The 57671-nt window shown below is 57.1% G+C and carries 45 protein-coding genes, 2 tRNA genes and 2 pseudogenes (1 of these 49 running past the window's edge); 33 read left to right on the top strand and 16 right to left on the bottom strand.

What is annotated here, in order from left to right; genetic code table 11:
* The 4 genes from FBY01_RS11525 to ada all read left to right on the top strand — a co-directional run.
* On the top strand, nucleotides 1–351 hold the 3' portion of the coding sequence (locus tag FBY01_RS11525; protein WP_145307799.1) for a methylated-DNA--[protein]-cysteine S-methyltransferase. The gene continues 156 nt to the left of window position 1, outside the view; only the last 351 of its 507 coding nucleotides appear in the window; its start codon lies off the left edge, out of view; the stop codon is at nucleotides 349–351.
* The gene (locus FBY01_RS11520) at nucleotides 348–1052 is read left to right on the top strand and encodes a 2OG-Fe(II) oxygenase (RefSeq protein ID WP_145307801.1); all 705 of its coding nucleotides are present in this window, start codon (nucleotides 348–350) and stop codon (nucleotides 1050–1052) included. The genes FBY01_RS11525 and FBY01_RS11520 overlap by 4 nt, the downstream gene beginning before the upstream one ends.
* A complete protein-coding gene (gene alkB, locus FBY01_RS11515) occupies nucleotides 1042–1722 on the top strand; it encodes a DNA oxidative demethylase AlkB (protein WP_145307803.1) in 681 nt (226 codons plus the stop codon). Before FBY01_RS11520 ends, alkB begins: the two co-directional genes overlap by 11 nt.
* An 87-nt stretch (nucleotides 1723–1809) precedes the next feature.
* Nucleotides 1810–2874, top strand: a complete 1065-nt coding sequence (ada, locus tag FBY01_RS11510) for a bifunctional DNA-binding transcriptional regulator/O6-methylguanine-DNA methyltransferase Ada (RefSeq protein WP_145307805.1) — start codon at nucleotides 1810–1812, stop codon at nucleotides 2872–2874.
* Here ada and FBY01_RS11505 read toward each other — a convergent pair whose 3' ends face one another.
* Nucleotides 2875–3858, bottom strand: a complete 984-nt coding sequence (locus tag FBY01_RS11505; protein WP_145307807.1) for an MDR family oxidoreductase — start codon at nucleotides 3856–3858, stop codon at nucleotides 2875–2877.
* 237 nt (nucleotides 3859–4095) lie between these two features.
* On the opposite strand from FBY01_RS11505, the gene FBY01_RS11500 reads away from it, so the two are divergent.
* The 8 genes and pseudogenes from FBY01_RS11500 to FBY01_RS11465 all read left to right on the top strand — a co-directional run bounded on the left by FBY01_RS11500 (nucleotide 4096) and on the right by FBY01_RS11465 (nucleotide 10186).
* Nucleotides 4096–5160: a nitronate monooxygenase family protein gene (locus FBY01_RS11500; protein ID WP_083376631.1), complete on the top strand. Its 1065-nt coding sequence runs from the start codon at nucleotides 4096–4098 to the stop codon at nucleotides 5158–5160.
* 145 nt (nucleotides 5161–5305) lie between these two features.
* Nucleotides 5306–6073, top strand: a complete 768-nt coding sequence (gene modA / locus FBY01_RS11495) for a molybdate ABC transporter substrate-binding protein (protein WP_145307809.1) — start codon at nucleotides 5306–5308, stop codon at nucleotides 6071–6073.
* Nucleotides 6074–6754, top strand: coding sequence for a molybdate ABC transporter permease subunit (modB, locus tag FBY01_RS11490; RefSeq protein WP_145307811.1), 681 nt, complete (start codon nucleotides 6074–6076; stop codon nucleotides 6752–6754). It abuts the gene before it with no gap.
* Between the two features lie 3 nt (nucleotides 6755–6757).
* Entirely contained in the window at nucleotides 6758–7837 is a 1080-nt protein-coding gene (gene modC / locus FBY01_RS11485; protein ID WP_010460742.1) for a molybdenum ABC transporter ATP-binding protein, read from the top strand.
* 78 nt (nucleotides 7838–7915) lie between these two features.
* Nucleotides 7916–8957: pseudogene (locus FBY01_RS11480) on the top strand (DNA topoisomerase IB).
* A 72-nt stretch (nucleotides 8958–9029) separates the two neighbouring features.
* The gene (locus FBY01_RS11475) at nucleotides 9030–9251 is read left to right on the top strand and encodes a hypothetical protein (protein ID WP_010460745.1); all 222 of its coding nucleotides are present in this window, start codon (nucleotides 9030–9032) and stop codon (nucleotides 9249–9251) included.
* 115 nt (nucleotides 9252–9366) lie between these two features.
* Nucleotides 9367–9597 (top strand): hypothetical protein, encoded by a 231-nt coding sequence (locus tag FBY01_RS11470; RefSeq protein WP_010460746.1) that lies wholly within the window; start codon nucleotides 9367–9369, stop codon nucleotides 9595–9597.
* A 304-nt stretch (nucleotides 9598–9901) separates the two neighbouring features.
* Nucleotides 9902–10186 carry a hypothetical protein gene (locus tag FBY01_RS11465; protein ID WP_145307813.1) on the top strand — a complete coding sequence of 95 codons (285 nt, stop codon included), beginning with the start codon at nucleotides 9902–9904 and terminating at the stop codon, nucleotides 10184–10186.
* Between the two features lie 107 nt (nucleotides 10187–10293).
* Here FBY01_RS11465 and FBY01_RS11460 read toward each other — a convergent pair whose 3' ends face one another.
* On the bottom strand, nucleotides 10294–11013 hold the full coding sequence (locus FBY01_RS11460) for a TetR/AcrR family transcriptional regulator (protein ID WP_145307815.1): 720 nt from the start codon (nucleotides 11011–11013) through the stop codon (nucleotides 10294–10296).
* 155 nt (nucleotides 11014–11168) lie between these two features.
* Between FBY01_RS11460 and FBY01_RS11455 the strand changes: the two genes are divergently transcribed.
* Entirely contained in the window at nucleotides 11169–12005 is an 837-nt protein-coding gene (locus FBY01_RS11455) for an NAD(P)H-binding protein (RefSeq protein WP_145307875.1), read from the top strand.
* Nucleotides 12006–12091: 86 nt separating this feature from the next.
* Here the strand turns inward: FBY01_RS11455 and FBY01_RS11450 are convergent.
* Both FBY01_RS11450 and FBY01_RS11445 read right to left on the bottom strand, forming a co-directional pair.
* A tRNA-Leu gene (locus FBY01_RS11450) sits at nucleotides 12092–12178 on the bottom strand.
* Nucleotides 12179–12340: 162 nt separating this feature from the next.
* A tRNA-Cys gene (locus FBY01_RS11445) sits at nucleotides 12341–12414 on the bottom strand.
* A gap of 376 nt (nucleotides 12415–12790) precedes the next feature.
* Here FBY01_RS11445 and FBY01_RS11440 point away from each other — a divergent pair.
* From FBY01_RS11440 to FBY01_RS11430, 3 genes and pseudogenes are all read left to right on the top strand, one after another.
* Nucleotides 12791–14386 (top strand): lactate dehydrogenase, encoded by a 1596-nt coding sequence (locus FBY01_RS11440; RefSeq protein WP_145307817.1) that lies wholly within the window; start codon nucleotides 12791–12793, stop codon nucleotides 14384–14386.
* A gap of 128 nt (nucleotides 14387–14514) precedes the next feature.
* A pseudogene (locus FBY01_RS11435) lies at nucleotides 14515–14749 on the top strand (methyl-accepting chemotaxis protein); the annotation flags it as partial.
* Nucleotides 14750–15075: 326 nt separating this feature from the next.
* Nucleotides 15076–17274: an LTA synthase family protein gene (locus FBY01_RS11430; RefSeq protein ID WP_145307819.1), complete on the top strand. Its 2199-nt coding sequence runs from the start codon at nucleotides 15076–15078 to the stop codon at nucleotides 17272–17274.
* 10 nt (nucleotides 17275–17284) lie between these two features.
* On the opposite strand, the gene FBY01_RS11425 is transcribed toward FBY01_RS11430, so the two are convergent.
* The gene (locus FBY01_RS11425) at nucleotides 17285–22759 is read right to left on the bottom strand and encodes an AAA family ATPase (RefSeq protein WP_145307821.1); all 5475 of its coding nucleotides are present in this window, start codon (nucleotides 22757–22759) and stop codon (nucleotides 17285–17287) included.
* 492 nt (nucleotides 22760–23251) lie between these two features.
* On the opposite strand from FBY01_RS11425, the gene FBY01_RS11420 reads away from it, so the two are divergent.
* The 5 genes from FBY01_RS11420 to dctM all read left to right on the top strand — a co-directional run bounded on the left by FBY01_RS11420 (nucleotide 23252) and on the right by dctM (nucleotide 27382).
* Complete coding sequence (locus FBY01_RS11420; RefSeq protein WP_141213412.1) at nucleotides 23252–23527, top strand: hypothetical protein; 276 nt, start codon at nucleotides 23252–23254, stop codon at nucleotides 23525–23527.
* A gap of 134 nt (nucleotides 23528–23661) precedes the next feature.
* Nucleotides 23662–24147, top strand: a complete 486-nt coding sequence (locus FBY01_RS11415) for a hypothetical protein (RefSeq protein WP_145307823.1) — start codon at nucleotides 23662–23664, stop codon at nucleotides 24145–24147.
* Nucleotides 24148–24406: 259 nt separating this feature from the next.
* Nucleotides 24407–25402 carry a TRAP transporter substrate-binding protein gene (locus FBY01_RS11410; RefSeq protein WP_145307825.1) on the top strand — a complete coding sequence of 332 codons (996 nt, stop codon included), beginning with the start codon at nucleotides 24407–24409 and terminating at the stop codon, nucleotides 25400–25402.
* Nucleotides 25403–25469: 67 nt separating this feature from the next.
* On the top strand, nucleotides 25470–26102 hold the full coding sequence (locus FBY01_RS11405) for a TRAP transporter small permease (protein ID WP_083376620.1): 633 nt from the start codon (nucleotides 25470–25472) through the stop codon (nucleotides 26100–26102).
* Nucleotides 26099–27382 (top strand): C4-dicarboxylate TRAP transporter large permease protein DctM, encoded by a 1284-nt coding sequence (dctM, locus tag FBY01_RS11400; RefSeq protein WP_145307827.1) that lies wholly within the window; start codon nucleotides 26099–26101, stop codon nucleotides 27380–27382. Before FBY01_RS11405 ends, dctM begins: the two co-directional genes overlap by 4 nt.
* A 70-nt stretch (nucleotides 27383–27452) precedes the next feature.
* Here the strand turns inward: dctM and FBY01_RS11395 are convergent, their stop codons facing one another.
* The 4 genes from FBY01_RS11395 to FBY01_RS11380 all read right to left on the bottom strand — a co-directional run bounded on the left by FBY01_RS11395 (nucleotide 27453) and on the right by FBY01_RS11380 (nucleotide 31462).
* On the bottom strand, nucleotides 27453–27851 hold the full coding sequence (locus tag FBY01_RS11395; protein WP_145307829.1) for a DUF1850 domain-containing protein: 399 nt from the start codon (nucleotides 27849–27851) through the stop codon (nucleotides 27453–27455).
* The gene (locus tag FBY01_RS11390) at nucleotides 27848–29875 is read right to left on the bottom strand and encodes a TRAP transporter permease (protein WP_145307832.1); all 2028 of its coding nucleotides are present in this window, start codon (nucleotides 29873–29875) and stop codon (nucleotides 27848–27850) included. The genes FBY01_RS11395 and FBY01_RS11390 overlap by 4 nt, the downstream gene beginning before the upstream one ends.
* 81 nt (nucleotides 29876–29956) lie before the next feature.
* The gene (locus tag FBY01_RS11385; RefSeq protein WP_083376616.1) at nucleotides 29957–30910 is read right to left on the bottom strand and encodes a TAXI family TRAP transporter solute-binding subunit; all 954 of its coding nucleotides are present in this window, start codon (nucleotides 30908–30910) and stop codon (nucleotides 29957–29959) included.
* Between the two features lie 171 nt (nucleotides 30911–31081).
* Nucleotides 31082–31462 carry a response regulator transcription factor gene (locus FBY01_RS11380; protein WP_010460776.1) on the bottom strand — a complete coding sequence of 127 codons (381 nt, stop codon included), beginning with the start codon at nucleotides 31460–31462 and terminating at the stop codon, nucleotides 31082–31084.
* Between the two features lie 801 nt (nucleotides 31463–32263).
* Here FBY01_RS11380 and FBY01_RS11375 point away from each other — a divergent pair.
* Nucleotides 32264–34522, top strand: a complete 2259-nt coding sequence (locus tag FBY01_RS11375) for a nitric-oxide reductase large subunit (protein WP_145307834.1) — start codon at nucleotides 32264–32266, stop codon at nucleotides 34520–34522.
* Between the two features lie 81 nt (nucleotides 34523–34603).
* The gene (locus FBY01_RS11370; protein WP_145307836.1) at nucleotides 34604–36136 is read left to right on the top strand and encodes a sensor histidine kinase; all 1533 of its coding nucleotides are present in this window, start codon (nucleotides 34604–34606) and stop codon (nucleotides 36134–36136) included.
* A gap of 41 nt (nucleotides 36137–36177) precedes the next feature.
* Here the strand turns inward: FBY01_RS11370 and FBY01_RS11365 are convergent, their stop codons facing one another.
* The 4 genes from FBY01_RS11365 to FBY01_RS11350 all read right to left on the bottom strand — a co-directional run bounded on the left by FBY01_RS11365 (nucleotide 36178) and on the right by FBY01_RS11350 (nucleotide 40497).
* A complete protein-coding gene (locus FBY01_RS11365) occupies nucleotides 36178–37170 on the bottom strand; it encodes a TerC family protein (RefSeq protein WP_145307838.1) in 993 nt (330 codons plus the stop codon).
* A 305-nt stretch (nucleotides 37171–37475) separates the two neighbouring features.
* Nucleotides 37476–39260, bottom strand: a complete 1785-nt coding sequence (locus FBY01_RS11360; protein ID WP_145307840.1) for a SulP family inorganic anion transporter — start codon at nucleotides 39258–39260, stop codon at nucleotides 37476–37478.
* Nucleotides 39261–39394: 134 nt separating this feature from the next.
* Nucleotides 39395–40171, bottom strand: a complete 777-nt coding sequence (locus tag FBY01_RS11355) for an SDR family oxidoreductase (protein WP_145307842.1) — start codon at nucleotides 40169–40171, stop codon at nucleotides 39395–39397.
* Nucleotides 40165–40497 carry a nuclear transport factor 2 family protein gene (locus FBY01_RS11350; protein ID WP_145307843.1) on the bottom strand — a complete coding sequence of 111 codons (333 nt, stop codon included), beginning with the start codon at nucleotides 40495–40497 and terminating at the stop codon, nucleotides 40165–40167. The genes FBY01_RS11355 and FBY01_RS11350 overlap by 7 nt, the downstream gene beginning before the upstream one ends.
* A gap of 105 nt (nucleotides 40498–40602) precedes the next feature.
* On the opposite strand from FBY01_RS11350, the gene FBY01_RS11345 reads away from it, so the two are divergent.
* Nucleotides 40603–41520, top strand: coding sequence for a LysR substrate-binding domain-containing protein (locus FBY01_RS11345; RefSeq protein ID WP_145307845.1), 918 nt, complete (start codon nucleotides 40603–40605; stop codon nucleotides 41518–41520).
* A gap of 61 nt (nucleotides 41521–41581) precedes the next feature.
* Here FBY01_RS11345 and FBY01_RS11340 read toward each other — a convergent pair whose 3' ends face one another.
* Complete coding sequence (locus tag FBY01_RS11340; protein WP_145307847.1) at nucleotides 41582–43021, bottom strand: HD domain-containing phosphohydrolase; 1440 nt, start codon at nucleotides 43019–43021, stop codon at nucleotides 41582–41584.
* Between the two features lie 88 nt (nucleotides 43022–43109).
* On the opposite strand from FBY01_RS11340, the gene FBY01_RS11335 reads away from it, so the two are divergent.
* Together FBY01_RS11335 and FBY01_RS11330 are read left to right on the top strand one after the other, a co-directional pair.
* Nucleotides 43110–43883: an alpha/beta hydrolase gene (locus FBY01_RS11335; protein ID WP_077747721.1), complete on the top strand. Its 774-nt coding sequence runs from the start codon at nucleotides 43110–43112 to the stop codon at nucleotides 43881–43883.
* A gap of 63 nt (nucleotides 43884–43946) precedes the next feature.
* Nucleotides 43947–45524, top strand: coding sequence for a GMC family oxidoreductase (locus FBY01_RS11330; protein WP_145307849.1), 1578 nt, complete (start codon nucleotides 43947–43949; stop codon nucleotides 45522–45524).
* A gap of 113 nt (nucleotides 45525–45637) precedes the next feature.
* Here FBY01_RS11330 and FBY01_RS11325 read toward each other — a convergent pair whose 3' ends face one another.
* Entirely contained in the window at nucleotides 45638–46813 is a 1176-nt protein-coding gene (locus tag FBY01_RS11325) for a DNA-binding transcriptional regulator (RefSeq protein WP_145307851.1), read from the bottom strand.
* Between the two features lie 179 nt (nucleotides 46814–46992).
* On the opposite strand from FBY01_RS11325, the gene xylA reads away from it, so the two are divergent.
* From xylA to FBY01_RS11290, 6 genes are all read left to right on the top strand, one after another.
* The gene (xylA, locus tag FBY01_RS11315) at nucleotides 46993–48309 is read left to right on the top strand and encodes a xylose isomerase (RefSeq protein WP_145307855.1); all 1317 of its coding nucleotides are present in this window, start codon (nucleotides 46993–46995) and stop codon (nucleotides 48307–48309) included.
* A gap of 147 nt (nucleotides 48310–48456) precedes the next feature.
* Entirely contained in the window at nucleotides 48457–49458 is a 1002-nt protein-coding gene (gene xylF / locus FBY01_RS11310; protein ID WP_145307857.1) for a D-xylose ABC transporter substrate-binding protein, read from the top strand.
* 99 nt (nucleotides 49459–49557) lie between these two features.
* Nucleotides 49558–51114 carry a D-xylose ABC transporter ATP-binding protein gene (gene xylG / locus FBY01_RS11305; protein ID WP_010460802.1) on the top strand — a complete coding sequence of 519 codons (1557 nt, stop codon included), beginning with the start codon at nucleotides 49558–49560 and terminating at the stop codon, nucleotides 51112–51114.
* The gene (locus FBY01_RS11300; protein ID WP_010460804.1) at nucleotides 51115–52251 is read left to right on the top strand and encodes a sugar ABC transporter permease; all 1137 of its coding nucleotides are present in this window, start codon (nucleotides 51115–51117) and stop codon (nucleotides 52249–52251) included.
* An 882-nt stretch (nucleotides 52252–53133) separates the two neighbouring features.
* Nucleotides 53134–54621 (top strand): SulP family inorganic anion transporter, encoded by a 1488-nt coding sequence (locus FBY01_RS11295; protein WP_145307877.1) that lies wholly within the window; start codon nucleotides 53134–53136, stop codon nucleotides 54619–54621.
* An 11-nt stretch (nucleotides 54622–54632) separates the two neighbouring features.
* Nucleotides 54633–55484, top strand: coding sequence for a universal stress protein (locus tag FBY01_RS11290; protein WP_145307859.1), 852 nt, complete (start codon nucleotides 54633–54635; stop codon nucleotides 55482–55484).
* Between the two features lie 681 nt (nucleotides 55485–56165).
* Here FBY01_RS11290 and FBY01_RS11280 read toward each other — a convergent pair.
* Nucleotides 56166–56381: a 2-hydroxyacyl-CoA dehydratase gene (locus FBY01_RS11280; RefSeq protein ID WP_145307863.1), complete on the bottom strand. Its 216-nt coding sequence runs from the start codon at nucleotides 56379–56381 to the stop codon at nucleotides 56166–56168.
* Between the two features lie 526 nt (nucleotides 56382–56907).
* On the opposite strand from FBY01_RS11280, the gene FBY01_RS11275 reads away from it, so the two are divergent.
* Complete coding sequence (locus FBY01_RS11275; RefSeq protein ID WP_145307865.1) at nucleotides 56908–57165, top strand: hypothetical protein; 258 nt, start codon at nucleotides 56908–56910, stop codon at nucleotides 57163–57165.
* Nucleotides 57166–57671: the final 506 nt, after the last annotated feature.

Here is a 57671-nt window from a genome sequence, read left to right as displayed (position 1 = left end):
CCGCAGCGCGATGAAGGTTTGATGCCGGCCCTGGAGCAAACCCTGCGCCACCTCGAAAACCCACACACCGCACTCGATCTCCCACTGCACCTGAGCGGCAGCGTATTTCAACGGCGAGTCTGGGAAGTCCTGCGGAAAATCCCCGTCGGTGAAACCGCCTGCTACCGTGATATCGCCCAGCGTCTGGGTCAGCCCAGCGCTTCTCGGGCGGTAGCGAATGCCTGTGGAGCCAACCCGGTGGCCGTTATCGTGCCTTGCCATCGGGTGCTGCGCCACGACGGCAGCCTCGGCGGTTATCGCTGGGGACTGGAGCGCAAACGGCAGTTGCTGGATCGCGAGGCTCAGCGATGAGCGAGCAAACCTTCGATGCGCTGGACTGGGCAGCCCTGGGGCAACAAATCGATCAGGATGGCTGCGCTGTCATCAAGTCGCTGTTGAGTGCGCAAGCGTGCGATGACGTCAGCGCGCTCTATGCCCAGTCAGCGCCCTTCCGCTCTCAAGTGATCATGGCGCGACACGGTTTTGGCCGTGGCGAGTACAAGTATTTCAACTACCCCTTGCCGGACACAGTCGCCCGCTTGCGCCGTGCGCTCTACCCTCGACTGGTGCCGATCGCCAACCGCTGGTATGAATGCATGGACTTGCCGACCCGCTTCCCCGACACCCACGATGCATTTCTGCAACGCTGCCATGCCGCCGGTCAGGAACGCCCGACTCCGTTATTGCTGCAATATGGCCCGCAGGACTACAACTGTTTGCACCAGGATCTGTACGGCGAACACGTGTTCCCGCTACAGGTGGCGATTCTTCTGTCGGAACCGGACGAAGACTTTACCGGCGGCGAGTTTGTGCTAACCGAACAACGCCCGCGGATGCAGTCACGTCCGCAGGTGATCCGCCTGAAGAAAGGCGATGGTCTGATCTTTGCCGTGAGTCAGCGACCGGTCAAAGGCGTTCGCGGCTATTACCGAGTGACCATGCGTCACGGCGTAAGTCGCCTGCACAGCGGAAAACGGCACACCCTTGGAATCATCTTTCACGATGCGTTATGACCCCATGAGCCCGACCACTTTCGATCTTTTTGCCGATGCCGAACCCGAGCAGGAACCCAGACGTGAGCAGATCGGTGAACAGTCCTTCGTCTTGCGCGGCTTTGCCCTGCCCCGGCTCGATCGATTGTTGCCAGCACTTGAAGCGGTTCTGGCGGCCGCTCCGTTTCGGCAGATGGTCACGCCCGGCGGCTTTACCATGTCGGTGGCCTTGAGCAGTTGCGGCACCTGGGGCTGGACCACCGACCGCAGCGGCTACCGGTATACGCGCAATGACCCACAGACCGGACGCCCCTGGCCCGAGATGCCCGACGTGTTTTTCGAACTGGCACAAGCGGCGGCACGGGAAGCGGGATTTGCCGGGTTTGTCCCTGACTCCTGCCTGATCAACCGCTATGTCCCCGGGGCCAAGATGTCATTGCACCAAGACAAGAACGAAGGTTCCTACGCCGCACCGATCGTGTCGGTGTCATTGGGATTGCCGGCCATGTTCCTGTTCGGCGGGTTCGAACGAAGCGATAAAAGCCAGCGTGTACCGTTGCTGCATGGCGATATCGTGGTCTGGGGTGGCGTCGATCGTTTGCGTTATCACGGCGTGCTGCCGATCAAGGACGGCCATCACCCGCGCCTGGGTGAACAACGGATCAACTTCACCTTTCGAACCGCCGGATGAAGCCCTCGAATTCAACCGCAAGACTCGGAGTGCTGCGGTGCTGGGGGCTTGTTAATCTGGAAAAAACGGGTCAACGGACATGAAACCATGACAACTCATTCGACCAGGATTGCCACCGAGGACGATCCTCGCTGGGCCGCCGTCGTTGCACGGGATCCCGGTGCCGACGGGCAGTTTGTCTACGCCGTGAAAACCACTGGAATCTATTGCCGCCCCAGCAGCCTGGCGCGCTTGCCGAAACCGCAGAATGTCGAATTTTTCGACACGGCAGAACAAGCCCTGGCGGCGGGCTATCGTCCCAGCAAACGGGCCACGAAGGATCAAAGCGATGTCGCCGCACAACACGCAGCAACCGTCGCTGTCGCCTGCCGCCACATCGAATCCGCCGAAAATCCGCCTGCGTTAAATGAGCTGGCGCAGGCAGCAGGCCTGAGCAGCTTCCATTTCCACCGCGTGTTCAAAGCCGTGACCGGGCTGACACCCAAGGGGTACGCCACCGCCCATCGTTCCCGCAAAGTGCGCGAACGCCTGGCCGACGGCGGCTCAGTCACCGACGCCCTGTATGACGCCGGTTTCAACTCCAACAGCCGCTTCTATGAATCGGCCGATAAACTGCTGGGCATGAAGCCGGGGGATTACCGCGCGGCGGGCCAGAACAACGACATTCGTTTTGCCGTTGGCCAGTGTTCCCTGGGGGCCATTCTGGTGGCGCAAAGTGAACGCGGTGTTTGCGCGATCCTGCTCGGGGATGATCCGCATCAACTGGTTTGCGATCTGCAGGACAAGTTTCGGCGTGCGAATCTGATTGGCGCCGATCACGCGTTCGAGCAGTTGATTGCCAAGGTTGTCGGTTTTATCGAAGCCCCGGCAATTGGCCTGGATTTGCCGCTGGACGTGCGCGGCACCGCTTTTCAAGAGCGGGTCTGGCAGGCGCTGCGGGAGATTCCTGCAGGCAACACCGCCAGCTACGCCGATATCGCTCAGCGTATCGGCGCGCCCAAAGCCGTGCGCGCCGTGGCTCAGGCCTGCGGCGCGAACAATATTGCAGTGGCGATCCCGTGCCACCGCGTGGTACGCAGCGACGGCAACCTCTCGGGCTATCGCTGGGGTGTCGAGCGCAAGCGTCAGTTGCTGGAACGCGAAACCGTGTAATCAGCGATTCACATCGACCACCACCCGCCCGCGCAATTGTCCGGCGAGCAAGCGCGGTGCGGCGTCGATAGCTTCGCTCAAGCCGATTTCATGGCTGATCAGTGGCAGCAACGCGAAGTCCAGATCCTTGGCCAGCCGATTCCAGGCTTCCATCCGCTTGGCTTTGGGCTGGGTCACGCTGTTGATTCCGGCCAACGTCACGCCACGCAAAATGAACGGCGCGACGGAGGCCGGGAAATCCATGCCTTGTGCAAGACCACAGGCGGCGACCGTGCCATTGGCCTTGGTGCTGGCGCAGGCGTTGGCCAGCGTGTGGCTGCCGACCGAGTCGATCACCGCCGCCCAGCGTTCCTTGGCCAGCGGTTTGCCCGGCTCGGACAGAGTGACGCGATCAATGATCTCGCTGGCGCCCAGTTGCTTGAGGTAATCGTGCTCGGCGGTGCGGCCCGTGGACGCTACGACTTTATAGCCAAGCTTGCTCAGCAGCGCGATGGCGAAACTGCCTACGCCGCCATTGGCCCCGGTGACCAGGACTTCGCCCTGCTCAGGCGTTACACCATTATGTTCCAGCGCCAGGATGCACAGCATCGCCGTGTAACCGGCCGTGCCGATTGCCATGGCTTGAGCCGCGGTGAATTCCTTGGGCAGTGGGATCAGCCAGTCGCCCTTCAGACGTGCTTTTTGGGCGAGCCCGCCCCAGTGCCCTTCGCCTACGCCCCACCCATTGAGCAAGACCTGGTCACCAACCTTGTAGTCCGGATGCTCGCTGACTTCGACCGTACCGGCCAAGTCGATTCCGGGCACCATGGGGAATTTCCTGACCACCGGGCTGCTGCCGGTGATCGCCAGGCCATCCTTAAAGTTCAACGTGCTGTACGCGACCCGCACTGTCACATCGCCCTCGGGCAGTTGATCGTCATTGATCTCTTGCAGTGTGGCCCGGTAACCGCTGTCGTCTTTGTCGATCAAAATACCTTTGAACATCATTGCCTCTCAATGCAATCGATCCGGTTGTGGGGGCATTGAAATACCACAAAGAAAGATCTCGTCGTACAAGACTTTAGCCAAACCTACGATGCACCGAGCACTACCATGACGTGCGGTTACGCCTTTTTTTGCGGCCCTTGAATAACGGAAAACGTCCCGGATACAAAAGTCGACTGGCTCTACATCAACCATTGCTGGTAAAAAACCGGTTCCATCCGCCGGAGAATCATTGAAATGAGCCAATGGCCAGACACCCGTATTCTTGACCTGCTCGGCATCGAACTGCCGATCATCCAGGCACCTATGGCCGGCGCTACCGGCTCGGCCATGGTTATCGCCGCGAGTAACGCTGGCGGCCTGGGCTCGATGCCCGCGGCGATGCTGAGCATCGAGCAGTTGCGCGAAGAGCTGAAGACGATCCGCCAACAGAGCCAGCGTCCGTTCAATATCAACTATTTTTGCCATCAGACCCCGGCCGCCGATGAGCAACGGGCTCGGGAATGGAAAAACCTGCTGGAACCGTATTATCGAGAACTGGGCGTCGATTTCGAGGCCCCCACACCGGTATCCAATCGCGCGCCGTTCGATAACGCCGCCTGCGAAGTGCTCGAAGAATTCCGTCCCGAAGTCGTGAGTTTTCACTTCGGCCTGCCGGAACAATCACTGCTGGATCGGGTAAAAGCCACCGGGGCGAAAATTCTTTCCTCGGCGACCACCGTCGAAGAAGCCGTCTGGCTGGAACAACATGGCTGCGACGCGATCATCGCCATGGGCTACGAGGCAGGCGGACATCGGGGAATGTTCCTCAGCGATGACTTGAGCAGTCAGGTCGGCACATTCGCCCTCGTGCCTCAGGTCGTCGATGCGGTGAAAGTGCCGGTGATTGCAGCGGGCGGGATCAGCGATGCGCGGGGGGTGGCGGCAGCTTTTCTGTTGGGCGCTTCGGCGGTGCAGGTGGGGACGGCTTACCTGTTCACGCCGGAGGCCAAGGTCAGCGCGTCTCACCACAAGGCGCTGCGCACGGCCAAGGAAAGCGAGACGGCGGTGACCAATCTTTTCACCGGCCGCCCAGCACGAGGAATCCTCAATCGGGTGATGCGCGAACTCGGCCCCATGAGCGATAAAGCCCCGGCCTTCCCGTTGGCCGGTGGTGCGTTGATGCCGTTGCGGGCCAAGGGCGAAGCGGATTTCAGCAATCTCTGGGCTGGGCAGGCATTCACGTTGGGCGTTGAAGTGAGTACGGCAGAGCTGACTCGGCGTTTGGCGGAGGAAGGTTTGGCCAAGTTGCTCCGTCGCTGAAGCACGCTGCTGTAGCCTGCTGCTCCAGGATCACGCAATTTCACAGACTCGGCTCCAACACATTCCGTTTGCGGGCATTACGCTATATATTTCGATATATAGCGTTTCGCCCCCTCGTTGCATTCGCCTATCACGGAGCCGTTTCATGCCCATGCGTGCCTCACGTTTTGCCCCGACCTGCCTCGCAAGCCTGCTCGCCGTCTTCGCGTTCGGCTCCGCTCAGGCAGGCGAAGTCCAGGTGGCCGTCGCCGCCAACTTCACCGCGCCGATCCAGGCCATCGCCGCCGATTTCGAAAAAGACACCGGGCATAAACTGGTCACCTCCGTTGGTGCAACCGGTCAGTTCTACGCCCAGATCAAGAATGGCGCGCCGTTCGAAGTGTTCCTCTCTGCCGACGACACCACCCCGCAAAAACTCGAAGCTGAAGGCGACGCCGTCAAGGGTTCGCGCTTCACCTACGCCGTTGGCACGCTGGCACTGTGGTCAGCCAAGGAGGATTACGTCGATGCCAAGGGCGATGTGTTGAAAAGGAACGAATACAAGCACCTTTCCATCGCCAACCCGAAAGCCGCGCCTTATGGCCTTGCCGCCACTCAGGTGCTGGCCAAACTGGGCCTGACCGACAAGGTCAAAGACAAGCTCGTTGAAGGCCAGAACATCACCCAGGCCTATCAGTTCGTTTCCACCGGCAACGCTGAACTCGGCTTCGTGGCCTTGTCGCAGATCTACAAAGACGGCAAAGTCACCGGCGGTTCGGCCTGGATCGTCCCGGCCGACATGCACGACCCGATCAAACAAGACGCGGTGATCCTCAACAAGGGCAAGGACAACCCGGCCGCCAAGGCACTGGCTGACTACCTCAAGGGGCCGAAAGCCGTCGCCATTATCAAGTCCTACGGTTACCAACTCTAAATGACGCTGACGAGTGCCGACTTTTCCGCCATCTGGCTGACCCTGAAACTGGCGTCCCTGACGACGGTTATCCTGTTGATCATCGGCACTCCGATTGCGTTATGGCTGTCGCGCACACGCTCGTGGTTGCGCGGCCCGGTCGGGGCAATTGTCGCCCTGCCCCTGGTCCTGCCGCCCACGGTGATTGGCTTTTACTTGTTGTTGGCGCTCGGCCCTAACGGCTTTGTCGGCCAATTTACCCAGTCCCTGGGGCTCGGCACGCTCACATTCAGTTTTGCGGGACTGGTGATCGGTTCGGTGCTGTACTCGATGCCGTTCGTGGTCCAGCCGCTGCAAAACGCCTTTTCCGCCATTGGCACCCGCCCGCTGGAAGTGGCCGCCACCTTGCGCGCCAATCCATGGGACACCTTTTTCAGCGTAATTCTGCCGCTGGCTCGCCCCGGCTTCATCACCGCGGCCATTCTCGGTTTCGCCCACACTGTCGGCGAGTTCGGCGTGGTGCTGATGATCGGCGGCAACATTCCCGACAAGACCCGCGTGGTCTCGGTGCAGATCTACGATCACGTTGAAGCCATGGAATATGCCCAGGCCCATTGGCTCGCCGGGGCAATGCTGGTGTTCTCCTTTGCCGTATTGGTGGCGCTCTATTCCAGCCGTAAAACCAAAGCGGGCTGGAGCTGATCGATGATTCATATGCGCCTTAAACTGACTTATTCAGGATTCGCCCTGGAGGTGGATCTGCAATTGCCCGGCCGCGGAGTAACGGCACTTTACGGCCATTCCGGGTCAGGCAAGACCACGTGCCTGCGCTGTATCGCCGGTCTGGAGCAGGCCGAACAGGGCTTTATTCAGGTCAACGATGAAGTCTGGCAGGACAGTGACAAGAAGATTTTCGTACCGCCGCATAAACGTGCGCTTGGGTATGTTTTTCAGGAGGCCAGCCTGTTTCCTCACCTTTCGGTGCTGGCCAATCTGGAGTTCGGGCTGAAGCGCATCCCCAAGCAGCAACGCCGGGTTGACATGGCGCATGCCACTGAACTGTTGGGCATTGGTCATCTGCTGGACCGCCATCCGCAGCACCTGTCCGGAGGCGAACGGCAACGAATCGGCATCGCCCGCGCGCTGCTCACCAGCCCCAAACTGTTGCTGATGGACGAACCGCTGGCGGCGCTGGATAGCCAGCGCAAAAACGAAATCCTGCCTTATCTGCAACGCCTGCACGATGAACTCGATATCCCGGTGCTGTACGTCAGCCATTCACAGGATGAGGTCGCCCGACTGGCCGACCACATCGTCCTGCTCAGCGACGGCAAAGCGCTGGCCAGCGGACCAATCGGCGAAACCCTGGCGCGTCTCGATTTGCCCCTGGCGCTGGGCGACGATGCGGGCGTGGTGATTGAAGGCCATGTCAGCGCCTATGACCCGCACTATCAGTTGCTGACGCTGCAGCTGCCCGATACCGACCTGAGCATTCGCGTGGCGCACGCTCCGATGACCCAAGGCCAGGCGCTACGTTGCAAGGTCCAGGCGCGGGATGTCAGCCTGAGCCTGCAAGGCGTCGAGCACAGCAGCATCCTCAATCGCTTGCCGGTGACGGTGATCAGCGAAATCGGCGCCGATAACGCCGCCCACGTGCTGATCCGCCTGAATGCGGCCGGCACACCGCTGCTGGCACGCATCACCCGCTACTCCCGGGACCAACTGGGCGTGCACCCCGGCCAGCAACTCTGGGCGCAGATCAAAGCGGTGGCCGTGCTGGCGTAAATTCGTCGGCACCACGGCGAATGGACGCGGTCAATGGCTGTACAGGCCCCCTGACTTCGTCGCCAAGGACTTTTTGCCATGCCCGATACCGCGCTGCCCGATGCGCTGCCACCCGGACCTGCACTATGTCGACGACACGCAGCCTGGAATCACCCGCAAACGCTTGCGCGGCAAATTCTGCTACTTCGATCCTTCGGGCCAGCGCATTACCGATCCCGACGAAATCAGGCGCCTCAACGCCCTTGCCGTGCCGCCGGCCTATACCAATGTGTGGATCTGCGCCGACCCACGTGGTCATTTGCAAGCCACCGGCCGTGACGCTCGCGGTCGCAAGCAGTACCGTTATCACGCGCGTTGGCGCGAAGTGCGCGATGCCGATAAATACTCACGCCTGCGGGACTTTGGCCTGGCACTGCCGAAGCTGCGCAAACAGCTTGAAACGCTGCTGGACGCTCCGGGTTTCAGCCGAGATAAAGTCATGGCCACCGTGATTACCTTGCTCGATGCGACGCTGATCCGGGTCGGCAACACGCAATACGCCCGGGAAAATCGCTCCTATGGCCTGACCACCCTGCGCAGCCGTCACGTCGAGGTCAACGGCAGCGCGATCCTGTTCCAGTTTCGCGGCAAGAGTGGTGTCGAGCATCAGATCACCGTGAAAGACCGACGCCTGGCGCGAATTATCAAGCGCTGCCTGGAGATTCCCGGGCAAGACCTTTTCCAATACCTGGACGAAAATGGCGAGCGACACACCGTTAGCTCCTCAGATGTCAATGCTTACCTGCAAACCCTCACCGGTGCCGACTTCACGGCCAAGGATTATCGGACATGGGCCGGGAGCGTCCTGGCGTTGTCGGTGCTGCGTGAGTTGCAGTGGGAGCCGGAGTCGGACGCGAAACGGCATGTGGTCGAGATGGTCAAGAACGTTGCCAGGCAACTCGGTAACACCCCGGCCGTGTGCCGCAAGTGCTACATCCACCCGGCGGTGCTCGAAGGTTTTATGCTCGGCGCCTTGGCCCAACTGCCGCGGCCGAGACTGCGTAAAGGTCTCAGGGCAGAAGAAGTCGGGCTCGCCATGTATCTGGAGAAAATGATCGCTGAGGCAGAATCGACGAAATGACCCGTCCATTTTTTGCACGATTGCAAAGAACTTCTATAGTTGATGTGGACATGAATCAGCTGCGGTGACGCCATGGAAGACATTTTCGTTGTGAAGCGTTGCAACAAGATCATCATTCATGGCCGCCGGGCCGGAGAATCCGGCCACCCGCCACCCGACGCCGCCGTCTGGTATCGCATTGAAGATACCCGCACCCGTGGCTTTATCGGTGACGGCTTTGATCTTGAAGAAGATGCCCAACGTGAATGCCGGCAGCTCAATACCAGGTCACAAGTGACGGCCCGACAAGCCTGAAGTCCGGGTCTATACTGAAATCAGCTGAAGGACCAGCGACCCCATCGGCAGAAAGCTCGCACCCAGCGGGCTTTTTGCTGCTATTTGTCAGGTTTCTTGAACGGAGGTGTTTGCCATGTCCGAAAAAGAGTCCATCACCACCCTGCTTACCCTGCTCGACTCCCGCCAGGCTCGACTTGCCGCTGCGTGCAAGGAGATTGCCGATTGGGTAGATCATCAAGGAGGGCATCCGACAGCCCTCAGAATTCGTGACCGCCTGAACGACATTGAAAAAGACGCGCCACTGATTCGAAACACCCTGTCTTCGTTAAAACCTGTCGACCCGCCTCTTCCGCGGTTCAGATGATTCGATCTGGGCGCGCGATTCAAGAACAGGGCCTGATCCAGGACGTGTGAACGGCGACTTGATCGTCAGCGCGTCCTTGCCTGTCTGCTTATCTTTTTCTCCACACCCCACTTGGCCGGACGCCGGGATTTTTTGTGACTTCTTTTCACGTAACGTTCACAACACACACCCTACAGTGGGTTCACTCCTTTGATGAACCCCTTGGCCTGCCCGCATGCAGGCCATTTTTTTGCCCGCTGGGCAGCCAACGAACGTCTTCATTAGCTCGAGGTCAAACAGTCACACGTCACGAAGGAGACGTCCCATGGTCACTCACTTCAAAGTCAACGGGCATCTGGCCTGCGGTCACAAAGGCAGCAATCTCACATCGACCAGCGAATTGACCCGCGTAAAGTGCAGAAGCTGCCGTAACACCGACGCGTTCAAGGACGCGCGCAAAGCCGAACGTAACGCAGCACGCCGTGCTGCGCGTAAGGCCAAAGTCACTCACACCGCCAATGACTGGCGCGCCGCCTGGGTACAACGGTTGACCGCCATGGCCGGATTGCAAAGGTTACCCCGTGGTTTTACCGGCCAGCCTTTCGTTTAAAAACTGCGCCAGGAAAGATCTCATGCGGGAGAGAACCTGCTCGCGATGAGGGCAGCACATTCAACATTGATGTGACTGACCTTCAACCATCGCGAGCCGGCTCGCTCTCACAGGGGAATTGGCCCTGACAGGTCTGTTGATGAGTCGCACGTGTTCAAGTTCGCCGGCTCCATGATTTCAGCGAGCGACATGCGCTTGAAGGCTTCAAACAACCGCCGGCCCTCTTCGGGCGCACAAGAAATGGCCAGTCGCATAGTCGCTTCACCTAGCTGCCAGATCAGAAAGGCAGAATCAGCAACCCGCTGCGCATCGCTGCCTGGAAACACCCGCAGCATCGCATCGGCCAGCAAGCCGCCCGCCACTCGACTCTCCTCCAGCTCCAACGCCAGCAACTGCTTGTCTGCCTGCATGCCTGACCAAATATCACGCATCGCAGGTTCGGCCTGAACGATCTCGTAATACTGATCCAGCAGGTCCGAATAGGCATCCGCCAACCCTTGCGCATCTTGCACCGTCACCAGCGCCTCTTCGATACAACGACGGCTTGCCGCGTTATAGCGCTCGGCCAGTGTGCGAATGACCGAGCTCTTGTCAGGGAAGTACTGATAAAGCGATCCGATCGAGATCTCCGAGCATTCGGCAATTTCGCTCATTTTTACCTGGTCGCTGCCCTTGGTTGCGATCAGTTGCGTCGCCACCGCCAGGATTCGCTCCTGCCGCTCGCGACTGCGTTGTTGCGTGGGATTGCGGCGGGTCGGCTCCGTAACAGGTTGCTCGAGCCCGGTGGCAGCTTTCTTTGGCACTGGCGTGATTCCGATCAATAACATGACAAGCACTCACCTTAGCACCACCCGAGAACGCCCCCAAGTGGTTGCATCCGTATGTCGGTTTCCTCCTTAACATTGGTTGACGGTAGAACATGAGCGTTTATCATCTTCTTAACGTGAGTATTTCTCACATTAACCCGATGGAGATGAACGCGATGAAAACCACTCAGGACACCCTCCTCGTTCTCGGTGCGACCGGTAAAACAGGGCGCAGGATCACCCAGCATCTCCAGGCCGCAGGATTGCCCGTGCGCTCGGGTTCTCGCGGCGCGAATCCTCCCTTTGACTGGGAAAATCGACGGACCTGGGATGCGGCGCTTGATGGCGTTCACGCTGTTTACATTTCCTATCAACCGGACCTCGCCGTTCCGGGCGCCCTCGATACTGTCCAGGCGTTTACCAACCTGGCCGTCGATCGTGGCGTCGGCAAATTGGTTCTGCTGTCTGGACGTGGCGAGGTTGTAGCGGAACAAGCCGAACGCGTCATTCAAAACAGCGGTGTCGACTGGACGATCCTGCGGGCCAGCTGGTTCTTCCAGAACTTCAGCGAGGCGCATTTTCTGGAGCCCATTCTTGAAGGAGAACTGGCCCTTCCCGTCGGCAATATCGCGGAGCCCTTCGTCGATGTGGAGGACATTGCCGAAATTGCAGTCCAGGCACTGACCCGACCGGGGCATTCACGCCAACTCTATGAATTGACCGGGCCACGGGCACTGACTTTTGCCCAAGCGGTCGATGAGATTGCTCAAGGGACCGGGCGCGAGATCAGTTTCGTCGCCGTACCGCCGGATGCATATCGTCAGGCACTGGAGCAGGCACAACTTCCTGCGCAGTCGATTGACCTGGTGCTTTATCTCTTCACCACGGTGCTCGACGGTCGCAACACGCCGTTAGCCAATGGCGTTCAGCGCGCACTTGGCCGGCCCGCGCGCGACTTCAGCGATTATGTTCGGCGCACCGCTGCTACAAAAATCTGGCAGAACCAGGCTTGAGGTTGACGAGGATCATCTATCAAGAATTGCGGAGCAGAAACGACAAAGGCCTGCATGAGTTTCCTCATGCAGGCCTTTGATATGTATGGTGCCCGAAGCCGGAATCGAACCGGCACGCCCTTACGAGCGGGGGATTTTAAGTCCCATGCGTCTACCAGTTTCGCCATTCGGGCGGTAGCGCGGTGAAGCTGTCTGGCTTGTGCAACAGAGGACGAAATATATACATCCCGCCCCGGTGAAGCAAGTTCGCAGATCCCCTTTTCAAGACAAAATCTTGCAAGGTTGCGCAAATAAAAAAGCTCCGTAAATCATAGATCTACGGAGCTTGTTTATAGTGGAGGCCGAGGTCGGAATCGAACCGGCGTAGGTGGATTTGCAATCCACTGCATAACCATTTTGCTACTCGGCCTCAAACATCTGATGTCATGTAGCGCAACATCAAATGTGTACAAACCTGGAACAGGAAACGAGCTTATGATTCACGCTCTATCTCCTTGAAAACATTGAGCTTTTTCAGCCGTCTGTGCTTTCGATGGCGTGAATTATGTACTCATTTCCTGAGGCTGGCAACCCCTTGATTTCAAAAAAAATTCTGGCAGCAAGTTTTGTTGGCCCCCGGGTGTTTGTGCCCTGCCAGGCAACAAGAGACTGATCATAAGGTGACTGGCTTGGTATCTGATCCCTGCAAGGCTGTCGTTTTCCGGTAGTACCTCCGGGATCGGACCTCAAGTTGTCACTATCACCGCCGACTAGTGAGGTAGGAACTTAATGAGCATGGAGCTGCCGTGACCCTGATATCTTCAATCTCCGCCCCCCAGCCACTGGCAATCGCTAAAGTGGTGGCCACCGTGCCCATCGGCAATCCCATCGAATCAACAGCCGTCACTGATTCGCCCTCGTCGATAGTCACCTTGCTGCAAGATAACAAAGCCGTCGATGCACTGACGTATACCTCCCGGGGCGGGATAGCGCAGCTTGTCGCACCGCTTTCCTGGGAATACACGCAGCATGACAAAGTGTCCTTGCACATGAGGGGCAATTTCGGAAGTTCGTCGACGGCCGGCCGGTTCCAAAATCTGGGCGCATCGCTGCTTTTGCAACTGGCTGAGACCAACAAGAACATTTCCCAGTCAGTCCTTCGCTCATCGACTGGAAGGCCTCTTGAAGCTGGCGAACTGGCGGCTGCCCAAGCCAAACTCCATAGTGGCATCGCAGATAACTCCATCAGCCTCACGCTGAATACAGCGAGTGGCAAAACTATCCAACTGACCCTCTCCAGTCAGGACAATGCGCTGGCGGTACAGGCGCAGGTCGAGGGTGGTGATCTCAGCAAAGAAGAACTTGCTGCGCTGGGCGCAATGGCAGACGGATTTGAGTCGGCCATTCAAGGGCTCACTGCGGTGCCTCCGCAACTCAAACTGGACACCTTGATTCAGTTCGACTCCAAGGTGTTTTCCTCGGTCGATCTGGTGACACGATTCAAGCTCAGCGATGACAGCATGCAGACCCTTGAGCTGCATGCCGATGCAAGCCAGCGCCGGGTAAGCATGAAGGGCGCATCGGGCGATCTCAACATAGCCGTGGACTTGAAAAATGCTGCGATTCTGGGCAACAGCACTCAGAAGGCCAAGGCGCTTGAGGGGTACATCCGTCAAATAGAAGCGGCGCGCGACCGAGGCGACGGCGACCGACACCTGCTGTCGATGTTCGATAGTGCATTTAAGGCCGTTCACACAAATTACTCGGAAAGCCTCGCCGCAACCGTGCGGCAGCCCCCAGGCTCGAACTACCTGACAGACACCGACCGCAGCATGCTTACCGGCCTGGCCGATTTCAGTGCGACGGTCACCGAGAAGACTGTAAACGGCAATCCTGCGCGGCCTGCCGAACTTGATTCATTCAGCTATGACGTGTCCCAATCCACGCAATCCAAAGGTGCGAATCGGCTCAATCGCACGCTTGTTCAGGATCAGCAATCCCATCTGACAGCCCAGTACCATAAGCCTCTGTATGCCGGGCAAAAGCTGGAACTGACGACGGACTCGGAATCGCAGAATTACCTGTACTACCAGATCAACGATCAGGCCAGCAGCACGAGCCGCATCGGTTATGCCGAAGGTGAGTTGGTCGAGGCTTCCATCAGCCATTCGGCAAGCCAGTCCACTCGCATTGCCAAATACGTAAAGGGGAATTTGGAAGAAGACAATTTGACGCCTGCCTCATCCTCGAAGACGCAGAATCTTCTCGTCGTTCTGCAACAGGCACTGCAGCAGGATAAGGCGGCGAATCTGGGACGAGGCAGGTCATTTCTCGAATACACCTTGGCCGCTATCCAGGACAAAGTAATGTTGGTCAGCGATCCGAGTGAAATCAAGGATTGACCCGTCAACCGAGCGAGAGAGAGTCACTCATACCAGGTCTGGGGCAGATTTATGACCTGCCCTTGTTATTACCGACGGCATGCACGATGAGCCAACTTGTTGAGCGGGACGGTGCGGAGAAATACCTGGCAAATGCCGCGGGTGATTCTTTAACACAGATAACCGAGCCTATTTCTCAGATCAACGAGCGAAATCTGGTCATTGCAAGCGCTTCGGAGTAACAGGCACAAGTATCTAGAGAGGTTGATCGTAATCTGGTCGACTCAGTCTGCAGCAGGTGCCAATCAAACCAGTGCGGCCAGTAATGAGTTGTCACGGCTGGCTGTTGATCTAAGTGGAATGGTGACTCGATTTATAGTTTAACCACAGACAAAAGCCAAAAGTGTGGCGAATTACAACGTTCTCGTCACCCGGCATTGTGGCCGTGCGCACGTCCGCCCGCAATCGGACGGAACACGTTAAACAGCCTGAAACAGTTAATGTTCACGACCATCAACCGGCATTAACACCCTTCATGCAGGGCTCTGGAACGGGGGTCAAGAGCTGAAGCCTTTAGCCGGCAGGCCATTATCCAGGCTACCCACCGTTTCAGTACCCCTCTTCCTATTCGAATGTCCCGACCAGTCCTGCCATCGCTTGATACCATTCAGCACACTTGTATGAAGCTTTAATGTCTGGAAGGTCTTTTTGTGAACGTTATCCGTCACTGGTTACGACAACCCTATGCGCGCCTCGTCGCGCTGATCGGATTGGTCCTGATCTTGCCTCTATGCCTGCGTGCGGCACTGGGTTGGTCGAGTCCACTCGGCTACCTTTCAGATCTGGGAATTGCCAGTCTTCTCATCGTCACCCTGCAGCGTCGTCCCTGGTGGTTAGCGCTGCCGGTGTTGCTGGTTTGGGGAATTATGACGTTGGCGACTGCTGAACTCGTCAGCGCGGTCGGGAGGTTTCCAAACGCCACAGACCTGCAGTACTTGATTGACCCTCAATTTCTGGAAAACTCTGCCGGCGGTGGTTTCGCCCAGCCATGGCTGGCAGCCACCCTGTGCTTTGGACTGGCGATCTGGTTGATCACGCAGTGGATGGGCCGCTCCAAACCTATTCCGGCCTTACCACGTAGCGTGTGGGCAGCACCGTTGCTGCTGTTGATCGGCCACTGGGGCGCCCAGCACCTCTACCCCACCGACGAAGACCCTTGGCGCTTGTTCAACCTCCCGCATCAGTTACTGTCCGCGAGCGTTGGAGACGTTCAGTCAAGTGCTGAAGAATGGTTGGCAGGTGATGTTGTCGATGTCCCTCCACAAATGGCGGGACTCACCCAACTCGATCTGGACGGACAGAAACTGCTCGCCGCTCCCGGGCGGGCGCGGAATGTGTTGATCATCGCACTGGAAGGTATTCCCGGCGCCTACGTGGGTGTTAATCGCGAAGCCTTGCACAGCAGCTATCAGGAAAATCTCATGCCCAATCTCAGTCGATGGGCAGAGCGCGGCATGAATACGCCGGACTACGTCCTTCACAGTCACCAAACCATTCGCGGTCTGTATGCAATGCTGTGTGGCGATTACGACAAACTGGACAACGGCACGCCGAAGGGGGTGGAAATGTTGACCCAGAGCGAACGCAATCAAGCGTGCCTGCCAGCCCAGTTACAACAGAACGGATTCGCCACGCACTATCTCCAGGGTGCGGGCCTGCGTTTCATGGCAAAAGACAAGATCATGCCGCACATCGGTTTCGATGCCACTCATGGACTGGAATGGTTCACCAACAGCAACTACCTGGAATTCCCTTGGGGCAAGGACGACAAGGCCTTCTTCGAAGGAGCCCTTGAGTACGTTGGCCAGCTGAAAAAACAGAAAAAACCGTGGATGCTGACGCTACTGACCGTTGGCACCCACCAGCCCTATTCGGCTCCTGAAGACTACCTGGAGCGCTACGACACACCCAAGCAGGCCGCCGTCGGGTATCTGGATGATGCGCTTGGGCAATTCCTCAACGGCCTGGAACGTCAGGGAGTCTTGAAAGACACCCTGGTGGTGATCACCTCGGATGAATCCCACGGTATCGATGGAGTGCGCCTGGCGTCCTCTTGGGGCTTCAATCTAATGCTCGCGCCCGAGCAGGATCAGTTGCCCAAGGTGAAGTCCGGGATCTACGGGCATGTCGATCTGAGTGCCTCGATACTCGACTATTTCGCCTTGCCCTTCCCCCCAGCCTTGAGCGGTCGCTCCCTGTTTCGCGACTATGAAACGGGCCGCGAAATCATGTCGTTCACCAACGACAAGCTGCGCTATCACAATGGTCAGGGCACCTTGACCGAGTGTGACTTTCAACAGCGCTGCCGGAATTACGCCAGCCCAGGCTTCATCGCGGAACATGCGACCTTGACTGGTCAGTACGGAGGCAAGCGCGCCCGCCAAATCGCAGCCAGAGCGACGGCGCTGGATCATTCGCTGCTGCGCACACCCTTGAACCAGCACTACCAGTTCGGCAGTTCCGCCATCATCCCTCTTCAGACAGCGATCAAGGATGACTGGGCCGATAACCTCATTGGCGCGCAGTACCTGGAAATGCCAAAGGGCTCACTCACTCGCGTGCGTCTGACCGTGCGCTCGGTAGATCCACAACAGGATGCCTACATTCTGCTCAAGGCCAAGGAGCGGGAACAGGATGTCCCACTGGGCCTCCCCGCAGAAATGATTGTCACTGCGGATCAGCCATTGGAGATGCACTTCAGTTTCGACAATCCGCAGCCGCGCAAGGCGTTCTCTTTTCACTTGCTGGGCTACGGGTTGGGGGCCGTTGAGGTAAGTGACTTCAGTGTAATTACTGAGTTACCGGGGCAGGACGACCTACCCACGAATATCGACAAGGCAGAGGGCTAGTCGAGACCGATCAGGCAGGCGTATGAGGCGGCAGAGAGAATTGAATCACCGCTCCCCGGGGCTGATTCGAACTTGCCCATAATCGACCGCCATGCGCCTCTATGATCGAATGGCAGATTGACAGCCCCATGCCCAGGCCGGTCGCCTTGGTCGTATAGAAAGCGGTGAACACCCGCTCGGCTTCACCTGCAGCGAACCCTGGGCCGCTGTCGCTCACCTGTACCAGCACGCTGCCCTGCTCTTCCATCTCGGCGTTGATCTGTAACTGTCTCTCGCCGCCGTTGACGCTGCTCATTGCCTCTAAAGCGTTAAGAATCAAATTCAGCAACACCTGTTGCAGTTCTACACGATCGCCGTGTACTAACGGCAAATCTTGCGCGATGTCTGTATGCACCGAAGCACCATTACTGGTTGCCTGACTGCGAGTGAATTCGACCATTTCGGCGATGATTTTCGCGATGTCTACGGGTCCCTTTTGTGGCGGGGCCTTGCGGATATGCCCCCGGATCCGATCCAGAACCTCGGCCGCGCGATGAGCATCCTTAATCACGTTGTCGAGTACCTGCTTTATCTCGCCAAGATTAGGTGGCTGGGCGCCCATCCAACGCAGCGCAGCGTGAGCCCCCATAACGGTGGCGGCAATAGGCTGGCTGACTTCATGGGCTATCGAAGCTGCCAGTTGGCCCATCGTCGCGACACGGTTAGCGTGCGCCAACTCCACCTGGACATTGCGATAACGCTGTTCGCTTTGACGAGCGTTTTCTTGCGCCTGCTTACGCTCGGTCAGGTCAAGCACGAACGCGACACCCTCCTGGCTCCCTGAGTCGAACGTGGCCAAACCGATGATGATGGGCAGCAGGCAGCCATCCTTTTTGATGTACTCCTTCTCAAAAGGACGGGCACTCCCGGCCTGCAGCGCTTCTATCATTGTCTTTTCACTAACCTCACGATATTTCGGCGCTGTCAGGTCTCTCCATCTGACACGGCCTGAGACAATGTCTTCGCGTTCGTAACCGACCATCCGTAAAAACGCATCGTTGGCATCCGTGATTTCACCATCGGTATTCCAGAAAATAATGCCAATGATATTCGAGTCTACGAGCCGCCGGATCTTGGCTTCGCGCTCCGCGACATCGCGATATAAATGGGCGTTCTCCAGAGAGATGGCGGCCTGGGAGGCGACCAGCTTCAGTACAGCAATGCGCGCAGGGCTGAATGCCCCTGCGGTCAAATTGTTTTCCAGGAACAGCGCGCCAATGAGTTTCGCCTGGTTCATCAACGGCAAGCAGAGAATGGAGCGGGCTCGATGTTTCTGGATGTAGGGGTCCGCGGCGTACAAGGGTTGGGTAATCGCGTCGTCAATGACAACGCTCTCTTGTGTGCGCAGCACATGGTAGAGGATCAATTCAGGCAGCAGCGACGCACTCACCGGCACATCACGCAGACGCAGGTGCGGCGAGTCATTGCCCGCAGTCGCCTCGGCGACTATTCGATGGTGACTACCATCTGTGCGCACCATCAGACCTCGCTCCGCGCCGGCTTGTTCGACGGCCGTCGACATGACCATATCGATGAGCTTTTCCAGAACGATTTCACCTGAGACGGCCTGCGACACTTTGAGCACGGTGGCAAGATCAAGCTGTTCGATGGGTGTGGCGATGGTCGTCGCCGGACCGAACGTGGATGCTTCCGCCCGCAGATACGTGTGCACCGCTTCAAGCTGCCGGACCTTGCCATCCGCGCCCCAGCGCAGATACCCATAATGGGCATCGCGCATATATACGCGGGCGATTTTGGCAAGACCGCGTGCGGCGTAGAAGCGCGAAGCGAGTTCATTGGCGAGTGCTCCGATATGGATAAACCCGCCATGTTGCGCCGAGTCGATTGCCTCTTCGTATAAATGCTCCGCATCCACCAGGCGGTTCTCAATCCGGGCAATTTCGGCGCCCACCAGCGCCTTGTGGCTGGCGAAATTCTCGGGACAAATGTCTGCCCAGGCCCGCAGTTTCTGGTGGTGTGCATTGAGAACAGTCAAATGCTGCTGTCGATCATCTGACGAGTTGCTGGCGCTTAGGCCCGCCCTCGCCAGCGCGTCATACAAGTAGTATTCGGCTTCCTCGAGAAAGGAGTGCGATACCTCGAGTAAAGGCTGCGCCAGTGCGGCGGCTTCAATGGCGGACGTAAAATCGCCGGCAAGATAGCGAGCTTGTAACTTGCGGATCCAGAAGCAACACGTCAACACCGGCGAGGTCTTGGAAACATGGTGCTCCGCGTCGCTCTCATTAAACTGCTCGCTGTCCAGGCAACCGAATACCGGTGTCAAACCACGCAACATCCGTATCAGTGCCAGCTGGTTTTCGATGAAGTCTATGACAAGGCCAAAGTGCACTTTCCTGGCATACGCGAGGCCTCGCTCGGCCTCACGTTGCAGATCGGGCAGCCGCTCGCCAGCGAACAGCAAGTTAGAGACGGTAATGTTGCAAGCAAACGCGCCAAATGAGTAATCGCCGACCCGGTTTGCAGCATCAAAAGCGCGATCCAGCAACGCGCGGCAACTGCGCACAGGACGTGCCCAGCGCGCGACAAAAAGTGAAAAGGATAAGTACGTACGCGCCTCATAACGCTCAAGGTTTCTGCGCTCGACAAGTTCACAACCCAGCTGGCCAAATCGAAATCCCACTTGATAATCGCCAAACCGTTGCCCGGTGACGAGAGAGAGATTGGCGTAGGCCACGCATGAGGCATCGCCATTGCCGTACTCAAGGCTGAGATTGATCGCCTTGCAAATGGTCAGACAGGCAAGGTTCGTGTCCGTGTGCAAAGCCGGCGAGATCAACATGGTCAGCGCATGAAGTGTTGCGAGAGCGACAGCATCCTCCATCGGCGGCAGATCGATGATTTGTTCAACTGTTTTATTTCCAAGACTGGACCAGATGCCCTCGTATTCGCTCCGAGCTGCTTCGTCACTCGGGTGAGCGGACCACTCGATACCGACGTGACGCAGAAAGGACAGACAGACAGCCACCGCTTGATCACTGCGGTCGAGGAGTAGATTCACATTCATCCGCATGCACGCGACGCTACCCTGCTCGACGATCGTTAACGCGCGCTCCGAAAGTGCCTGTAGCCGCTGGTCCGCCACAAGCAACTGCCCGGTCAGGAATTCACATTCGGCCAGGTTCAACTCCAATTTGAATTTCAGTTCATGCCGACGAAGCCAGCACGGGTCGTCCAACAACTGGGCGCCGGTGATGAAATATTTGAGCGCCAAGTCATAGGCGGTCGAAGCATGGGAGCGCTGGCCGGCGATCAAGTTGAACCGGGCCAATTGCTCTCGTTCTTCCTGCTCGGTGATCAGCTGGGCGCCGCGATTGAGCTGGTTGACTATGTCGAAGATTACCTCTTCGTGCTGTTCCGCAGGCATTTCGCAAACTAGCAGCCGACCAATCTTCAGGTGGGCTTGCGATAGCAGATGCGTGGGGATCAGTGAATAGGCGGCCTCATGAATTCGATCATGAGCGAACAGATAGACACCGTCCGAGCGCTCGATAAGCTCTTGGCGAATCGCTACCCATAACTCCCTGTGTAACTGCGCACGGGGAATCCCCATGACCGTCGCCAACGTCGAGATATCAACGACATTGCCGAGGCAGGCCATTTGCTGCAACGCCTGCAGCGTCGAGTGCGGCAGGCGGTTCAATCTGCCTGCCATCAGATCCACGACGTTGTCGGTGTAGCCCTTTGCGTGAATCCGATCGGTATCCCATTCCCACTGCCTGCGGTCATGGTCGAAGTTCAGCAGTTTCTCTTCGGCGAGCGCATGAAGAAACTGAATCACGAAGAAAGGATTGCCAGCGGTCTTATCGTGGACCAATTGAGCCAGCGGCTTGATCGGCGTCGGTTCGGTATGAAGCGCGTCGGTGATTAACTGCTCGATGTGCCCAATGGCAAGCGGCGTTAACGTTATCTCATCGATCGGGACCCCTGCACTCCTCATCGTTTGAAGCTTCTGCCTCAGAGGGTGATCTGCAGCGACTTCATTATTACGGTAGGCGCCAATCAGCATGAGGTGACGCAACGAAGAGCGTGTGAGCAAGTCCTCGATAAGGTCAAGTGTCGCCGTATCAAGCCACTGCAAATCGTCTAGAAACAGCACGAGGGGGTGTTCCGCCCGGGCAAATACGCCAATAAATCGGCTAAATACCAACAGGAAACGACGCTGCGCTTGTTGCGGTTCCAGGTCTGGAACCATGGGCTGTTCGCCAATAATGAGTTTCAGCTCAGGCATCAGGTCAGTCATGAGCCGCCCGTTGAGATCGAGTGCCTCAAGCAGTGCCGTGCGCCAGCCATCCAACTCCGCGTCGCTCTTGCCCAGAAGCGTGCGGACCAGTCCCTGAAATGCTTGCACGAGTGTTGAATAAGGGATGTCACGTTTGTACTGGTCGAACTTGCCAGAAGCCAGCAGTCCTCTCAACGGCACCAATGCCTTATGCAATTCATTGACGACAGAGGACTTGCCCATCCCGGAATAACCGGAGACCAGCACCAACCCTGCCCCGTCACTTTGAACTATCCGCCCGAAAGCGGAGACCAGGTCTTCAACGGCGCTCTCGCGCCCGTACAGTTTCTCGGAAATCACCAGCCGGTGAGACCTGCCGTGTTCATCCAGCGTAAATGGGCTGATATGTCCTTGCTGCTGCCACTCGGACCAGCAGCGCCGCAAGTCATGCTCGACGCCGGCAGCCGTCTGATAACGCTCCTCGGCCGTCTTGGCGAGTAACTTCATGATAATCCGTGAAATCGACTCCGGGACGGTGCCAACTCGCTCACTCGGTGGCATCGGCTTCCTGGCAATATGGCAATGCACCCATTCCATAGGGTCAGAGGCCGTAAATGGCAGCACACCGGTCAACATCTGATAAAGGGTCACACCCAACGAATAAAGATCGCTGCGCGAATCGATCGAGCGATTCATCCTGCCGGTCTGTTCAGGTGCCATGTAGGCAAGCGTACCGGCGATGGTCTCGGGCGCCTGCCGTTCCCGTGGCAAACGCGAAGCAAGCCCGAAGCCGGTGAACCGGGCCTCACCGTCCGGGCAATTGACGAATATATGCGTGGGCTTGATATCTTTATGGACGAGTCCGCTCAGGTGAAACTTGTTCAGCACAACGGCGATGCTGATCGCAAGACGCAAGAACGTTGCCGTCTCGACAGGACCAATGAGCAGCTTCGCCAGCGGCTCTCCTCCCGGGTCTTCAAACAACAACACTGTGCGGCCACCTTCGCTCACGAGTTCGATGGGACGCACTGCCCATTCGTCTTTGAGCTCATCCTTCAGGCCGAACTCGTGAGCAAGGCGATCCAGGGTAGCGAGCGATGGTTGCTCCAAGGTGGGTCGTGCAACCAGCACCTTTTCACGGCCAAATTTGCCGGAGCGCTGTCCCCGGCTCAAGACACGCTCACCGTCGTCCCACAATACCTGCATGCTTTCGCCTATCAACGCCCTATCCTCAATGTCCTAACCGACAGCCCTGCTACACCGCCGGCAAAGCGCCAGCCTCCTGATATGGAACACCACATCGCCTACAGATGGGTGTCCTGCATCGCCTTTTTTTGTCGCCTAAGCTGATGTCCAGAATGTCGGCCCTACGCTGCCGAACGATAGTAACGTAAAGCATTTGCTCGATGAGCGGCCCCCATAAAGATTCGGCGCTCCTATCGCCTCATTGAACCATGACAATTCACAGCGCTTGTATAATTTCGCCATACAAAGGCACTGCGCACAATTGCAGCTATCACCTTCGTTACCGAAGCGCTTAGACAAGCCGAGTAAATCATTCTTAGGTGTTACCTGGTCATACTAAGAGGTTAGTCAGGCAACCGATCGTAGAAGCCATTAAATGCTATTTTCAGCGGACAATAAATTCGTTCCGTGGAGGAATGTCTTAGCCCATATTTTTGCATTGGAGAAAACGCTATGAAATTTCTGTCCATGCTATTGGCTATTGTTGCGATAGCGAATTTTGGATTCGCTGGTCCGCCTAGCTGGATTGCGAAAGATACTGTGTTTTCGGGCCCTGACACGCGCGCCAGCACTAATGCGAAGGACATATCTTCGAAAGCTCCGGTTGCATCCGACACTGCAGGTAACGTCGGATCGATTGGTTTTGCATACGATAAAACGGATCGCCTTGGCTTGAATCGTCGTGTGTCTGATATTACCAAGCGCAGTGATATCAATCGCAAATCATAGAAAAGAACAGAACGCTATAGGGCCAATGCAACCGCGCAAATAATGCAACACACAGTTGTAAACTTCTACGTCCGCGCCGCCATGGCCCATAAATGCCTTGGTTGCTTATTTTACTTATATCTACAGGCACTTTAATGATCCGTTTTTTTCTAGCGACAACCGCCTTCATAGTGTCATTCAGTTGCTCGGCAGGGTTGCGAATTACTTCACCTGACCATGCCTGTACAGTGCTCAGCGATACTCGACTGCGCGCGAATACATGGTCAACCAGCGCGGATGGGACGGAAGGTTGTTCGAGTCCTGTACGGGATGTCAGCGTCGACAGTACTAGCGGCAATACTATTAGATTTGTTGCTCAAGGCGCCGACCACATACCTGAACATCTCAGTCTGATCATCGATATCGCGTCGCCCTCTCTCGCCGATGATGCCAAGCGTGAAATGATCAAAGCCACCAAGCGCCTCTCGGTGAGAGCGCTGGGCTTATCAATACCGCATAAGATTGACGAATCGATACTGAAAGGCGAGAACGTGCAACTTGAAGTGGGCAGTGGCGTCGTGACGATCACCCGTACTAACCGGGCCCAGGGGGCGTATCAGTTGACGTTGACCATGCGATAAACGCCGGATAACAACGCTGAAATCACCGAAGCCGATTAAACACGACACGCCGCTAACCCTTAGCGCATTCACGCCAAGCGTTAATATTGTAAGAGAGTGTTTCCGAAGGCGGCACCCTCTTACAGACAAGATTTCTAACTACATTCAGTCATCGCCTTTCAAATCGCGGTTTTCTGCCTAGACTTGCTCTTGTCCGCCGTGCGCATGCTTTTCAGAGCATGGAATCGCACGAAAAACTAAAACAAGAGGAATTCCCCCCATGTTCAAACCCATGTGGAAAGCACTCGCCTGCGCCCTTGCCCTTGGCACCATGAGCACGGTCATGGCTGCTGATCCGGTGATTATAAAATTCTCCCACGTCGTTGCAGAGCAGACTCCCAAAGGCCAAGGGGCCCTGCTGTTCAAGAAACTGGTGGAAGAACGCTTGCCCGGCAAGGTCAAAGTAGAGGTCTACCCCAACTCTTCGTTGTTTGGCGATGGCAAAGAGATGGAAGCCTTACTGCTCGGGGACGTACAGATGATTGCACCGTCGCTGGCCAAGTTCGAGCACTACACCAAGACCGTTCAACTGTTCGACCTGCCTTTCCTGTTTGATGACATCTCCGCCGTTGACCGCTTTCAGCTGAGCCCGCAGGGCCAGGGACTGCTCAAGTCCATGGAAGACAAAAACATCACAGGACTGGCCTATTGGCACAACGGGATGAAACAACTGTCCGCGAACAAAGCGCTCCGAGTGCCGGGTGATGCCCGTGGGTTGAAGTTCCGGGTGCAGGCCTCTGCCGTGCTAGAGGAACAGTTCAAGGTCATACGCGCCAATCCACGCAAGATGAGCTTCGCCGAGGTTTATCAAGGCTTGCAGACCGGTGTTGTCAACGGAGCGGAGAATCCTTACTCGAACATCTACAGCCAGAAAATGCATGAAGTACAGAAGTACATCACCGAATCCAACCACGGTGTACTGGACTACATGCTGATCACCAACACCAAATTCTGGAATGGTTTATCGCCAGAGCTTCGTGGCGAGCTGGATAAGATCCTCGTCGAAGTCACCGCCCATGTGAACAAAGAGGCCGAGCAGCTGAATCAGAACGCCAAGCAGAGCATCATTGCGGCCAAGACCACCGAGATCATCATCCTGACGCCTGAACAGCGCGACCAATGGCGCGTTGCGATGAAGCCCGTGTGGAAGAAGTTCGAAGGCGATATCGGCGCCGAGCTGATCACCGCGGCTGAAGCTGCCAACCAGACCCAATGATCGGTGGACGACAGGTGTTGCCGCCTTGGCAGCACCTGCCTGCCATCCGCTACAGGAGATGCCATCCATGAATGCTCTTCGGCGCATCTGGGAACACTTCGAGGAAGGCTTCATCGTCTTCCTTCTGGCGGCCATGACGTTGGTAACATTCGTCTACGTTGTCCTCAACAACCTCTACACCCTGTTCTACCGCCTCGCCGAGAGCTGGGAAGGCGCCAGCGAATCGCTGTTCGCCATCGGCGACGGCGTCATGGGTATGGCGCAAGCCATGACCTGGAGCACCTCACTGACCAAGGCCTTGTTCGGCTGGCTGATATTTTTCGGGCTGTCGTACGGCGTGCGCACCGCAGGCCATATCGGCGTCGACGCCCTGGTCAAGCTGGCCAGCAAACCGGTGCAACGGTTCATTGGCATCATCGCCTGCCTTTTCTGCCTGACTTATGCCGGGCTGCTCAGCATCGCCAGTTTTGGCTGGATCCAGACCCTGATGGTTGCCCAAATTGGCGCCGAAGACCTGGGCCAGTACGGGATCATGCAATGGCACATCGGGTTGATCGTCCCCGTAGGGTTCGCCTTGGTTTTCATCCGTTTCGCTGAAATTCTCGTGCGCATCCTGCAAAACAGGCAGACCGGCCTGGGCCTGGCTGATGAAGCCGCAGATGCGTTGAAGCTGACCGAACACGAGGATGACAAGTCATGACCATTGCCTTCCTCTTTGCATCATTGTTCGTGCTGATGTTGATCGGCGTTCCCATTGCTATCTCCCTGGGGTTGGCAGGCTCACTGACCATCGTTTTTTTCAGCCCGGACTCGGTGCGCTCACTGGCGATCAAGTTGTTCGAAACGTCGGAGCACTACACGCTGCTGGCCATCCCGTTCTTTCTGCTCGCGGGAGCCTTCATGACCACCGGTGGCGTCGCTCGGCGGCTGATTGACTTTGCCAATGCCTGTGTCGGTCATATCCGTGGTGGTCTGGCTATCGCTGCCGTGTTGGCGTGCATGTTGTTCGCTGCCCTTTCAGGATCGAGCCCAGCCACTGTGGCGGCGGTGGGTTCAATTGCCATTGCCGGCATGGTCCGCTCCGGTTATCCGCAGGCCTTCGGCGCGGGGATCGTCTGTAACGCTGGGACGCTGGGCATCCTGATTCCACCCTCGATTGTCATGGTGGTCTACGCCGCCGCGACCGAAACGTCTGTCGGCAAACTGTTCATGGCGGGCGTGTTACCAGGCCTGCTGCTGGGGTTGGCGCTGATGGTGGCGATCTACATCGTCGCCGTGAAGAAAAAGCTGCCCGCCATGCCGCGCGCGACGTTCCGTGAATGGCTTGGCACGGCACGCAAGGCGATCTGGGGTCTACTGCTGATGTTCATCATCCTGGGAGGTATCTACTCCGGGATGTTTACCCCCACCGAAGCTGCGGCGGTGGCGGCCGTGTACTCGGCCTTCATCGCCTTGTTCGTCTACAAAGACCTGACGTTCCGCGAAACGCCAAAGGTCCTGCTGGACTCGGCCAAGCTGAGCATCATGCTGATGTTCATTATTGCCAACGCCATGCTCTTCGCGCACGTTTTGACCACTGAGCAGCTACCGCAACAGATCACCGCGTGGGTGATTGAAGCGGGGCTGACACCGGTGATGTTCCTGCTGGTGGTGAACATTGTGCTGTTGATTGCAGGGGCTTTTATGGAACCCTCGGCCATCATCCTGATCCTGGCACCGATCCTCTTCCCCATCGCCATGAAGCTGGGTATCGATCCGATTCACCTGGGCATCATTATGGTGGTGAATCTGGAGATCGGCTTGATCACGCCGCCCGTGGGTCTGAATCTGTTCGTGACCTCAGCTGTGACAGGTATGACTCTGCCGGAAACGATCAGAGCCGCCATGCCTTGGCTGATGATACTGCTCCTGTTCCTGATGCTGATTACCTACGTGCCTTGGATCTCCCTGGCTTTACCAAACTGGCTGGGCATGAGCTGATGCCTCCCCTGTCCGGGTACTGGACGTTCGTATCCGGACAGGGCTTTCACGTTTATGCTACCCCGGCCACTTAGCGTTGTCCTGAGTCCGTCCAGCAACTCCATAGATCCACTGAGGCCGGATTGCTGACGGGTGGCCCTAGCCACTCGCTCATCTCATGACATTGTTGATCGAAGCATAACTGGTAGTCACCTGCTTGCGGGGTGCGTCCCAGACTCAGAGGCTGCAAGGGCGGCAGGTGACGTTGATAGTGCCAACTGCCTTTTTCCAACCTGGCCTCCGGGGGAATCTCCATACCCGCGCCATTCCCTTTGACCCTGGCCTCGGTGAGCACAAGTCCCTGTTCTGAGACACGGTAGTCTTCCTCCCAACGGATTTTTTCGATTGTGTGATTCCAAGCCAGTGTAAAGCTTGAGATTGGGAGTTGGGCCCAGGCGACACCCGCCAGCCCCAGGCACAAGCCGATCATGCTCTGGCCAGTCCGCCACGGCGAGACCGCCAGACATGCTGAAGTATCAGCATCACACCCAGCACAAAACCGACTTCGTCGGTCAACGGCAGCGCAACGACCAATAAAGCACCTGCCGCGAAACACAATAAACGCTCCCAAACCGGCATCTTCTGTTGCAGATAACCTGTGGACGCCATTCCCCAAAGGCCAACGGCCAACATCGTCTTGACCAACATATAGGCCGTCATCCACAAATTGTCGCCTTGCATCATGAGCGCAGGGTTGTAGACCGCCATGAACGGAATGACAAAGCCAGCCAATGCAATACGAACCGCCCACAGACTGATCTTGAATCCTGTTTCCTTGGCGATGGGCGCTGCGGCAAAGCATGCCAAAGCAACCGGTGGCGTAAGGTCTGCAAGAATTCCGAAATAGAAAACGAACATGTGCGACACGATCAGCGGCACACCCAACTCAAGCAGAGCAGGTGCTGCAATCGAACTGGTAATGATGTAGTTGGGAATCGTCGGGATACCCATGCCCAACACAAGGCAGGTAATCATCGTCAGTATGAGTGACAACAACAAGTTATCCCTGCCGATTGCCAGTATGTAACCAGCGAAAGTCGAGGCTATCCCCGTCAATGACACTACGCCGATGATGATTCCCACTAGCGCGCAAGCAATCCCGACCGGTACAGCATGACGAGCACCTTCGACTAACGCATTCAGGCAAATACTCAGGGTTGCTCGGCCTCCCTGAATGAACCAGCAGATGACCACTAACGTGGCGATCACCGCAAAGATCACGCTAATACCCAACTGGAAAAAACCGACGCAGAGGACACCAAGCGCGATCCAGAACGCACACCGCAACGCGAAACTGGACACCCGGAGAATGATTGCCGAACCGAGAATAACGATGGCTGTTAGCGCCAGACCCACCATTCCGGAGAACAGCGGAGTACGTCCGGAAAACAGCAGGTAGACCAGGACAAAAAGCGGAATCAGCAAATACCAGCTTTCCTTTACCGCACCCCATGCGCTGGGACATTGGTCCTTGGGTAACCCCTTAAGGTCGGAGCGTTTTGCCTCAAGGTGAACCATCCAGAACACCGAACCGAAATACAGGATGGCTGGAATTAACGCAGCTTTGGCGATCTCTACAAACGGGACATTAATTGTTTCCGCCATAATAAACGCGACAGCCCCCATCACAGGCGGCATCAGTTGGCTGCCCATGCTCGAAGTCGCCTCTACGCCACCAGCAAATGCTGCCTTGTAGCCGAAGCGCTTCATCAATGGAATCGTGAACTGCCCGGTTGTGACAACGTTCGCAATGCCTGAGCCTGTGATCGTCCCCATCAAAGCCGATGACGCGACCGATACTTTTGCCGGCCCCCCGAGTTTGTGGCCAAACAATCCCATCGCGAAGTCAGTGAACAATTTGATCATTCCCGCCTGTTCGAGGAAGGACCCGAACAAAATGAACAGGAAAATATAGGTAGCGGAAACGTAGGTTGGTGTCCCGTAGAGACCTTCGGTGCCGAATGACAACTGGTTGACGACTTGATCGAATCCGTAGCCTCGATGAGCAAGGTCGCCTGGCAGGTATTCACCCAATAGACCGTAGGCCAGAAACAATCCACAGATGACAGGCAAAGCGATCCCCATCACCCGACGCGCCGCCTCAAACACCAAGGCGATCAATACCAGCCCAACCACCATGTCAGCTGTAGTCAGGTCACCTGAACGCTGGATCAAATCCGCCTCGAAGAACCATTGATACAAAGCAGTGGTAATCCCCGCGAGGCTCAATATCCAGGCCAGCGGCTGCCAAGGACGTGCTCTGCCATACGCCGGGTAACTCAGAAACACCACCCACAACAGGAAACCAACGTGCACCGCGCGCAGCACCTGGCTGGAAACCGGCGCAAACGCAGCGGTGACAATCTGGAAAACTGAAAACAACAACGCCACGTAGAACAGCGTCTTAGGCCAGTCGCGTGGGTTGGCGGCGATGCCATGATGATCTTCGCTCATTGGGTACCTGCCTCAAAACTACATAGAAGGGTACGAACCGCTCTATCGCTCTAGCGACCATCCCCGTGGCGCATTTTTGGATTACAGCGCTCCAGCTTCCTTGTAGTAGCGCTCAGCACCGGGGTGAAGTGGAATGGGTAGGTTCCTGGCAGCATTTTGCAACTTGATGTCCTTGGCGGCTGAGTGAGAATTACCCAGGCGAGTGAGGTTTTCGAACATCAGCTTGGTCATCTGGTAGGCAACATCCTCCGAGACGTCCTCGCGCGTCACAAAAATATTAGTGATCGCCACAGTAGGCACTGACTCAGGTTGTCCGTCATAGGTATTGGCTGGAATTTGTGCAGGCTGATAAGCGGCATTGCCGATTTTCGTAACCACATCAGGAGGGATCGCGACGTAGTTCAATGGCATGGTTGAGGAAAGGTCGCGGATGGCCGCCATGCCTAACCCCGAGGACTGAAGCGTGGCATCTAACTGACGGTTTTTGATCAGCTCTACCGACTCCGCGAAGGGTAGGTATTGGACTTTGCTCATGTCTTCGTACGTCAATCCCGCCGCTTTGAAAATCGCACGTGCGTTCAGTTCGGTACCGGACTTCGGGGCGCCGACGGAGATGGTTTTCCCTTTCAAATCCGCCAAGGTTTTGATGCCGGACTCTTTATTCGCAACAATTTGAATGTAGTTCGGATAGGCGCCTGCAATTGCTCGCAACTTTGTCAGCGGGGCCTTGAATCCGGCATCTTCCACTCCGTTTTTTGCATCAGCCACAGAGTCACCAAGCGCCAGAGCGAGCTCCCCACGACCAGCTTGTAAAAGGTTGAGATTTTCCACCGAGGCTTTGGTCGCCTGGACAGAAGTCTTCGCCCCCGGTATCCCATCGCTGTATATCTGGGACAGCCCAACCCCAATGGGGTAATAAACCCCGCTAGTCCCCCCGGTAAGAATATTTATGAACACAGGTGCGGCGTTAGCTGCGCACGAGACTGTCAACGCAGCGGTGGCCGCAAAGAGGCTAAAGCGACTGGTTACTCGCATGGAAAACTCTCCGTCTTGTTATGGCTTTATGCAGAGTCTTACCACTGTAGTCGAAACCAACGACTTGAGGGGAAAACTGAGTTGGCCTGATAACCCGACGCCACGTGCAGACTTGGCAAAAAACCCGATACCGATAGGGAGCAGAGCGAATCGTCACTCGGCCACTCATTTCTATTCGGCAGGTCTACCACTCAGGACATGCTGCACTCGCCGCATGAGCTGCTCAGAATCGAAGGGTTTCTTGAAGTAGCCCACGGCCCCCAGTTCCCGCGCTTTTACTTCGGGAGTCTCACCGATGCAGGCGGTAATGAATATCACCGGAAACCGCATGTCGCGCGCCAGCAACTGTTCCAGCATTTGCAAGCCATTCATCCCCGGCATGCGAATATCCGAAATCATGCATGAGGTCGAATCCAGCGCATAATCGGCCAGACATTCCTCGGCACAGGCATAGGTTCGCGTCACATATCCCATTGACCTCACCAGACTGTCCAGCGACATGCGAAGTGTGTCGTCGTCGTCAACGATCGAAATGATTGGAATATTTGACAATTAGTTCAACCTTGAGGTTATGGGAGCTGATTGACAGAACTCCACTTGTGTTAAGACGCGCATCCGCACCTCAATATTCATGCTGCTTCAGAAAATCATCAAACACGCGAAACGTTTGCGGCACCGCGCTTCGGCTAAAGACAGACAGCGACAAAGTCGATGACACGGCTCTCGATGGCCATGTCCAACGAATCGGGGAATGTCGCCCCTGAACACTTGGAACAGAGTGCCAGATAAACGTAAATATTTATGGGCAATTAGGTATGGTCACATTATATGAAAGTATAGTTTTTCAGAGCTCGTAACTTCTACCCGTGGTTGTTGAATAGCACCTTCCTGCCCAATGCGACGACCTACTATCAATTGTCAAATTCCACCCTACAATCCGAAAAAAATAAATAACACGCCAGTTCATGATACTCATTGGCAAGCCAGCACCTGAAAAGCCCCAAAAACGCATTAAATGCGCTTAAGTTAATACCAAAGAATGATCAACTCATACGAACATACCTCCGAAAAACCCCTAGGCATAAGTGACTCACCTATTCATTCCGTTATTATTCGATCAACGCTGAAAAAACGACATACCGTCGTTTTTATGCGCTCAACGCGATACCGCTCCGTTTGGAATTGACACTCCCGGTTTGATACCTCCTTTTCAAAGCGGGCTTTAGCGCTCTTTTTACCGAAAGAGCGCTTTTTTTATCAATACGAAGTTGCGCATTTTTTTATAACCGAATTACACAAATGCAGCGCACGCGCTTGCTGTGTGAATTCAACAGGCAAACGCCGAGGTGATTCATGGGTGAATACCGAAGATTATGGTGGATTTTGATCGGCATTCTTGGGGTCACGTTCTGCCTGCTAGGCTGGTTTGGGCGCGAGATCTATCGCCAGGCGCCACCGATTCCGCAATACATACAGAGTGTCGACGGCCACACGCTGTTCAAGGCCGATGACATTCTGGATGGGCAAACGGCCTGGCAGAGTGTCGGTGGCATGCAGCTGGGATCCATCTGGGGGCACGGCGCGTACCAGGCACCGGACTGGACGGCAGACTGGTTGCATCGCGAGTTACTTGCCTGGCTCGAACTGGCGGCGACTGACAGCTATGACAGACCCTATGCCGAGCTGGGTGAAGAGCAACAGGCCTTTTTACAACATCAGCTCAAGCGTGAGTACCGCAGCAATCGCGTGATTGACGGCACGTTGGTACTCAGCGCTCGCCGCAGCCAGGCAATGGAGCAGACAGCAACGTATTACGATGCCCTGTTCGGCGGCGATCCCACCCTGCACAGCAGCCGTCAAAGCTTCGCGATGAAAGAGGTAACCCTGCCGGACCCTGCACGGCGCAAGCAAATGACCCGCTTCTTTTTCTGGACAGCGTGGGCAGCCGCGACCGAGCGAGACGGCCAGAACGCCACGTTTACCAACAACTGGCCTCATGAACCCCTGATCGGTAATACACCGACGGCCGAAAACATCATCTGGTCGATGGCCAGTATCATCATGCTGGTGGCGGGAGTGGGCTTCCTCGTTTGGGCGTGGGCGTTTTTACGCAAGCACGACGACGCTGAACCCGTTGCACCCGCCCGAGACCCCATCAGCCTGGTGACCTTGACGCCCTCGCAGAAAGCCTTGGGCAAGTACCTGTTGCTGGTCGGCGCCCTGTTCGGGTTTCAAGTGATGATGGGTGGATTGACAGCCCACTACACCGTCGAGGGGCAAGATTTCTACGGGATCCCGCTGTCCAAGTGGTTCCCCTACTCCCTCACTCGCACGTGGCATCTACAGAGTGCGATGTTCTGGATCGCCACCGGCTTTCTCGCCGCCGGGCTGTTCCTTGGCCCGATCATCAACGGCGGAAAAGATCCGCGGTGGCAAAAGCTCGGCGTCGATCTGCTGTTTTGGGCGCTAGTGGTGGTCATCATCGGCTCTTATTGCGGCAACTTTCTCGCCATCGCCCAGTTGTTGCCAGCCGAGTGGAGTTTCTGGCTTGGGCATCAGGGCTATGAATATGTCGATCTGGGCCGGCTGTGGCAGATCGGAAAATTCGCCGGTATCGTCTTCTGGCTGGTGCTGATGTTGCGTGCCATGGTCCCCGCGCTACGCAGCCCGGGCGATAAAAATCTGCTGGCGCTGCTCGCATGCTCGGTGGTTGCTATCGGCCTGTTTTACGGTGCCGGACTGTTTTATGGCGAACGGACTCACCTTTCGGTAATGGAGTACTGGCGCTGGTGGGTGGTGCATCTGTGGGTCGAAGGTTTTTTTGAAGTTTTTGCTACCAGTGCGCTGGCATTCATCTTCACCAGCATGGGCCTGGTCTCGAAGAGAATGGCGACGACCGCCACGCTCGCGTCCGCGTCGTTGTTCATGCTCGGCGGTGTACCCGGCACGTTTCACCACATCTACTTCTCCGGGACTACTACGCCGGTCATGGCCGTAGGGGCGACATTCAGCGCTCTGGAAGTCGTGCCACTGATTCTGCTGGGGCATGAAGCCTGGGAAAACTGGCGTCTGCGCGACCGCGCCCCGTGGATGGAACGCGTGCGTTGGCCATTACAGTTTTTCGTGGCCTGCGCCTTCTGGAACATGCTAGGTGCCGGAGTCTTCGGTTTCCTGATCAACCCGCCAATCGCGCTGTTCTACATACAAGGTTTGAACACCACCCCGCTACATGCCCACGCTGCCCTGTTCGGTGTCTATGGCTTCCTGGCGCTGGGGTTTGGCTTGTTGATCCTGCGCTACATTCGCCCCGACCTGCGGTTCAACAATCGCCTCATGACCGTTGGGTTCTGGTGGCTGAACGCGGGTCTGCTGCTGATGATTTTCACCAGCCTGCTGCCCATCGGCCTGATGCAGTTCTACGCCAGCGCCAGCCAGGGTCTGTGGTATGCACGCAGCGAAGCGTTCATGCAGCAAGACTTGATGCAGACGCTGCGCTGGATGAGAACCATTGGTGATGTGGTGTTCATGGTGGGTGCCTTCGCCGTCATTGCACAGATCACTCGCGGGTTAATGTGGACGTCGTCGAAAGCGCTGGTGCGTGAGGCTGCGTAACGGTCCAGCGGTAAATGGGCGTCGCCCCTCGGCGACGCTGACCGCGACGGTCAACCTGCGCCATTGTTAAAGGGAAAAAACATGCTGCTCACGCGACTTTGCAAACGTTTCCTGGAGTCAGACCGGCTGGCGTTTATCGCCTCTGTATCGGCGGCAATCACCATCTCCGTCATCAATCTTTTGATTGACTCGGATCTCGCGCATGCCGTGCTCTACATCACGCTGTTGTTCATGTCGGCGCATGTTTTTTCGATCCGGACAGTGACCATTGTCGCGCTGTTCTGCTTCCTCCTGGTCACCGGCAGTTTCATCATCGATTACTTCTACCAAGCCACAGGCAGCATTGTTGGCTACATCAGGTGCCTTGTCTCGCTGGTGACCATCACCTTGCTGACTGTACGCAGCAAATGGTCGACCAATGAATTGCGCCGCAATCAGGCTTTTCTGACCGGGGCGCAACGTTTGAGCCGGACCGGGAGCGTCGGGTTGCGCTTCGATCACGGCCAATGCAAAGAAATACGCTGGTCCGAGGAAGCCTTTCGCATCTACGGTTACCCTCGGGATATCGAGCCGTCCTGGGCGCTGATGACGGCAAGGCTGCACCCGGAAGATCACTTGCTGACTGGCGGACTGTTTACCCGACTGGCGGCCGGGGTGCCGGACATTGAACTGGAACAGCGCTTGATCATGCCGGATGGCAATTGCCGCTACGTGCAGATGGTTTTTAACGCCATCAACCTGAGCAATAGCGCCCATAGTCGCGAGTACGTGGCGGCGGTGATGGACATCACCTCGGAGCGCCAAGCCGAGCAGGCGTTGTTCGACTCCCGGTCTCAACTGGCGCATGTCACCCGGATGACATCGCTGGGTGAACTCGCCGCCTCCATCGCCCATGAAGTGAACCAGCCGCTGGCAGCGATCGTTTCCAGCGGAGAGTCGTGCATGCGCTGGATCGACCGTGATAAACCGGAACTGGAAGAGGCAAAGTTGTCTCTGAATCGCATCATCCAGAGTTCGATGCGCGCCAGTGACGTCATCACCGGCATCCGTGCGTTGTCGAAGAAGTGCGTTCCACAACGTCAACATCATGCCTTCGACAAAATCGTGACTGACACTCTGCTGCTGGTTCAGCACGAGATGAGTCATAAACACATCAAACAGCATTTGTCGCTGGATGCCGCCGACGCTCGCATCAATGGCGATCGCGTGCAGTTGCAACAAGTCATCATCAATCTCGTCATGAACGCCTGCCAGGCCATGGGCAATCTGAGTGAAGGAGCGCGCTCGCTGAACATTTGTACGAGGGTTGAGCGCAACGAAGTGATCATTGAAGTCAATGACAGCGGCGAAGGCATTGATGTCGCCGATTTGCCGTCACTGTTCAACCCGTTCTATACCACCAAGGCTGAAGGGCTGGGCATGGGGCTGTCTATTTGCCGCTCGATCATCGAATTTCATCACGGCAGGATCTGGGCCACGAGCATCAAGGGACAAGGCGCTACGTTTATGTGCGCCTTGCCACTGCTCTTGCCAGAACCGCCCGTCTTGAACACGGCCCAGGACACCGACACTGACGCCGAGTGGTCGACCGATTTGGGCGTCAGTTTCGGTTGAAACTGAGGCGACAATCGGTGCTGGCCGCCACCTTTGGGGATTTACACCTGCGGGCCAGCGGAGGCCTGATCGCGAGTTTTCCACAGCGACAGCAGCACACCGCTCAGCAGCAACCCCAGGGTCACGCTCAAGGAAATGACCGCGGGAATCTTGCCGATGATGCCGACCAGGAAGATCTTGGCACCGATAAACACCAGCACCAGTGCCAGCGCGTACTTGAGGTAGGCGAAACGGTGAATCATCGCCGCCAAAGCGAAATACAACGCACGCAGACCAAGGATGGCAAAGATGTTGGAGGTGTAGACAATGAAGGGGTCTTGGGTGATGGCGAAGATCGCCGGCACACTGTCCACCGCGAACACCAGGTCGGCACACTCGATCAGCACCAGGGCCAGGAACAACGGCGTCACCCAGACCACGGACTTGCCGCTGGCGTCCGCCTGGCGGACGAAGAAGCGCCCTTCATGCAGTCGCTCGGTCACCCGCATGTGTTTGCGCAGAAACTTCACCAGCAGGTTTTCGCTGAGGTCCGGGTGGGCATCGATCTTGCTGAACAGCATCTTCACGCCGGTCAGCAGCAGGAAAATGCCGAACACATAGAGAATCCAGCTGAACTCGGCGATCAGCGCCGCCCCCAGGCCAATCATTATCGCACGCAGCACAATGACACCGAGAATGCCCCAGAACAGCACCTCGTGTTGATACTTACGGGGGATTGCGAGAAAGCTGAAGATCATCGCCATCAGGAATACGTTGTCCATCGACAACGATTTCTCGATCAGAAAGCCGGTGTAGAAATCCATCCCGGCGTCACCGCCTTTGATCTGCCAGACCCAGAGGCCGAACAGCAAGCCGGCCGTGATATAGCCGGCAGACAGCAGCAGACTTTCACGAACACCGATTTCTCGCTGCTCACGGTGCAGCACCCCGAGGTCGAACACCAACAGGCCTATTACGATGCTGATAAAGGCGAGCCACAACCAAGTGGCGGTGCCGAGAAACTCGGCCAGGAAGAACGGTTCCAGGGCAGTCATAAGCCCCTCCTCTAGGTGTCGAAGTTATACAAACTGCAACTCCGACATGGCAGCGGTTAGCTGTCAGAGGGGCCCGGCATTGCGAGTTCAAATCTAGAGAGGCGTGTGGGGTTTCTCAATCACGCAAGGTTTGCGAGTTATTTCAAATCGGTAGGTCGTAGCGGAAGTTGGAGTGCCGATAGGCAGAGATCCTATCTGCATGCAGATGCATCACCCTGGACGCAGGCGCAACGCTTATCGCCGATTCTGCAACTCGCAAGCGACTGCTGCAGGCCCAATAGCAATCGCTCGAGCACGATCGCCACTCAGCGTGTCTCGTCCTGCCCTGCCCCATCCCTCGAATGGATCACCAGGTAGCTGCCGACGGCATCGTCAATGGTGGGAAAGAATGCCGTTTCGCCAAGTCGCGCGAAAAGACCGAATCGCTTCAGCTTGTCTTTGACCGGGTCCTTCATCTCGGCCATGCACAACTTGATGCCTGCGGCGCGCAGGGTTTCGTCCAACTCCAATAACATGTCGGAAGAAGTGACGTCGACACTGGTGACGGGTTCCGCTGCAACGACTAACCAGCGCACGGGCGTTGGCGATGCCGCCACTGCGTCCAGCACGCGGTCATTGAACAGCTCGGCGTTGGCGAAAAACAACGGCGCATCCCAGCGAAACAGCACCAGGCCGGGGATGAGTCTTGCGTCGGGATAGCGCTGGATATCGTGGTAGCCCTTGACCCCCTTGGCTTGTCCCAGCACTGCGGAATACGGCCGCCAACCATCCCACAGAAATTCGATGACGGCGACCACGATGGCCAGGCCGATGCCCTCGATTGCGCCGAACACGGCCACGCCGACAGTGCAGACGATCGACAACCAGAACTCCCAGCGCTGGATGCGATAAATGCGTCGCAGGTCAGCGACTTCAATCAGACCGATGGCCGACGCGATCACCACCGCTGCCAATGCACTGCTGGGCAAACTCTGCAACAGGTCCGGCCCCACCATCAGCAGCAGGGCCACGGCCAATGCGCCGACAACGCCGGTCAACTGGGTTTTGGCGCCCGCAGCTTCGGCGACAGGGGTACGAGAGGAACTGCTACTGATCGGAAAGCCTTGAAAAAATCCGGCCGCCAGATTGGCAAAACCGAGCCCTGCCATCTCCTGGTTCGGATCGACGTGGGTTCTGGTCCGTGCTGCATAGACACGAGAGAGCACACTGGTGTCGGCGAACGACACAAGTGCGACGGCGCAGCCGCCGATGAGCACGGGGATAATATCGGCTCGGGTGATCCAGGGGATGGTCAACTCCGGTAAACCTTGTGGAAGCGAACCGAGTACCGACACTCCCGCGCGTGTACCAAGGTCCAGCATACCGACAGCGACAGTGGCGCCTGCCACTGCAATCAAGATGCACGGCACGCGTTTGTAATCCTTGAGTAGCAGGATCACGATCAAGGTGGCTGCGCCGATCATGAACGCGGTCCAGTTGGTCTTTCCTTCCATCACCGCGGTGACGACGGCCCATATGTTTCTCAGCGGGCCGTCTGACTCAATCGAAAAACCGAAGAGCTTGGGTAATTGGCTGATGAGTACAGTCAGCGCGATGCCGTTCATGTACCCGTAACGGATCGGTTTGGACAGCAACTCCGTAATGAACCCTAAGCGCATGATACCCGCCAGGATGCACACCGTTCCTGAAACGATCGCCATCATGCCCGCCAGTGCGATGGCGCGTTGTGGATCGCCGCCCGAAAGGGGCAGGACGACCGCTAGAATAACGGCGGCCAGTGAAGAATCCGGGCCAAGCACCAGAATTCGGCTGGGCCCAAACAACGCGTAAGCGATCAGAGGAACGATGGTCGCATAGAGGCCATAGATGCCGGGCACGCCCGATGCCACGGCATAGGCGATGCCAACGGGCACCAACATCGTGGTGAGCACCAACCCGGCCATGATGTCGTGACGCAACCAGGCAACCCGGTACCCGCGTAGCGTGCGAAGTCCAGGAAGCCAGCGACCCCACCCGGTTTCATTACCGACACCGCGACGTGCAATCCGGCCCGGTTCAGGGACGGGAGGCAAAGAATCCGAATTGCTCATAGCGCTGTGGCCTGCGGTAATGTGATTAGACAGTAGCTCAATCAGGCAAATTGTCCCGTCCTGATGCCCGATTCCGAGGGGGCGGTCGCTGGTTTCGGCATTCGGCATTCGGCACATTCGCGCGAAAAAGACGGCTAGACAGTCGGCACCGTTCCGCCGTCGATGACAAACTCACTGCCCGTGATAGATGAAGCTCGAGGCGAAGCCAGAAAGCCAATCAGGTCGGCAACCTCTGACGGCGTCGATGGGCGCCCGAGCGGGATGCCCCCTAGTGCTTCCATGATGATCTGCTTGCCGCCTTGATAGTCAGTCCCTGCCTCCTGCGCGAGTCGCTCGGCCAATGCGACCGAGGCTTCGGTTTCAACCCAGCCCGGCGAAACCCGGACAACACGGACGCCTTTGGGCGAAACCTCTTTCGATAAACTCTTGCTGTAAGTCGAAAGCGCAGCCTTGGCCGCTGCGTAGGCTGTCGTAGCGTCCGGCAGAGGCAGCCGACTCTGGATGGAGGTCACGTGGAGGATGACCCCTTCCTTTCGCTCCAGCATATCCGGGAGCAAGGCACGATCCAGGCGCACGGCCGGAAACAGATTCAGATTGAGCTCACGTTGCCACTGCTCTTCGTCCAGTGCAGCGAAGCCGCCGCCAGGTGCCGACGAACCACCCAGGACATGGATGATGATGTCCACACTGCCCAGTCGCTGTCGGGTCGCGGCGATGACTGCATCACAGCCTTCCCGGGTCGAAAGATCGGCCAGAACCAACAGGCCATCCGGCAGGGCACTGTTTGGCTCCCGAGCAGAGGTAATCACCTTCGCGCCCTCGGCCAGAAACAGGTCGACTACAGCTTTCCCGATGCCCTTGGTGCCTCCGGTGACGAGGACTCGCTTACCACTCAAGCCAAGGTTCAGCATGGCGTGATCTCCAAGGAGGCTATGCGATCGCTCTCCAGTGTGAAGACGTGACTCAGCTGGACCGGGCTACCGGGAAAATGGCCGGTAAGCCGTGCAATGACGGTCAGCCTGCCCTCTCCCTGCATTGCCTGCAGAGGTTGGACTTCAAAAGAGAAAGCCCGCCGGACCTCCTTCTGCCAGACGTCGATGGCCTGAATGCCTTCATGCGTGTTGTTTTCATCGAACACCCTGGCATGCGAGCAGAAGCAGCTCGCAAGTTGTGATAGGTCGCCGCCATTGCTGACATCGAAGTACGTCTCAACGGCGACGGGAAGCTGAAGGCTCATTTGCTGATCTCCTGGATGGATTACCTGGAGTGATCTTGCGACCTGACTGATAGTTTGCTCAACTGGGATAAACTTTATGACCTATCCCATAATCCAGGACAATTCATGTCAGACCCTCGTTTAGGCCTGAGCGAGCTGGACGCTGTTATAGCGGTTGCCCGCAGGGCTTCGTTTCGACAAGCCGCCATCGATCTGAATGTCTCAACCACCGCGTTAAGCAGCACCATCGCTAAACTTGAAGCAGGCCTCGAAACGCGGTTGTTCAATCGCACGACCCGCAGCGTGGCCGTCACCGAGGCCGGCAGGATTTTTCTGGAGCAGGTGGGGCCGGCCCTGCAGGATTTGCGCGCGGCGCTCGACGCGGTGCGATCTCACAATGCCGGCCCTTCGGGAACGCTGCGCATCAATGCGTTTGCCAGCGCTGCTCGAGCAGCACTCCTGCCATTGGTGGTGGAATTCTTGCGGCATCATCCGAAGGTACACATCGACCTTGTCACCGAAGGCCGCCTGGTGGATATCGTCGCTGATGGCTTCGATTTCGGCGTACGTTCCGCGAGCCTCGTGCCGAGCGATATGATCGTGATCCCCCTCGGCCTGCCGCAACGGTACGCCGTGGTCGGTACACCGGCGTACTTCGACCAATACGGCAGGCCACGGACACCGCCTGATCTGCTCAACCATCGGTGCGTGCGTGTCCGTCTGCCCAATGGGGCGATTTTCCCGTGGCATTTCGAGCGAGATGGAGAAGTGACCAGGCTCGATGTGAACGGGCCGCTCACGCTTGATGAACCGAGCGTCGTCAAAGCAGCGGTGCAGGAAAGCATGGGGCTCGGCTTTTTCATGGAGCACGACGTTCGGGATGAAATCGAGGCCGGACAGTTCGAGCGGGTATTGGACGATTGGACGCCGCCCAGAGACAAGCTCTGCCTGTACTACCCTAACCGCCGCAACCCCTCCGCCGCGATCAAGGCATTCATCGCCCTGGCTCGCGCCAAACCGCTCGCCAAAGATGGACCCGCGTAAACGTCGCCCATCGATTGTACAAACGAGCCTCACACACTGATTAACCTGGCGCTACTCGGCATCAGGCGATCAAACCCAGCGTCAATCCTTTCAGGGTCGCGGCGGCTCGGGTCGAGCATTCCAATTTGCGAAATATGCTTTCCATGTGGGTGCGAACAGTGCTCGGACTGATGTCCAGCAGTCGCGCCACCTGCTTGTTACTAGCGCCGCGGCTGATTTCCAAGAGCACGTCACACTCGCGTGCGGTGAGTAACGAGCCCTTCGGCTGATGAGTCCGACGCTCGCCACGGGCAGCGGCGATAACCGCGTCACAAACATCCTTGTCGAACAAGCCACCGGCGGCATCCTGTGCGAGCAGACTGGCCGCCTCCGATTCGCCATAGGCCGTCCTCCATGGCCGGGCTTCCCTTAGTGCGACCCAGGCCACGGAGGTGGCGAACAGTCGATGCTCGGCACACAGTGCATCACCCATCACGCCTCGAAAATAACCACTGCCATTCAGCCGTTCGTAAGCATGGGCTGCAATCTCCGCAGACACGGCCAGCTCACTGATAGGCCTCAGCGCCTGCTGCGTCCAGTAGGGGACGAGGTGCACCCGCTCCACGGCGCTATAAGAAAGCGCCCCGGCGGTATTCCAGAGCTGGTTGGAAACGGCTGCCCGGCCGAGACCGTAAACGAGCGCTGCCTTGCCGATCGCAGTCAGGGAGGGTTCACCTAGCCCCCACGAACGTGCAGCCTCCATCGCGACATGCGCCACCCGTCGCGAATGCCCCGCCAGCCAGGGTAGCTTCAAGTCAATCACGTCCCCCACTAATGTCAGCGAGACCGAACGTTCGGCCTGCGCGTCGGCCGGGTGTTGCGAGAGGCCTTCCAGGTCTGCCAGCCACTCCCTGGCGTTATCCATGAGCAACGACGCGAGGGAGGCGGGATAGCGTCGATCCGACTGGTCGCGAATCCAGCGCAGCGCCGCGTCGAGGCCATGTGCTCGACTGAGAATATCCAGATCACCTGCAAGCACCACCTGATAGGCGACCTCCGGAATGTGTTCATGGGTCAAGCCCAGCGGTCGGCCAGTCCCATCGTAGGTTTCGAATACGCCGCACAAGCCGGCCTCGACAGCGGCACCCAGTTCGAGGGTTCTCGCGACTTCGCCAGAGACCTCGCAGTGCACCACGGCAAGCGGAATCGCCTGGTGTACCGCGTTCATCTTCTCTTTGCTCAGGGTCAGATCGAGCATCGCACGGCGGCCATCGACGTCATCACCCAGCAGATTTGCAAACCCTTCGGCGTTGGCGGTGCAACCTGACCAGCGCAGCAAGGCGACCTGCTCCGCTACCCTCTGATGCTCGCCCTCGCCGTGTGCGGCCTGCGCCAACCTCCGCGCCAGTGCGGCAACGCGTCGGGAATGCCCGAGAGGCTGTCCCATGCTGAGGTCCCCGACCTGGCCGATCGCCCGCAACGCTCCGCTCAATGAGATGTCCAGGTGCAACGCGCTATCCATGAAAAAATGCCTTGGGTCGGATAAATGACCGATGCCCACGAAGCAGGCCAGTCAGCAGAATTTGAGCTCCCACACAGGAGCTGATGCAATGAAAACATTCAGATCGAAAGCCGCCACCGTCGCCTTTGCCCTTGCAAGCACATTGGTCGCGGGTGTCAGTCAGGCCAAAGATACAACGCCTTCGGTGGTCATCGTACACGGCGCATTCGCCGACGGCTCCGATTGGGCCAAGGTCGTGCCGCTTCTTCAGGCCAAAGGGGTTGCAGTTTCGGTCGTGCAAAACCCGCTCACCTCGCTTGCCGATGACGTCGCCGCGACGCAAAGAACCTTGAACAATCAGCCAGGCCCGGTCGTTCTGGTCGGTCACTCCTGGGGCGGCACCGTGATTACTCAGGCCGGCAGCGACGAAAAAGTCCGCGCCCTGGTGTACGTCGCCGCCTTTGCGCCTGATGCCGGTCAAACAAGCGGCGAGCAAGGAAAAGGCGCGCCCACGCCTCCGGGCATCAGCCAGATCAAGGCTGACGGCAACGGTTTCCTCTACTTGACGCCAGAAGGTATGGCCAAGGACTTCGCCCAGGACCTCCCTGCGACGCAGACCGCCGTGATGACCGCGACGCAAGGCCCCATCAAAGCCTCCGCGTTCGAGGATAAAACGACCGTTTCGGCCTGGAAGACCAAACCGTCGTGGTATCTGCTCGCCACCGAGGACCGGATGATCCATCCCGATGTCCAGCGCTCTGCCGCCAAGCGTATCGGCGCCACCCTGGCGGAGCTGCGCACCAGCCATGTCCCCCAGCAGTCGCAGCCAGCCGAAGTGGCCAAGGTGATTCTCGAGGCAGTGAAAAAAGTCGGCGAGCAGTGATTGCTGCGTGCGGCGCCACTAATAACCCAGAACTCAACCGCTGCATCGATACGGAACGGACGCATGAATCATCTGAGTGAGCGCAACTACGACTTCATCGTGTGTGGCGCAGGCACGGCGGGCTGCGTGGTTGCTGCCCGCCTTGCCCAACAGTCCAACGCACGCGTGTTATTGATTGAAGCAGGCAGCGAATACAACGGCCCAGAGGTTGTAGAACCCGCGCAGTGGCCGCTGAACCTCGGTTCGGAGCGCGACTGGGCATTCGAAGGACAAGCCAATCCCCACCTCAACGGTCGTCGTCTTTCCTTGAACATGGGCAAGGGGCTCGGGGGTGGATCCAGCATCAACGTGATGGTCTGGGCACGCGGGCATCGATCGGACTGGGATCACTTCGCTGCCGAGTCCGGCGACGCTGCCTGGGGATACGATTCGGTACTGGATTATTACCGGAGGATCGAGAACTGGCACGGCAGCCCGGATGCCGCACGGCGGGGTTCTGGTGGCCCCGTGCATGTCGAGCAGCCAGCTACGCCTCAGCCCCTCGCCAAGGCAATACTGGAAGCGGCCAGCCGTCTCGGTATTCCCCGATATGACAGTCCCAACGGCGCGATGATGGAAGGCCCGGGCGGGGCCGCGATCACCGATCTGCGCATCAATCAGGGCAGGCGCGAGTCCGTTTACGATTCCTATATCCGGCCACTGCTGAACCAACCGAATCTGACGGTTCTCACCGGCGCATTGGTGGCCCGTGTTCTTCTTGACGGCTCACGGGCGGTCGGTGTCGAAGTGATAATCGAAGGGCAACGCCACTGCTTCTATGCCGAAGCCGAAGTCGTCTTGTCCCTGGGCGCGGTGAATACGCCCAAGGTGCTCATGCAGTCAGGAATCGGCCCGGAGCGCGAACTGCGCACCCATGGCATCGTTCCGATCAGTCACCTTCCCGGCGTGGGTCAGAATCTTCAGGACCATATTGCCTTTGCCTGTACCTGGGAATACTTGCGACCCCAAGCTGTGGGCGGCGGTGGTTGTGAAACCACTGTGTACTGGAAAAGCGACAGTCGCCTGGACGCCCCAGACCTGCTGCACTGTCAGCTTGAATTTGCGGTGCCCTCCCCGGCTGAAGTGGGTATCCTGCCGCCGCAACAGGGTTGGACGACGTTCGCAGGGCTGGCCAGGCCTGTCAGTCGAGGGCGCGTGCGCCTATCGGGCGCCGGGCCATTGGATGCACCGCTGATTGAACCGAACTCGCTGAGCGCACCCGAGGACATTGCGTCGGCGTTTGCGTCGATCGACCTCTGCCGGGCAATCGGCAACAGCGAAGCCTTCAATGGGTTGGTAAAGCGCGAGGTGGTCCCCGGGCCAAAAGATCACCGCGCCATGGAGCAGTTCATGCGCAATTCTGCAGTGTCCTACTGGCACCAGTCCTGCACCGCGAAAATGGGCCGAGATGCGATGTCGGTGGTCGACCATCAACTCCGCGTGTATGGCATCGAGAAACTGCGGATCGCCGATGCCTCGATCATGCCGCGAATCACCGTTGGCAACACCATGGCTCCTTGCGTCGTCATTGGCGAGCGAGCAGCCGATCTCATCCTCGCGGCGCATGGAGTGATCGCTCCGGTCACAGCGCCACTCGGATAAGGCAATGAGAACACTGACAGCGGGCGGCGGTATCGTCGACCTTGCAAAGAAAGGGAGGCAATTGACGGTCGCAGTCGCAACCCACAGCAATTGACCAAACACGCCTCGCGTCGCTATCTGGCGCCCTGCTGGTATTCCCGGGGCGTGCACCCCAACTCGCGGCGAAAAACGGTGTGCAGGTACTGCGCCGATTTGAAGCCGCAATTGCGCGCGATGTCGGCGATGGCTGAATCAGTGTTCTCCAGCCCGTTGGTGGCGGCTGCCAGTTTGAAACCCAGGATCTCGTCGTGGACGCTGCAGCCTCGCACATCGCGAAAGTGCGATTCCAGCGATGAGCGAGACACCCCCACGTAGGCCGCCACTTGCGCGGACTTGATGCCCTGGCAGGCATATTGGCGAATGAACAGCAGGGCTTGCATGACATATGGGTTGCCCAAGGGTTGGTGCAAACTCGAGACCTGCACGTTGATCGCATCCGGGGGTATCAGGATGTGCATGCCGGTGGAGGGCATGCCGTGCAGCATCTGGTGCAGCAATCGCGCAGCGGTGCGCCCCATGGTTTCGGTGCCCTGGATGACCGAACTCAGGGGGACCCGGGTCAAGCAGCGGGTCAACGGGTCGTTGTCGATGCCAATCAGTGCCACCTGCTCCGGGACGGCGATTCCGGCGGTCAGGCAGGCTTGCAGCAACTGCCGGGCGCGGGCGTCACTGACGGCGATGATACCAATGGGTTTGGGCAGGCTTTGTAGCCAGTCGATCTGCTGCTCGACGGCGCTGTCCCAGAGTGGCGCGCTGGTGCCCATGCCCCGATAGACCTCAGCGTGCAGACCATCGCGTTGCATCAATCGTCGAAAGGATTTTTCCCGTTCCTGCGCCCAACGGTTGGCCTGCGCTTCCGGCAGGCTGAAGCAGGCAAAACGTGTCAGCCCTGCCTCGATCAAGTGCTTGTAGGCAAGGGTAATCAAGGCGTCGTTATCGGTGGCCACATACGGGATACCTTTCGGGTAGGCGCGCTCATCCTCGTAAGAACCGCCCACCGCCACCACGGGTAACTCGATGCCGGCCAACGCCTCACCGATCAGCGGATCGTCGAAGTCGGCAATGATCCCATCCCCCTGCCATCGTTCGATGCCTTTCAGGCGACAGAGAAAATCCTCCTCCAGAAAAAGGTCCCAAGAGGCACGGGTGCTGCTCAGGTAATTGCCGATGCCGCTGATGATGCCGCGGTCATAGATCTTGCTGCCGTTGAACAGCAGCGCGATGCGGTGCACGGGAGGTACGGTTTTCATTGTTTTTATTATGGTCTGGAGGCAAGCCGTCCTGGACGGCGATTGGCACAGACTAGGCGCCCGGTCGACGAATCTCAATACTCAAAATCGCACCCTGTGTTGATGATTTTCGTAATCAGCGGTAACGGGGCCGTTGCTAGTATCGGGACACCGCCAAGAACAACAAGGACATTTGCCTGATGCCGTACTTCCCCAACGTCGACCAGATTCGCTACGAAGGCCCTGACAGCAACTCGCCTCTCGCCTTCCGACACTACGACGCCGACAAAGTCATCCTCGGCAAACCCATGCGTGAACACCTGCGCATGGCTGCCTGTTATTGGCACACCTTCGTCTGGCCAGGGTCCGATGTGTTCGGTGCAGCAACCTTCAAGCGCCCGTGGCAACACACCGGCGACCCGATGGAGGTGGCCATTGACAAGGCGGCCGCCGCGTTCGAGTTTTTCTCCAAACTGGGTATCGACTATTACTGCTTCCACGACACGGATGTCGCCCCGGAGGGCAATTCGCTGAAGGAGTACCGCAACCACTTCGCGCAAATGGTTGATCACCTGGAGCGACATCAGGAAGACAGCGGAATCAAGCTGCTGTGGGGAACCGCCAACTGTTTCAGCAACCCGCGCTTTGCCGCCGGTGCCGCCAGCAATCCGGACCCCGAAGTGTTTGCCTGCGCCGCCGCCCAGGTGTTCAGCGCCATGAACGCCACCCAACGCCTGAAAGGCTCCAATTACGTGTTGTGGGGCGGTCGCGAAGGTTACGAAACCTTGCTCAATACCGATCTGAAACGTGAACGCGAACAACTGGGCCGCTTCATGCGCATGGTGGTCGAGCACAAGCACAAGATCGGCTTCAAAGGCGACCTGCTGATCGAACCCAAGCCGCAGGAACCGACCAAGCACCAATACGATTACGACAGCGCGACCGTTTTCGGCTTTCTCCAGCAGTTCGGTCTGGAAAAGGAAATCAAAGTCAACATCGAGGCCAACCACGCAACCCTGGCAGGCCATAGCTTTCATCACGAGATTGCGACGGCCGTCTCGCTGGGGATTTTCGGCAGCATCGACGCCAACCGCGGTGATCCGCAAAACGGTTGGGACACCGACCAGTTCCCCAACAGCGTCGAAGAAATGACCCTGGTGACCTATGAAATTCTCAAGGCCGGCGGGTTCATGAATGGCGGATTCAACTTCGACTCCAAGGTCCGCCGCCAGAGCCTCGATGAGATTGATCTGTTCCATGGCCATATCGGTGCAATGGACGTTCTTGCCCTGTCTCTGGAACGGGCAGCCGCCATGGTTCAGAACGACCGACTGCAGCAACTCAAGGATCAACGCTACTCCGGCTGGCAGCAGCCGTTCGGGCAGGCGGTGCTGACGGGTGACTTCAACCTCCAGTCACTGGCCGAACATGCATTCGCTAACGAGCTGAACCCGCAAGCCGTCAGCGGCAGGCAGGAGATGCTCGAGAACGTCGTCAACCGGTTCATCTATCGCTGATCGCCAGCGAAGTCAGTCGGCAACGGGGCTGTGACATTTACGCGACAAATCTGTGTCCGCAACGCCTGCCGACTCTCTACAGTCCTACCAGCCCGATACTCATCATCAGGCAGTGTCTTTCCAACAACAATAAAAGGACGCACCACCATGAAGAACGTAAAACGCACGCTATTGGCCGGCGCCTTGGCTCTGCTGTCGTTGCCGGTGATGGCCGATGCCGCCCACCCGAAAATCGGTTTCTCCATTGATGATCTGCGGCTGGAGCGCTGGTCACGGGACCGCGATTACTTTGTCGCGGCAGCGGATAAAATGGACGCCAAGGTCTTCGTGCAATCGGCCGATGGCAACGAGCAAAAGCAGATCTCGCAAATCGAAAACCTCATTTCCCGCGGCGTCGATGTGATCGTCATCGTGCCGTTCAATGCCACCGTCCTGACCAACGCCGTCGCCGAAGCGAAGAAGGCCGGAATCAAGGTTGTGTCCTATGACCGTCTGATTCTCAACGCCGATATCGATGCGTACATTTCATTCGATAACGAAAAGGTCGGCGAAATGCAGGCCAGCGGCGTGCTGCACGCAGCGCCCAAGGGCAATTACTTTCTGCTGGGTGGCGCGCCCACCGACAACAACGCAAAAGTGCTGCGCGAAGGGCAGATGAAAGTGCTGCAACCGGCCATCGACAAGGGGGACATCAAGATTGTTGGCCAACAATGGGTGAAGGAATGGAACCCGACCGAAGCGCTGAGCATTGTTGAAAACGCCTTGACCCGCAACGACAACAAAATCGATGGCATCGTTGCCTCCAACGACGCCACGGCAGGCGGCGCCATCCAGGCATTGGCGTCTCAGCAACTGGCTGGCAAGGTGCCGATTTCGGGACAAGACGCTGACCTCGCAGCGGTGAAGCGAGTGATCGATGGCACTCAAACCATGACCGTGTATAAGCCGCTGAAACTCATCGCCTCCGAAGCCGCCAAACTCTCGGTACAACTGGCGCGTAACGAGAAACCCGCCTATAGCTCGCAGTACGACAATGGCAGCAAAAAAGTGGACACCATCCTGCTCACGCCAACCCCGTTGACCAAGGACAACATTGACCTGCTGGAGCAGGACGGGTTCTACACCAAGGCACAGATTGCCGGGAAATGAACAGCAGAGCGTAACGTCTCAACGGCCCGCTGCGGGAGCCCGGCCAGCCCCTGGTTCCTGCAGTGTCAGCCACATACCTCACGCTCATGAGTCTCTGCCATGCCCGATTATCTGCTGCAAATGAACGGTATCGTCAAAACCTTCGGCGGTGTCAAAGCGCTCAATGGCATCGACATCAAAGTCAGGCCGGGTGAGTGCGTTGGACTGTGCGGCGAGAACGGCGCCGGCAAGTCCACGCTGATGAAAATCCTTTCGGCGGTCTACCCCCATGGCACCTGGGACGGCGAAATTCTCTGGGATGGTCAACCGCTCAAGGCCCAATCCATCAGCGAAACCGAAGCCGCCGGTATCGTCATCATTCACCAGGAACTGACGCTGGTTCCCGACCTGTCGGTGGCCGAGAACATTTTCATGGGCCATGAACTGACGCTGCCCGGTGGGCGCATGAATTACCCGGCGATGATCCACCGTGCCGAAGCCTTGATGCGTGAACTGAAAGTGCCGGACATGAACGTGTCGCTACCCGTTTCGCAGTATGGCGGCGGCTATCAGCAACTGGTGGAAATTGCCAAGGCACTGAACAAGCAAGCGCGCCTGCTGATCCTCGACGAGCCTTCATCGGCCCTGACCCGCTCAGAAATCGAAGTGTTGCTGGACATCATCCGCGACCTCAAGGCCAAGGGTGTTGCCTGCGTCTACATCTCCCACAAGCTCGACGAAGTAGCCGCCGTGTGCGACACCATTTCAGTGATCCGTGACGGCAAGCACATCGCCACGACCGCCATGGCGGACATGGACATTGCGCAGATCATCACCCAGATGGTCGGACGGGAAATGAGCAACCTCTACCCTACCGAGCCGCACGACATCGGCGACGTGATTTTCGAGGCCCGCCACATCACCTGCTACGACGTCGATAGCCCCAAACGCAAACGGGTAGACGATATTTCGTTCGTTCTCAAACGTGGGGAAATCCTCGGAATTGCCGGCCTGGTCGGCGCAGGCCGTACAGAACTGGTGACCGCGCTGTTTGGCGCCTACCCCGGCCGCCATGAAGGCGAGGTCTGGCTGGACGGCCAACCCATCGACACCCGCACGCCGCTCAAGTCAATCCGTGCCGGTCTGTGCCTGGTGCCTGAGGACCGCAAGCGTCAAGGCATCATTCCAGACCTGGGCGTCGGCCAGAACATCACCCTGGCCGTGCTGGACGGTTACTCGAAACTCACCCGCATTGATGCCGAAGCCGAGCTGGGTTGCATCGATCGGGAAATATCGCGCTTGCACCTCAATACCGCGAGCCCGTTCCTGCCGATTACCAGTCTCTCCGGCGGCAATCAGCAAAAAGCCGTGTTGGCGAAGATGCTGCTGACCAAACCCCGGGTCCTGATCCTCGATGAGCCCACCCGGGGTGTGGATGTCGGCGCCAAGTACGAAATCTACAAGTTGATGGGAGCGCTGGCGGCCGAAGGCGTGTCGATCATCATGGTTTCCTCGGAGCTGGCCGAGGTGCTAGGTGTATCCGACCGAGTATTGGTCATCGGCGAGGGGCAGTTGCGTGGCGACTTCATCAACCGCGAACTCACCCAGGAACAGGTGCTCGCCGCCGCACTCAGTCAATCTGGTGGCTATAACAATAATGATCGGATACCCGCGTAAATGAATCAGGTCAAACAACTTTTTACCCGCTACAAAATGCTCGCGCTGCTGGTTGCCGTGGCAATGATATGGATGTTCTTCAGCTGGCAGACCGAGGGCGGATTTCTAACACCGCGCAACCTGTCCAATCTGCTGCGGCAGATGTCCATCACCGGGATTCTTGCCTGCGGCATGGTGCTGGTCATCATCAGTGGCGAGATCGATTTGTCGGTCGGCTCATTGCTGGGCTTGCTCGGTGGGGTGGCGGCCATCCTCGACGTGATCTACCACATACCGCTGCTGGCGAATCTCAGCCTTGTCGCCCTGTGCGGACTGCTGATCGGCCTTGCCAACGGCTACATGGCCGCGTACCTGCGCATCCCGTCTTTCATCGTGGGGCTGGGGGGCATGCTGGCCTTTCGCGGCATTTTACTGGGGATTACCGGCGGCACAACCATCGCCCCGGTGTCGCCGGAGTTTGTCTACATTGGCCAGGGTTATTTGCCACACACGATGGGCATGGCCCTGGGCGTTCTACTGTTCGCATTGACGCTGTTCCTGACCTGGAAACAACGGCGCAATCGCGCGCTCCACGGTCTGGCGCCACATTCACTGGCGCGTGACGTTTTTCGAGTGCTGTTGATCGGTGCAGTGCTGGCCGGATTCGTCCAAACGCTCAACAGCTATGACGGCATCCCCGTGCCGGTTCTGCTTCTGCTGATTCTGTTGGGTGTGTTCAGCTACGTGACCAGTCAGACCGTCTTCGGTCGACGCGTCTATTCCGTGGGCAGCAACATGGAAGCAACGCGCCTGTCCGGTATCAATGTGCAAGCCGTGAAGCTCTGGATTTTCGGCATTATGGGCGTAATGTGTGCGCTCGCCGGCGTGGTGAACACCGCGCGCCTGGCCGCCGGCTCGCCCTCGGCCGGCAGCATGGGCGAACTCGACGCCATCGCTGCGTGCTTTATCGGTGGCACCTCAATGCGCGGGGGCTCCGGTACGGTCTATGGTGCACTCCTCGGCGCGCTGGTCATTACTAGCCTGGACAACGGCATGTCCATGCTTGACGTCGACAGTTACTGGCAGATGATCGTCAAAGGCAGCATTTTGGTGTTGGCCGTATGGATAGACGTGAGCACCCGGACCGGACGACGCTGATCCGCTGCGGGATGAAATCATTCACGATCGCATTGGACATAAGCCCTTTTTCTCAGGCCGAAGCCTCCCTCTTTCAATGCCGAACGTAAATGCAACGCAAAAAAAACGCCACTCATTGAGTGGCGTTTTATTTGAATCTTGGAGCGGGAAACGAGACTATGACTCGCGCCCTATCTACTTGAAAACATAGTGTTTTTTCAGACATCAGTGCTTTCGATGGAGTGAATTATTTACTCATTTCGTGAGGCTGGCAGCCCCTTGATTTCAAAAAAATTCCTGCCACAGGTTTTTCTCTGCCTTGGGTGCCTCGCCCTCCCCAAGCCCCCCGTGCACCGCCCAAGCGATACAGGGTCGTTGATCTTGTCGAGGGAGGTTCAGCTAGCAAGCACTGAGTATTCAACATTAGGACAGAGGCAGACGCCATTTGCTCACCAGAAATAAAAAACCCGGCACTTGGCCGGGTTTTTACCTGCGCTTCTCAACTACGCAGTTCCCAACTGAGAGGGATGGAGAACTGACAAAAGAAGCGCAGGTGAGTGATTTTGCCAAAAGACCTTTCTCAAAGCAATCCGCCCAAAGTGAAGGTGGCGGGTCGCAATCGACGATAGCTTGACTGTATACTTCCCGCTCAGCCCGACCCTTGAGCTACAGGATCACCAACATGACTGTACTCCAAACGATCTTCTGGCAGCCTACGCCGCCTTAGCGTTACACCCCCTCGCAACTCCTCGCTTCCGCCAGTTTCGCTCGCGGCTGCGCCCTGCTGTATGCCCGGTTCTTACTCCCAAAGCGCACAGCAAAATAATTTTCACAATTTGAATTCGTATCGACGTGCTCGCCATTCGCTTGGTGTGCGTGCGGTGCATTGCCTTGGATATTCAGATGCTGCAATCACTCAAACAAACGTGGTTTTCCAACGTCCGTGGAGACGTGCTCGCGGGTCTCGTTGTCGCTCTGGCGTTGATCCCGGAAGCCATTGCCTTCTCAATCATTGCCGGCGTCGATCCCAAAGTCGGCCTCTACGCCTCCTTCTGTATTTGTGCTGTCATTGCCTTCGTCGGAGGTCGTCCTGGCATGATATCGGCGGCTACCGGCGCCATGGCGCTACTCATGGTCACACTGGTTAAAGAGCATGGGCTTCAATATTTACTCGCAGCCACATTGCTTTGTGGAGTTCTCCAAATCCTCGCCAGCTACCTGAAGCTTGGCTCACTGATGCGCTTTGTCTCACGCTCGGTAGTCACAGGTTTTGTGAATGCGCTGGCGATCCTGATTTTCATGGCGCAATTGCCTGAACTCACCAATGTCACCTGGCATGTCTATGCCATGACCGCTGCGGGCTTGGCAATCATCTACCTGTTTCCGTATGTACCGAAGATCGGCAAGCTGATTCCCTCACCACTGGTGTGCATCCTGACGCTGACCGCCGTCGCCATTTACCTCGGCTTGGATATCCGCACTGTAGGTGACATGGGTCAACTGCCGGACACCCTCCCTATCTTCCTATGGCCTGAAGTCCCGCTGAACTTTGAAACTCTGCAGATCATCTTCCCGTATTCAGCAGCGCTGGCAGTTGTAGGCCTCCTGGAGTCCATGATGACAGCGACCATTGTCGATGACCTGACCGATACCACCAGCAACAAAAACCGAGAATGCAAGGGCCAAGGTATCTCCAACATCATTGCTGGCATGCTTGGCGGTATGGCGGGCTGTGCCATGATCGGCCAGTCAATCATCAACGTAAAATCAGGTGGCCGTACCCGCCTTTCGACTCTTTGTGCCGGCGTCTTCTTGCTACTACTCATCGTCTTTTCAGGTGAGTGGCTGTCTAAAATTCCTATGGCTGCGCTAGTCGCCGTGATGATCATGGTCTCCATCGGCACCTTCAGTTGGGACTCCCTGCGTAACCTCAAGCAGCACCCACTCTCAACCAACATCGTCATGGTTGCTACCGTTGTTGTGGTCGTGGCAACGCATAATCTGGCCTATGGTGTCTTGGTCGGCGTATTGCTGGCTTCGCTGTTCTTTGCAAACAAGATCGGGCATTACCTCGACATCAAGTCCAGCCTGGATAGCAAAACCTCACACCGCACGTATACCGTAGTAGGTCAGGTATTTTTCAACTCAGCTGAAAAATTCACCCATGTTTTCGACTTCAAGGAAGCTCTCAACAAAGTCACCATCGACCTGACCCAAGCCCATTTCTGGGATATCACCGCCGTCGCGGCATTGGACAAGGTGGTCATCAAATTCCGCCGCGAGGGTGCTGAGGTTGAGGTGCTGGGCCTTAACGAAGCCAGCGCCACAATCGTTGACCGCTTTGGCGTGCATGACAAACCTGATGCCATCGACAAGCTCATGAGCCACTAAGGAGATCAAAAATGACCAACGTAATGGCATGCATTGATAACTCACAATCCTCATTGGCGGTCTGCGACTACGCAGCATGGGCGTCGCAACAAATACACGCGCCTCTTACTTTGTTGCATGTATTGGATGAAGAGAAATACCCGGCGGCCGTTGACCTGAGCGGAAATATTGGACTCGGAAGTCGAGAGCATCTGCTGGAGGAACTGGCTACGTTGGATGCCCAGCGTGCCAGGCTCGCTCTGGAGCAGGGACAGCATATGCTTGAAGCAGCCGGGGAGCGAACTGTCATCTTCGGTGCAGCTTATCCTGACCTGAAGCAGCGCCACGGCCATTTGGTTGAGAGTCTGAGTGACCTCCAGGACGATATTCGATTATTGGTCATTGGCCGACCGGGTGAAGGCAGCACACGCGATACGCGAACCCTTGGTAGCCAGATAGAAACTGTCGTGCGGACAATTCACCGGCCCATTCTGATCACAGCCAGCAGATATAAAAAACCCGAAAAGGTCATGATCGCATTTGACGGCAGCACTACAGCCTTCAAAACCGTACAGATGCTTGCCGCCAGCCAGCTTTGTGAAACCTTGTCCATTCATCTCGTCATGGTAGAGGCAAACTCAGAAGCCAATAGAGAGGCTCTGGCGAGGGCTGTAAGCGTGCTCCTCACTGCAGGCTTTGACGTTGAAGCCCAAATCCGTCAAGGAGAGGTGGAGGCTGCTTTACACGTCTACCAAGCTGAGCACGGAATTGATTTGCTGGTTATGGGCGCCTACGGGCACTCACGCATCCGGCGATTTCTAGTAGGCAGTACGACTACAACGATGCTACGAACAGCCACCATGCCTATATTGCTGCTTCGTTGACGTAGGTTTCAAAACCACAGTATCTCCTTGCCTCAAGAAATACTTGTTCATTGAAATGCGCGCTGTCATAAATTGTCTCAGCTTACCCCTGCATCGTTCTTGAATTCGTCTTGTTTTGCCGGTACTTGTAGGTCACCAATGTCATGCACGGAAAGCACCATGCACGAAAGATTCAGAGTGATCGAGACCACCACACTGGACGATGGTAGAAAGCGATACAGGGTCGTTGATCTTGTAGAGGGAGGCTCAGCCAGCAAGCATGGGGTGTTCAACGTCAGGACAGACGCTGAGGCTGTATGCTCAACACTGAATGATGGGGGTTCTTGCTCTCTGTCACTGGTCAAAAATACGTCGCGCCAGAACGGCCGCTGACCTAACCAAAATTTCAAATAAGATTACTAGATCCTTTATCCGTCGGCTATGGAGCCAGCAGCCTACGTTCTTGGCAGCATGCTTTGCAGTTGTTCCCACCTACTCCCTGCCCTACTCGTCAACATCAATTGGAATAACTGGCTCTCGAAGCCGCGCTCATTGCGCTGACCCTCTGGGGCGAATCGCGTAGCGCAATCCAAGTAGGATTCAATATTCGCTGCGCGCTTGCGACGAGCAGCTAAAACTGACAGTTCACAAAAATGACACTCGCTATGCTTACTCGCCTGACAAGTTTTTCCTGATAGTGGTCTACTTTGATAGGTCTGCAACCGATCTCGCGTAGGCCGCCGTCGCAATTTCGATCAATGTGTTGCGCTCTGACCTATCAATAATCCCTTGGCATCGATACTCGTCAGCAAGTTTCAGCAATTCTTCATATCGCTCTTCCGAATCCATAAGTGTTTCTGAATCCGTCAGCAGTTCGTGCCATCTGGCATAGGCCAGCATTTTTGCTTCGCTGTACATGACCGTAGCTCCATCGTAGCCTTTATTCTCTAGAGGACGCTGGCGAAAGTACGTTCATAGCGGTGGACGTATGGTGTTGCTGTTGCACGCTCGACAGGCGGAGAACCAGGCTAAGATCGCAACTGAATCAGGGGCGCCGCTTGGGGGGGAAAGAGCTATTGGGGGATGAATCTCGATACTTGATGAGTGCTTCAGTGCTGGAGATGGAGCGCGCTCATCCAGGCCCATTCGTCAGAACGCTCATCACAATACACACCTGTTTGCGCTCTCGGGTTACGCCACCAGCGTTGACCAGAAAGTAACCAAACAAGCAAGCGGGGTTCAATCACCACGCGAGCAAGCCGGTTGCCCATGATGACTTCATCGAAGAAGCTTGAAAAACCCGGCCGCATTAATTTTGAACACGAACAAACGCATTTGAATCTGGCGACGGGCATCAGCACGTTGAACTGCAATACTGCATGTACAGTCTAGTTAACAAGTGAGTGTGAATACTCCGATCTTCTGTACTGAATGGGGTTTGTGTATGAGCTGCCGCATACGCTTGAATTATCTGCTGGACACATTTTTTGGCCCCATCGTAAAAAGCGCGGACTGCGTGGCGATGATCATCCCGATTACGCGTGTTGCCTTTCAAGTGCAGGTGAAAGCTCCTTTCCCCGATGATCTTCACAAGGCGCATACGATTACTGTTATCCAGCTTTCAAAGCAGCCACTGACCGGTACCCTTGTTAACGCTCGTATATTGGCAAATGGGGATCTGGAATTGCAGATTGATGTATGACACCCATCATTTCACGCATGTAGAAAACACCTATCGCTGTCAATCGACCGACTTGCGCCGCCCATCAGGCTGGAGCATTGGCGTTTCGCCACGCGTTCCTCCATGGCTATGCTGCCAAACGACACGAGCCTTCTCGGTCTTGTTGGTGGCCACGCTGGTATAGGCTTTGCCTTTGAGTTCGGCCTCTTCAACCTTTTGAGAATCAGCAGAAAAATCCGTGATGGAGTTCCTGTCGATTGGGCATGGCTGTCGTCGGCATCGGTGGCGAGACTGATGCGCCTTGAAGAACCGGCACCTTCGTATAGGAAACATCCCGCCCCATCAATCCTCTTCAGCGAAAGGTAAGAAGAACCAAATGGTTGCTTAAGCGCCCCGTTTCGAGCCCTGCATCCAAGCTGACTGACGCCCTATTGCACCTACCCTGTGAGACCAGCTTTCGCCAGATTGTAAAAAAGCTTGTTAGGATAGGCATGCAAACATCTCGTTTTTACCATAGGAACAGCGGG

Source organism: Pseudomonas sp. SJZ077, from assembly GCF_007993905.1.
Classification (GTDB): Bacteria; Pseudomonadota; Gammaproteobacteria; order Pseudomonadales; family Pseudomonadaceae; genus Aquipseudomonas; species Aquipseudomonas mandelii.
The sequence above is the reverse complement of the archived record's forward strand: the minus strand, read 5'-3'. Positions and strand labels throughout refer to the sequence as shown.

Excerpts from the sequence above, each read along its gene's own strand:
- modC (WP_010460742.1), top strand. The coding sequence starts at position 6,758 with ATGATTCATATGCGCCTTAAACTGACTTATTCAGGATTCGCCCTGGAG.
- FBY01_RS11350 (WP_145307843.1), bottom strand. The coding sequence starts at position 40,497 with ATGAGCCTTCAGCTTCCCGTCGCCGTTGAGACGTACTTCGATGTCAGC.
- FBY01_RS11410 (WP_145307825.1), top strand. The coding sequence starts at position 24,407 with ATGTTCAAACCCATGTGGAAAGCACTCGCCTGCGCCCTTGCCCTTGGC.
- FBY01_RS11340 (WP_145307847.1), bottom strand. The coding sequence starts at position 43,021 with ATGGATAGCGCGTTGCACCTGGACATCTCATTGAGCGGAGCGTTGCGG.
- modB (WP_145307811.1), top strand. The coding sequence starts at position 6,074 with ATGACGCTGACGAGTGCCGACTTTTCCGCCATCTGGCTGACCCTGAAA.
- FBY01_RS11345 (WP_145307845.1), top strand. The coding sequence starts at position 40,603 with ATGTCAGACCCTCGTTTAGGCCTGAGCGAGCTGGACGCTGTTATAGCG.
- modA (WP_145307809.1), top strand. The coding sequence starts at position 5,306 with ATGCCCATGCGTGCCTCACGTTTTGCCCCGACCTGCCTCGCAAGCCTG.
- FBY01_RS11375 (WP_145307834.1), top strand. The coding sequence starts at position 32,264 with ATGGGTGAATACCGAAGATTATGGTGGATTTTGATCGGCATTCTTGGG.
- FBY01_RS11385 (WP_083376616.1), bottom strand. The coding sequence starts at position 30,910 with ATGCGAGTAACCAGTCGCTTTAGCCTCTTTGCGGCCACCGCTGCGTTG.
- FBY01_RS11300 (WP_010460804.1), top strand. The coding sequence starts at position 51,115 with ATGAATCAGGTCAAACAACTTTTTACCCGCTACAAAATGCTCGCGCTG.
- FBY01_RS11295 (WP_145307877.1), top strand. The coding sequence starts at position 53,134 with ATGCTGCAATCACTCAAACAAACGTGGTTTTCCAACGTCCGTGGAGAC.
- FBY01_RS11505 (WP_145307807.1), bottom strand. The coding sequence starts at position 3,858 with ATGTTCAAAGGTATTTTGATCGACAAAGACGACAGCGGTTACCGGGCC.
- FBY01_RS11420 (WP_141213412.1), top strand. The coding sequence starts at position 23,252 with ATGAAATTTCTGTCCATGCTATTGGCTATTGTTGCGATAGCGAATTTT.
- FBY01_RS11360 (WP_145307840.1), bottom strand. The coding sequence starts at position 39,260 with ATGAGCAATTCGGATTCTTTGCCTCCCGTCCCTGAACCGGGCCGGATT.
- dctM (WP_145307827.1), top strand. The coding sequence starts at position 26,099 with ATGACCATTGCCTTCCTCTTTGCATCATTGTTCGTGCTGATGTTGATC.
- xylG (WP_010460802.1), top strand. The coding sequence starts at position 49,558 with ATGCCCGATTATCTGCTGCAAATGAACGGTATCGTCAAAACCTTCGGC.
- FBY01_RS11455 (WP_145307875.1), top strand. The coding sequence starts at position 11,169 with ATGAAAACCACTCAGGACACCCTCCTCGTTCTCGGTGCGACCGGTAAA.
- ada (WP_145307805.1), top strand. The coding sequence starts at position 1,810 with ATGACAACTCATTCGACCAGGATTGCCACCGAGGACGATCCTCGCTGG.
- FBY01_RS11275 (WP_145307865.1), top strand. The coding sequence starts at position 56,908 with ATGAGCTGCCGCATACGCTTGAATTATCTGCTGGACACATTTTTTGGC.
- FBY01_RS11325 (WP_145307851.1), bottom strand. The coding sequence starts at position 46,813 with ATGAAAACCGTACCTCCCGTGCACCGCATCGCGCTGCTGTTCAACGGC.
- FBY01_RS11425 (WP_145307821.1), bottom strand. The coding sequence starts at position 22,759 with ATGCAGGTATTGTGGGACGACGGTGAGCGTGTCTTGAGCCGGGGACAG.
- FBY01_RS11330 (WP_145307849.1), top strand. The coding sequence starts at position 43,947 with ATGAATCATCTGAGTGAGCGCAACTACGACTTCATCGTGTGTGGCGCA.
- FBY01_RS11365 (WP_145307838.1), bottom strand. The coding sequence starts at position 37,170 with ATGACTGCCCTGGAACCGTTCTTCCTGGCCGAGTTTCTCGGCACCGCC.
- FBY01_RS11290 (WP_145307859.1), top strand. The coding sequence starts at position 54,633 with ATGACCAACGTAATGGCATGCATTGATAACTCACAATCCTCATTGGCG.
- FBY01_RS11405 (WP_083376620.1), top strand. The coding sequence starts at position 25,470 with ATGAATGCTCTTCGGCGCATCTGGGAACACTTCGAGGAAGGCTTCATC.
- FBY01_RS11465 (WP_145307813.1), top strand. The coding sequence starts at position 9,902 with ATGGTCACTCACTTCAAAGTCAACGGGCATCTGGCCTGCGGTCACAAA.
- FBY01_RS11370 (WP_145307836.1), top strand. The coding sequence starts at position 34,604 with ATGCTGCTCACGCGACTTTGCAAACGTTTCCTGGAGTCAGACCGGCTG.
- FBY01_RS11390 (WP_145307832.1), bottom strand. The coding sequence starts at position 29,875 with ATGAGCGAAGATCATCATGGCATCGCCGCCAACCCACGCGACTGGCCT.
- FBY01_RS11280 (WP_145307863.1), bottom strand. The coding sequence starts at position 56,381 with ATGTACAGCGAAGCAAAAATGCTGGCCTATGCCAGATGGCACGAACTG.
- FBY01_RS11520 (WP_145307801.1), top strand. The coding sequence starts at position 348 with ATGAGCGAGCAAACCTTCGATGCGCTGGACTGGGCAGCCCTGGGGCAA.
- xylF (WP_145307857.1), top strand. The coding sequence starts at position 48,457 with ATGAAGAACGTAAAACGCACGCTATTGGCCGGCGCCTTGGCTCTGCTG.
- FBY01_RS11460 (WP_145307815.1), bottom strand. The coding sequence starts at position 11,013 with ATGTTATTGATCGGAATCACGCCAGTGCCAAAGAAAGCTGCCACCGGG.
- FBY01_RS11415 (WP_145307823.1), top strand. The coding sequence starts at position 23,662 with ATGATCCGTTTTTTTCTAGCGACAACCGCCTTCATAGTGTCATTCAGT.
- FBY01_RS11355 (WP_145307842.1), bottom strand. The coding sequence starts at position 40,171 with ATGCTGAACCTTGGCTTGAGTGGTAAGCGAGTCCTCGTCACCGGAGGC.
- FBY01_RS11470 (WP_010460746.1), top strand. The coding sequence starts at position 9,367 with ATGTCCGAAAAAGAGTCCATCACCACCCTGCTTACCCTGCTCGACTCC.
- FBY01_RS11395 (WP_145307829.1), bottom strand. The coding sequence starts at position 27,851 with ATGATCGGCTTGTGCCTGGGGCTGGCGGGTGTCGCCTGGGCCCAACTC.
- FBY01_RS11475 (WP_010460745.1), top strand. The coding sequence starts at position 9,030 with ATGGAAGACATTTTCGTTGTGAAGCGTTGCAACAAGATCATCATTCAT.
- xylA (WP_145307855.1), top strand. The coding sequence starts at position 46,993 with ATGCCGTACTTCCCCAACGTCGACCAGATTCGCTACGAAGGCCCTGAC.
- FBY01_RS11335 (WP_077747721.1), top strand. The coding sequence starts at position 43,110 with ATGAAAACATTCAGATCGAAAGCCGCCACCGTCGCCTTTGCCCTTGCA.
- FBY01_RS11500 (WP_083376631.1), top strand. The coding sequence starts at position 4,096 with ATGAGCCAATGGCCAGACACCCGTATTCTTGACCTGCTCGGCATCGAA.
- alkB (WP_145307803.1), top strand. The coding sequence starts at position 1,042 with ATGCGTTATGACCCCATGAGCCCGACCACTTTCGATCTTTTTGCCGAT.